Source organism: Streptococcus dentiloxodontae (genome assembly GCF_053206925.1).
The window spans coordinates 1-57671 of sequence record NZ_JBRUHR010000001.1 but is presented as its reverse complement, the minus strand read 5'-3'; the positions used below and the strand labels follow the sequence as shown (position 1 = coordinate 57671).

Below are 57671 nucleotides of genomic sequence, written 5' to 3'. Positions count from 1 at the left end.
TAATCTCCAAAGGCAAGTTATTGAGAATAAGGTTGGCCTCTTCAACTGACAAATAGCCATTGCCAAAGGGCTGAGGGCTGTTGCGGTCAACTGCTTCTTCTGTCTTTTCCTTAGGTGTAAAGGTAATGGTGAACTGACCTTCAGGCGTGTCAATAATGCGTTGGTTGCCTGCTTGGTTTTCGGAAGGTACTTCCTTTAGAGCGTCAGCCAGCTGTTCGTCTGAAGCTTCTGCGCCAGCCTCATTTTCAAAAGACTGACGTTCAGGAACCCACTTTTCAGTCGGTTTAAGGATAGCATAGCCATAAGCATCGCTTTCGCTGGCAATCTGCAGCCAATCGTCCTGCGTGAAAGTCTCAAGGAGAATCATGAGGAGAATGGCCTCTTCCTTGAAAATCATCTCTTCAAACTCTTTGGCAAAGATTTCAAATTTTTCAGACAGCTCAGAAATCATCACATCAGGCAGTTTTTCCAAAGCTGACTTAGCTTCCTTGAACAAATCACGAATTTCGTCATCAACGCCCCACATAACCTTGGGCGGCGAGTCATGCCCATAACGCTCCATGACAGGAAAGAAAAGCTTTTCCTTACGGGTGTAGTGATTGTGAAACTGCCCCAGCAAATCAAATTGATGCCTGAGTCCTTTGAGGATCTCCTGACGGAATTCTTCGTTTTCCGGCTTGGCATAGTTATCAATAATCCGACGAATGCGCATAAGTGCTGCGCGCAAAGCTAAATTTTCATCTTTGAACACCTTGACAGGATGCCCTTCCTGCTCTGTATCCGGCACATCAACGTCGGCAATAGCTCCCTTGAAGAGATTGGCATGGACATTACAAAGTCCCATGACATCTTCAAAAGTAATGCCAGTATCCGAATTCATGAGCTCATGTTCCATCATGGAAATTTCAATGGCAGAAACCCCTTGAAAATGCTGGTTAAAACGCTCCTGAACCGACTCTGCACTGGCACCGTGGTGCAGCTCAAGCAGAATTTCCTTTAAAATCTGAACGCGCTCATCTGCCATCACTCATCATCTCCTATGACTTCATAGCCGTTAAATTCCAGAGTCTGTCTGATTGTCTTCAGCGGAATGCCGGTCATTTTGGAGCCGGTTTTTAGAGAAGTCACCTTGCCGACAGTATTGAGCATGGCAGGGTTAGCCAAAGGCTTAAAGCCAAGCTCGACCAGAATATCCTTGACCTCCGGATGTTCCTGAATGGTCTCGGCAACAGGTTTTGATAAATCTATCGTGTTGTTCATAACATACCTCGTTTCATGTTTCCTATTATACCGCAGAAAGCACCGCCTGTCGAATGCAGCTTGGGATTTTAATGTGCGTTCAGTCTGGCCTCAAAAACCCGATAAAGCTGCTCCAGCCGCTGCTCTTCTTCAGCATCCAGATTCTCTTCTGTCAGCAGATACTCTTCTATAACAGGCAAAAATGCCTGAGCCAATTCCCTGCTGCTTAGCCAAGCTGTCATCTGCCGATTGAAAGCAGGATTTACCGAGAAAGAATAATGAAACTGGGCATAGTCTTTGGTGAAATAGCAGAACAAATCTTCTAAACTCCACATAGCCTTCACCTTGTCAGATTTTTCCAGCCATAAATCCAAATCCAGCAGCTGTTTGGTCTCCAGACCAGCCAAATCAAACATAACCAAGTAAACAGCAGGGCTGTCAATATCCTTGATTTCAGAGTCTGCATTGATGGCATCAATCATAAAGCGGACAGAAAACCGCTTCATAAAATCTAGCTCCTCTGCCCGCCAGATATCCTTTTCAAAATGACACCTCTCCAGATTGAGTGAGTCGTCCACCCTGATATACTCGTATCCGGCACACAATTCCAAAATCCTCGGAAGAAAATGCTTGATTTGATAACCTTCTTCGTCATTATTGACTGCCTCAAGGTATTCAAATATCAACTCTCTGCTGATTTCTCTGACAGGCGTGGAAATCAGCCGCCGCACATTTTCCTCTGTAATACAGACCGGACAGGTACAAAGGGATAGCTGCCCTTTTAAATTATAGGAAAACAGCTGATAAGCCTCCTCCAAGAGCGACCGCATTTCCGGACTCAAGAAGGCTTTTTGAGGTTCTGGCGATCTCGTTTTTCTTTTGTTCTTTGTCATCTTTCTGCTCCTATGTGCTGACAGGCAAAGTGCCGCTAATCACCAGCTAAATCGCTTCCTGCTTCTCCTCTAGCTCCAGCTTGTAGCCGTAACTTGCTTTTTCAAAGCCATAGGTCTCATAAAAAGCGTGGGCTCCTTTTCGCTGCGAAACTATTCCGCTGTTTAAGGCCAAAGCCTTTGCGCTTTCAGATAAAGCCTTTGCTTTGACCGCATCCAGCAGGCGGCTGGCAATTCCCTGACGCCGATAATCCTCTGATACCGCCAAGGCCAGAATCCGATAATAAGACCCGTCATACTCAAAAAAATACATTCTGGCATAGCCAATAAAGGCGACAAGCTGACCGCCGCACTCTGCTGCCAGCAGATGGTAGTCTTCGTGAGACAACAGACCGGCCAGACGATTCCGCAGCTCGTCAGCCCTTGTCGGATAGCCCAGCTGCTCATAAAGAGGAAGCAAGGCCTCCGTGTCAGTCTCTTTAAAATCCCGAATTGTAATCTTATCTTTCATTTGTCCAACTTCCTTTCAAAATAATGCTGATAAATGGTCACCGCCAGCTGGCGTTTCTTCTTGATGATTAGGTCAATCTCGTCTTCTCTATTTGCCATGAGAGCAGCCCATAAAAGAATTAACAAACCTGCCCCAGCATAAGGTAAATCTTTGACAGATATGGACAAAATATTAAGAACTTGTACTCATAAGAATTTTTGTGACAGTCTGCCTTAAGTGGTGGGGACGGCAGCGACCGACTACGTCGTTCCATGCCTAATTTTCGAGCCTAAGATCTCGAAAATCCCCACGATTGTTGCCCGAAACAGGCAACAATCTCATCACCACGGCGGCACTGTCGTCTTAGCGACCTTTCGGTCGCTTTTTTCTACCTATATCATTCAGATGAATTTTGTGAATATAGGTTCTAAGAACATTCAGCAAGAAAAGCAATACGGGATAAGCTACAATAACTCCCAGCAGTAATTTTATACGTCCATTCCAAATCTTCTTACGCACTTCTGGATAAACAAGCTGCCATTCTTGATGGAATGTTTCTTTCCCCTCTTGTGGTAATTTTGATACAATCCGATCAATTTCAGCAAATTTAGTTGATTGTAACCATTCAGTTGTCAAATCCATTTTAAATCACCCTTTTAAATCCTCAAACTTAGCCTTCATGGTTGGGTTTTTACGGGTTAGTTTTTTGACAGAGACATCGTCTAGTTTATTGTTAGCCAAGCGCAATTGATTTTCCGAAGTTGTTAAGGCTGCCTTGACAGCTTCCATGCGTTTAATGGCCTTATCAATCTCATCAATGGCTTTTTGGAAATTTTTACTGGCTGAATTATAGTTCTTGGCAAAAGCATTTTTGAAGGTTTCCAAATCATCTTCAAAATGCGTGATATCAATGTTCTGCTCACGTACCAAAGCCAACTCCTGCTTGTACTTGAGAGAATTCAGCGCCGCATTGCGTAAAAGTCCAATCAGCTGAATAAAGAACTGCGGTCGCACCACATACATCTTCTCGTATTCATGGCTGACATCAACAATACCTGTGTTAAAGTAGTCATTATCAGCCTCCAGCATGGTTACCAGAACGGCATACTCACACTTTTTCTCACGGCGATCCTTATCAAGTTCCTTGTAAAAATCACTGTTTTTATGCTTGGTTTTGGTCGTGTCTGCTTCATTTTTCATCTCAAACATGATGGAAAGAATCTCAACTCCATTCTCATCAGCTTCACGAAAAATAAAGTCTCCCTTGGAACCAGAAGCAGATGACACCTCATTATCCTTGCCAAAATAAGCGTTAGGAAAGGCATATGAACGAACTTTGTTGAACTCGCTTTCTGCATAAACTTCCAAACTCTCACCGATAGCCTTGGTGGATTGCTGCGCTTTGAAATTTTTATAAAACTCAACTTGCTCATTAGCAGCCTTAAGTTGCACTTCGTAATCGCTACGCACCGAAGATAATTGCAATTCTGCTTCTTTCTCTTGCAGCGCTAATTGATTTTTGGCTTCATCGCGTTCTTTTTCAACATCGGCTAGAGATTTCTGTAAGGTATTAGCGTGCTCTAGATTATTCTTATCAAGCTGTGCCTGCAAGTTCTGCACTTCCTTATCCTTTTCAGATAAGGCATTAGCAAGCTCCAGCGCACTCTTGTCAGATAACTTATCTAATTGCGCCTTGAGTTCCAGCAACTCTTGGTCTTTTTCAGCTAGGGCATCCTTAATTTTTAGCTGAGTTTGCTCTGAAGATACCTCCAGCTGTGTGCTAAGTTTAGCAACTTCTTCATTCTTTTCTGCCAATTCCTTATCTTTGAGTGTCAGAGCTTTTTGTTTTTCCTGTTCTAACTGGATAGTTAGATCTTTTAATTCCTGTTCCTTGTTAGTCAAGGCTTCTTTAGCCTCAAAATCCTTAAGGGATTGCAAGTTATCTATCTCTGCTTTTAGAGCTGTAATTTCTTGGTCTTTTTGGGATAAAGCACGCTGACTTTCTAGCTCTAAGCTTTGCTTTAGTTGTTCTAGCTGCGTTGATAATTCTGTAATTTCCTGTTCCTTTTGGGTCACCTGTGACTGCAGATCATTTTTAGCTTTTTCTTCCAAAAGCGCCGTTTCTCGTTCTAAACGCTCATGAATCTCTTTTTCAAACTCTGCCCCTCGCACTTGAGCCAAAAGCTGACTGTATTCCGTTTCATTAATGGTAAAAACCGTTCCACAGTGCGGACATTTGATTTCGTTCATAGTTTTATCTCCTAAGTTCTAGTAAATTCATTATACCAAAAGGCACCGCCATAGCAGTGCCTCTAGCAATTAAATTAGATATCTAATAGTGCATCTACAACCGTTTCTTGGATATTTTTCCACTCCTGCTCGGCACGAATGAGTTTACGTTGATAATCGGCACGGCCACGTAAGTAGGCTGCAATTTGATAGTCCTGTTTAACCAAAGGGATAACAGGCACCTGAATATCTAAAAGATCCTTTGTTGACAAATTTAGCACAGCTTTGCCCTTGTCCGCATAATCCAAATATGCTTTCCCGATTTCTGTTTCCAAGAAAAACTTAATATAGTAGCCGCGCAGCTTTTCCTTAGGACGAAGAATCGTAATGTTAGACGAAGCAACGACTTCTCGTCCTTCTTGTGCTTCAAAAACAGCTACTTTTTGAACGGTTCCTTTAGAAGCAATGAGGACATCTCCATCTTCTAAAATGAACTTAAGCAGTTTACGGCGTTCTCCCTGAAAGGTTTTCAGCTGATTATAAGCAATCCCTAGTTCGGTCATATCAGATAAATTGATGACAGCAAAATCACCCGGCTCAGCTTTTCCAGAAATAGCTTTGCCTTTAAACTGTTCCGTAGCTTCTCCTAAACGAACAAGATTTTTATGACTAGCTTCGTAATCTATAAGAATTTGCGGTCTTCTTTTTTCGATCATAGTCACTCCTTTATATTTCAGTATAAAATCTAAGTATTTGTATACTATTATAGTTCGAATCTCACTTTTTTTCAAGTGAAAATACTATTTTAATTCAGAAAAATAAAGAAGAAATCTTCACGATAGTATTCATATACTTTTTCCTTTTTTCATCAATTCGATAGAGTTTTTCCCATTATCAGCTCTGCTATATTCCGATAAAAATTAGCGGTGCTGTTTCAGTCATTGTTTTGTTCCTATACGCTGTTGGTATGACTAGATAAAGAATCCTCAAGTGATCTAAAATCATCTTGAGGTCTTTAAAATATTAATCAACCGATTTAAGAGCTTCCAGCATGTTCACTCTTTTGAGTGTATGGTTTACTAACCAGCCAAGGCTCGTCAAAATAATGATAATTGTTAATACAGGAATGGCATAAACATACCAGTCCACAGATTTTTCAAAGATAATATTATCCCCGCCCATTTGACTGATTAAGAAGCGGTGCAAGGCAAATCCACCCGCTATTCCGGTCAAAATACCAACAATAGACAAGGTAATGGTTTCGCGATAGATGTACATAGTTACTTCTTTATTATGAAAACCAAGAACTTTTATCGTTGACAGCTCCCGAATACGCTCTGCAACATTGATAGTGGTTAAATTATAAAGAATAACGATAGCCATAAGGATAGATACGACAATCAAAATCATCATGACTCCGCTCAAGGAATGAACAACCTTTTCTAAAGTTTTGGTCATCGCAATATTCTGTGAGACTCCTGTCACACCACCTAAAGCGAGCAGATCCGTAGCAAGTTTTTCAACATTGCTGTCTGATTCATCTTTTGCTTTCAACAAATAAGCATTTGGAGTCGTATTTTCATGATACACTTTTTCATAATAGCTTTGGGTCATGAAGATAAAATGCCCCGTGTAAAGCTCTGCGATTCCTGAAACTTTCAAAGATACTTTACGTCCATTGTTATCTGTATAAGTGAATTTATCACCCACTTTAACGCCGTAAAGCTCTGCTAATTTTTCAGAAATAATCACACCGTCATTGGAAAGACTAAGTTTATCTCCGTTTACTGCACTTAAATTAACTAAACCAGAGAAATCCTTTTTGGGGGTTACCAGAGCAGTTACAGTTTGATCCTCTGTGACTCCTTTAATTGACTGTTGGGTTGATTCGTAATACAGGTTTAGTGATTTACTAAATTTGTCAGAAGCAATAGCTTTTTCAACAGTATCTTTTTCATCAGATGAAGCTTTGCTATTTTCAGCAACAATCATATCGTAGGTTAAGCTGTTGCCAAACTGGCTTTCGACCACTCCTGAAATGGAAGATTGAATACCTAGTCCGGCAAATAAGAGGGCAACCGAACCTGCCACCCCAAAGATGGTCATCAACATACGCTGTTTGTAACGGAAGATATTTCTCACCGTCACCTTATGCGTGAAGCTCAGCCGTTTCCATAGAAAGGTTAGGCGTTCTAGGAAGATTTTAGAGCCCGATACGGGTGGTTTAGGGAGTAAGAGATGAGCTGGTTTTTCGGCTAACTCACGATAAGCGATCCAAAAGGCTGGTAAAACACTTGATATTAAAGCTAAAACAAAGGCAAGACAAATATACTGCGCAAATGGTGAGAGTTTGAGGTTATTCAGCGTTAAACTGCTCATACTAATATTGCCGATACTATAAGGAAGGTAATAAGTTCCCGCAAAAACGCCTAAAATGGTTCCCAAGAGACCAGCAGCAAGTCCGTAAATGACAAACTTACGAATAATATCGCGATTTGAATAACCAAGCGCTTTAAGAATACCAGAATTCTGCCGTTCTTCATCTACAAACCGAGTCATTGTAGTAAAGGTTACCATAGCAGCAACTAAGTAAAGGACAAGCGGAAAAATATTGGCCACGACTGAGATACTTTGCGAACTTGATGAAAAGGTCGTGTAACCCTCGCCGCCTGGAATAGTCGAACGCGTATAACTTGTATAATCTGGTTCAGTCAGATTATTCATATCGTCTTGAGCAGAGGAGATTTTTCGTTCGGCTTCTGCAATCTGGCTTTCGCTTGCTGCTTTTTGTGTCTGATAAGCTTGCTTTTGGGCTTCGGTCATGCGGCTGCTGGCCACAGCGTATTGATTGGCTGCTGTTGTTAATTGCGCTTTAGCACTGTCAACCTTAGCCTGAGCCTCATCAATTTCTTCCTGAGCGTCAGCTTTTAAACTGGCTAAACGAACAGATCCATTATCAGAGAGCATGTCATTTAGCTTTTTTTGATGCTCTGCTAATTTTTTCTTATAACTTTCTTTGAAAGGATTAAGTCCTTCAAGGTTATTGTAGGTGATGCGAGCAATACCATAAACATCACTGTCAAAAGCTTCAGGTGTAACTACTGCATAAGCAGCCAAACTGCCATCTCCTGCTGTCGAACTGCCTAGACTGGTTTTGGAGAGAATTTCCGAAGAATTAATAAATCCTGTAATCGTATAAGTCTTATTTTTTAAGCTTGAATCGCTACCAGTCTCAAAGCTAATGCTGTCGCCTATTTTATAATGCTTGCCATAGGTGTTAGACAGAGCAATCTCATTGTCTTTTTTGGGAAAGCGTCCTGATACCAGTTCATATTTGGAAATATGATAGGAATTATCATAAGAGAAGATACGTATAGCGTCAGAGCTGTTTTTAACGGTTACATCACTTAAATAGCCATACTCGACAGTAGCGTCCTTGATAGACGACAGCTCTTTTTGATCCTCTTTACTTAAACCATAGTCTGCCATGACTGTTAGATTCATGGTATTATACTTGTCAAAATAAGCACTGGCCGTTGCTTGCATATCGGGCGTTGTTGATTTGAGACCTACCAAGGCAAAGGAGCCTAACAGCATCAAAAGTGTGATAGAAATAAAGCGTCCCATTGATCCTGTGATAGCTTTTCGCACATCTTTCCAATAAATTTTCTTAGACATGTGCCGCCTCCTAGTATTCTAAAGTCGCAATATCTTGCGGATTGTCATTTACTTTGATGGATTTGACTGTCGCATCACGCATGTGAATAACACGGTCTGCAATCGGAGCCAAGGCAGAGTTGTGAGTCACAATGATAACTGTCGCCCCTTGACTGCGTGACATATCCTGTAAAATTTGAAGAACCTGTTTACCCGTCTGATAGTCCAATGCTCCTGTTGGTTCATCGCAGAGCAGAATCTTGGGTTTCTTAGCCACTGCACGCGCGATAGAAACACGCTGCTGTTCACCGCCAGACAGCTGCGCTGGAAAATTATTGATACGGTTTTCCAGCCCAACTTCTTTAAGAATATCTACCGGATCCATCGCATCTTTAACTATTTCTGAAGCCAGTTCCACATTTTCCTTAGCCGTCAGATTGGCCACCAAATTATAAAATTGAAAAACAAAGCCTACATCATCACGGCGGTAATTCGTTCGTTGATGAGAATTGAACTGTGCAATATCCGTTCCGTCAATAATAATTTGTCCCTCATCGTTGGTATCCATCCCTCCCAAGATATTAAGCAAGGTAGATTTACCAGCACCTGAAGAGCCTAGAATGATAACCAGCTCTCCTTTTTCAATCTCAAAATTGACATCTTGGTTAGCAGCAATCACTGTATCACCCATATGATAGCGTTTTGAGGAATGTTTCACTTCAATATAAGACATAAAATATTCTCCTTATTTAGACATATTGTTGATTTATGACAGGGAATATTATATAATCAGTTTGTTGATTTAACAAGAACAAAAATGAACAATATGTTGAATTAAGGAGTTTTATGGCACAAAAACGACATACTGAGAGTAAAAATTACCTCAAAGAGGCTCTAACCCGTCTGCTGAACGAGAAACGTTTTGAAGACATTACCATTTCTGATTTAAGTAAAACAGCAGGTCTTAACCGAGGGACATTTTATCTTCATTATACAGATAAATATGATATGCTGGATCAGCTCAAGCAGGAAACCTTGAGCAATCTATCTGCTATTTTTGAACGTTCTGACGATCAAGACAATACCCGCGGTATTATTCTTGCCATCTTTAATTACATTGAGAGTGATTTGGACTTTATCGTCGCCATCTCAAAAACCTCTTATGTGAATTTCGGAGAAACGATCAAAACTTTTGTTTACACTCATCTCAGCGCTATTCCCAATATTGAAGAAATCATAACAAACCATTACCGTGTTCCGTTTCAATATGCTATTGAAGTTTATCTGGCCAGCGTAGAAAGTTTGGTTTCTTTTTGGCTGAAAAATGGTGCCAAGGAAAACGCTCAGGAAATTACAGATATTATCTTTAGAGCATTGAGCCTTGACCAGTTGGAAGACGAAATTGACCTCTAAAAAAACAGTGCCGGAAAATATTTTCCGACACTGTTTTTAGATAAGAAGTGATTAACTTAAGGCTTTTACGGCTTCAATAGCTACTTGATAATTTGGTTCTGTATTGATATTTTCCAAGTATTCTGTATAGGTAACAATGTTATTTTCGTCCAAAACGAGAACCGCACGCGCCAGAAAATGCCATTCTTCCATAAGAACACCATAAGCCTTTCCGAAAGAATTATCGTAGAAATCCGACAGCATAACAGCATTTTCCAATCCTTGTGCTCCGCACCAGCGTGCCTGCGCAAATGGCAAATCAACAGATACTGTAATAACTACTGTATTTTCTAAATCAGATAGTTCCTTATTGAAAGTACGCGTCTGAGTTGAGCAGATACCGGTATCAATAGATGGTACAACTGAGATGACTTTCTTTTTACCAGCAAAATCACCCAGACTTTTCTGTGTCAAATCCGTTGCCATCAGCTTAAAATCACTAGCAGTATCACCCACCTGTAACTGACTGCCCAAAAGCGTAACTGGTTTTCCGATAAAAGTTGTCATTTCAAATCCTCCTCACTTTAGTTACTTTCATTGTAGCCAATTTCAAAGAATTTCTCTAATGATTTGCCTCAAAATGACACGTATTTGCTTCCTTCGCGAATGGATAGCGGAGCCATGTGCGCCTCATATTTTTGGATAAAATTACGCACCCAGTCAGGATTAGACTTGGAATAGTCTCTCAAAGCCCAGCCTATAGCCTTATTGATAAAGAATTCCTGACTTCCAAAGTTTGCCACGAGAATGTCTTCAAGCAAATCTGGATTTGTCTTATCCTTTCGACTAAGCTGATGTTCAATAGCGAGGCGTCTTATCCAAAAATCTTCATCTCTAGCCCAATTTCTCATGACCTCGTCAACCCGACAATCCGTTAAACCAATGTTGCCGATAATTTGATTTAAGAAATCAATAGAATCCCACCACTGCTGGCTTCTAGCATAATTTTCAAGTTTAGAAATATCTTCAAAAGTGAGGTATTTTTTCAGGGCACGTAAATAATCTCCGACAAAATAGTGACATTCACGGTGGTCATCTTGCCAGCATTGATCTAGCAAATCCCAATCAATTTCCCCACACTTTCTCTCCTCTTTCAAGAAGGCTTGTGTTGCAGCGCGACGCTTTGGTGTTGGAATACCAAAGAATAAAAAATGATTTTTCATATAAGCTGCCATTTGATGAGCTTTATCAGCGTCAGCATTCTCTTCAAAAAGACGATAGATGGTTTCAAATTTAGTCATGACGATAAACTTCAAAAAGCGCTTCAATTTTGGGAACAATAGCGGAGCTATCAGCTGACACGCGCTCATCCGCATAAGGCCCTAAAGAGGCGAACTGACCGACTTGCACTGCGTAGCTAGCCGCTTTAAACATAGCAATATCATTTTTATCATTACCAAATGCGACAAAATTCCTTCCAATTCTATCAACAATAGTCGTTGCCTTATTGGTTGCATAAGGATTGAGATAGAGGCATTTTTCATGTTCGTGGTAATCCACATCAATGCTGCCTATCTTCTGCAATTCTTGACAGAAGGGCTCTACAACCTCCTCATGGTCTCCCATGAAAATAACCATTTTAATCGGATTTTCCAGCTCTGCTATTGCCAAATGTTTAGCCAACTTTAAAGGATCAACGCTAGCAATAAAAGGTATTTTTTCACCCTTGAAATAAGCATAATTAAAATCGTCATCCACAAAATATGGCAATCGATAATAATGGCACCAGTCAAGAGCAGATTGATAAGCTTGTGTTTCCAAATGACTATGAAAAACAAGCTTACTTTCTTCATAAATCAACCCACCATTAAGTCCAATGACCAAGTTTTGCGACAAGACAGGACCCAGCACATCAATGCAATCACGATAAGAACGAGCCGAAGCAAAAATAACATCGTGCCCATAGTTTTGGGCGCTAATCAGCACTTTCTCAATCTCCTTGTCAATGGTCATCCGATCAAAACATAAGGTTCCATCTAAATCAAATACAAATTTCATAGGTCTATTATAGCAAAATAGAACCCAAAATACCGCTTATCTTGCAGTTAGGAGCTTACATTTTAACACTAAGACTATCTACCAAAGCAGCAATATGATGCGGAATAACATCTATGATTTCAACAGGCAGTTCTAGCCCTGAAAATGCCAGAGGCAGCTCTGTACAAGCTAAAACAACTGCATCAGTACCCTCTAATGCTGCTTCTTCAACAATGCGGGCAAAAGCGGCCTGAGTCTCCTTAGTAATGATGCCGTGTTCCAATTCACTGGAAATCTTTTCTGCAATATAGATGGCATCTTTTCGTTTAGGGGTCACAATTTCTACCTCAGAACCATTAAAAGCTTTCTGAAAGAAGCCTTGTTGCATGGTGATTTGAGTGCCTAATAACAGAACCTTACGATAACCTGCCTTTTCAACAGCCTGACGAGTACTGTCTAAAATACTAATCAAAGGCAAGGGAGAGAGTTTTATCAATTTTTCATAAACCACATGAGGTGTTACTGCTGTCAAAGCGGCCACTTCTGCACCAGCTGCTTTGAGGGCATATACACCGCGCAGCAGATAATTGGTCAGATTACCGTATTCCTTGTGCTGGCAATAATCCAAAACTTCAAAAACACTAAGGGATTCGATAGATAAATTAGGGAAATGTCCTGTCTTTTGAAAAACTTGTTGGGTAATTTCTTTATAATAAATCAAGGTGGATTCGGGTCCTGTACCTCCAATGAGTCCAATTTTTTTCATTTTTCCTGCTTTCTAGTTCTCAGTCACATAAGCTATTGCTCTGACTGGAGAACCTGTTGCCTTTTCCCAGTGAGGATAGGCAATTGTAATAAAACTGCCTGTAGCTGGCACCTGATCCAAATGCGCTAAAACTTCCAGCTGATAAATTCCTTGTTCCAACAAATAATATTCTTGACGAAGAGCTCCGCCGTTTGCTGCTGCCTCCTGACCGCTGTCTGTATCAAGCGTTTCATGACCAACAGCCTTGACGCTGCGCTGATGAATGAGAAATTCCAAAGCTTCATGGCTCCAGCCTGGAGTCTGCTGATTGCCGTTTTCATCTAAATTGCGAATGGCATCTTGATTTGGCCAGCGTTTTGACCAATCCGAACGAAAAGCTACAAAGCTGTCTTTTTCGATCTGGCCATGCTTTTGCTCAAACGCTAGAATATCTTCTTTGGTCAGTTGATAATTAGGATTTTCAGCCACAGCTGCCGATTTATCAATAACATACAAAGGCAAAAATAAATCTTCCAATGGCAGTTCATCCAGCCACTTTCCTCCTGCAACAAAATGAATGGGCGCATCAATATGGGTACCATACTGTCCAACTACCGTAAACTGCTGCACATGAAAACCATCTTTAAGAGTAAAGACATCCTTTTTTTCAAGAGCAGGCAAGGCTGGAAAATGAGGGCTGCTTTCTGTGATTTGGTGGGTCAAATCAACCAATCGCGCATTTTTAAAGGTCAAATAAGCTTCTTGTAAAGTCGTCATAGATAAATCATCCTTTCTCTTTGATAGTATCAACTAAAATGTATAAGAAAAAACAAGCCCTAAAAGCTTGTTTTTAGTATAGTCGCAAATACCTTATTTATCAAGGTATTCAGGCATATAAGATAATGATAGCTGGATATAAAAAATCTTTATGGGGACAAGACGGTTTATTTAAATAAACTCATATGTTTAAATCTTCTCCAAAGCAATACGGAGATCTTCAATCAAATCATCTGAATTTTCCAGCCCGATTGATAGCCGGATTTGATTCGGTGTAATGCCGCAGGCTGCCTGATCTTCTTCTGACATCTGCTGATGGGTGGTAGAAGAGGGATGCACCACCAGTGATTTAGCATCAGCCACATTGGCTAAATTTGAAAAAATTTCCAAATGGTCAATCAAGCGGCGTGCTTCATCCGCTCCGCCTTTAACATGAAAAGTGAAAATAGAACCCGCACCTTTGGGCAAGTATTTTTGAGCGAGTTCATAGTAAGGACTCGACGGGAGACTCGGGTAGTTGACCCTTTCAACCTTAGGATGTTTAACTAAAAAGTCCACAATCTTGGCTGTATTTTCTAAATGACGATCCACCCGCAAGGACAATGTTTCCAATCCCTGCAGCAGTAAGAAAGCATTGAATGGTGAAATCGCTGCACCGGTATCACGCAAGAGCTGTGTCCGAACGGCGGTGATAAAAGCTGCCGCTCCAACGTCTCGTGTGTAGGAGAGATTGTGGTAAGAAGGATCCTCATCTACAAATTGAGGGAATTTCCCAGAAGCTTCCCAATCAAATTTCCCAGAATCCACAATCAAACCGCCAATGGTCGTTCCATGACCTCCGATAAATTTGGTGGCAGAATGCACAGAAATATCAGCCCCGTGCGAAAAAACATTGATTAGATAAGGTGTCGCAAAAGTATTGTCAATAACCAGCGGAATCTTATGTTGGTGGGCAATATCAGCTATCGCTTCAATGTCTGGAATATTAATCAAAGGATTTCCCAGCGTTTCAATTAAAACCAATTTAGTATTATCTTTAATGGCTGCTGTTACTTCTGCTAAATTATCCACATTGACAAAGCTTGTTTCAACACCGTAACGCGGCAGGGTTTGCTGCAAAAGATTGAAAGTGCCCCCGTACAGAGTTGTCGCTGCTACTACATGATCTCCTGCATGAGCAAGAGCCAAAACGGTGTAAGTAATAGCCGCCATACCAGAAGCTGTCGCCAAGGCTCCGACTCCCTTTTCCAATGCTGCAACGCGCTCTTCCAAAATAGCCTGTGTTGGATTGGTGATGCGTGTGTAAATATTCCCCGATTTTCGAAGCGCAAAAAGATCTTCGCCTTCCTTAGCATCATCAAAAACATATGAAGTTGTTTGATAAATTGGCACAGCACGTGATTTCGTTTCCTTGTCAGGATGCTGACCTGCATGAAGCTGTAAGGTTTCAAAAGATAAGTCTCTTGTCATAAATAGTCCTTCTTCCATTAAAAGTATTTCTATTATACCTTTTTTTGAAAAGGCTTACCAATGAAAAATAATCAGAAAGCAATTTATAAAAGATAAGCTTTATAAGGGCTATATTTTATAAATAAGCGTATAATAGTCTTTGTAAAGATAACGCTTACAATTTTGATTGGGAGGTTAGGCATGAAAAATAGAGATTATCAATTTGGTTTTCATGACGATGTTAAACCTTTATTTACAACAGGAAAAGGACTGACAGAAGAAATTGTCCGCAATATTTCCGAAGTAAAAAATGAACCTCAGTGGATGTTAGATTACCGTTTAAAATCCTTAGAATTATTCCATAAGCTCCCCCTGCCAGATTGGGGACCGGACTTGACAGATATTAATTTTGATGATGTTATTTATTATCAGCGTTATTCAGGAGAAAATGCACGAAACTGGGACGATGTTCCTGATGACATTAAAAAGACTTTTGAGCGTTTGGGAATCCCAAAAGCTGAGCGTCAGTTCTTATCAGGAGCGGTCGCTCAGTATGAATCCGAAGTGGTCTACCATAATATGAAGACCGAATTTGAAAAACAAGGCATCATCTTCATGGATACTGATACAGCTCTGCAGGAACACCCCGAAATCGTCAAACAGTACTTTGGCACTCTTATATCCAATGCCGAACATAAATTCGCTGCTCTTAATGGAGCAGTCTGGTCCGGCGGTACTTTTATCTATGTTCCCAAGGGCGTTCAGTGTGAGATCCCTGTCCAAACTTATTTTCGTATTAATGGTGAAAATGCAGGGCAGTTTGAACGGAGTTTGATTATTGTGGAAGAAGGTGCTTCTATCCAATATATTGAAGGCTGCACAGCACCGACTTATTCGACCAACAGTCTGCATGCGGCAACCGTCGAAATATTCGTCAAATCAAACGCTTATTTTCGTTACACAACCATGCAAAATTGGTCCGATAATGTCTATAATCTGGTAACCGAGCGCGGTCTTGTGGATGAAAACGGCACTTTGGAATGGATTGATGGCAATCTAGGCAGCAAGGTTAATATGAAATATCCTTGTTCGATTTTACGTGGTCCTCATGCACGAACAACTGTTCTGTCTATGTCCTTTGCTAACTACGGACAGGATTTAGACGCTGGCTGCAAGGTATTCCACAATGCTCCTCATACTTCTTCTACCTTGATTTCCAAATCTGTTGCCAAAGATGGCGGGAAAACGGACTACCGTGGTCAGGTCAAATTTGGTGAAAACAGTGGCGGCTCTAAGTCTCATATCGAATGCGACACCATTCTCATGGACGATTTATCAAGCTCTGATACCATCCCATTCAACGAAATCCATAACGCTAATGTCAGTTTGGAACACGAAGCGAAGGTCTCAAAAGTTTCCGAAGCCCAGCTTTACTACATGATGAGCCGCGGTATTACCGAAGAAGAGGCGACAGCTATGATTGTCAATGGCTTTATGAACCCCATCACCAAGGAACTGCCCATGGAATATGCCGTTGAGCTTAATCAGCTTATTAATATGAGTATGGAAGGTTCGGTAGGTTAATAGACAAAAAAAGGAGATTGACTCTCCTTTTTTTATTTCTATTTTTTCTCAATGGGTGCGACACTAGCCAACAATTTTTTAAGTCCTACATCTGGAAACTTAATTTTCAATTCCTGTGTCTTTCCACTACCTGAAACTTCCAAGACAGTACCGTCTCCCCATTTTTTATGATGAGCAATGTCACCAATTTGCCAACCAATAACGGCCTTGCCTGCACTAGGTGACTGATTCTGCTGAACCGCTGAAAATGGCTCAGCTTTTGTGTGCGGCTGTGCTTGTGCTTTACGAACTTGAAGTGCTTGCTGCAGGCTCATACCTTTACCAAATTGCACATCATCGGCTTTGCTGTATTTGACCGCAAAAGAAGATTGTACTGGCCGTGCCAAACCTTGATAGGATAGCAGCTCCTCTGAGATTTCACGCAGAAAACGTGTCGGGCGGTTATAACTGGTTTTACCAAAAAGTGTCCGTGTATTGGCGTTTGTTACAAAAAGGATTTCCTCAGCGCGTGTAATGCCTACATAAGCCAAACGACGTTCTTCTTCTAGCTCATCAGGCTCTTCGGCCGCACGTGATAAGGGGAAAACCCCCTCTTCCATGCCAATCAAAAAGACAACGGGAAATTCAAGTCCCTTAGCAGCATGCAAAGTCATCAAAGTCACTTCGGCCGCTTCACTTTCTGCATCATCTGTATCAGCAATCAAAGCCAAATCATTGAGAAAACGGCTTAATTTCTCAATACCAGTCTCGTTTTCAGGAACATCTTCAGTATTATCATCAAAATTTTTGGTTACTGACAGAAATTCTTCGATATTTTCAATCCGTGCTTGGCTTTCCAAGGTTCCTTGGATTTCTAAAGCTTCCAGATAGCCAGATTTATCAAGCAGAGTCTCCACAGTTTCTGTAACCGTCAGCTTATCCAAGCTGTCACGCAGCTTTAAAATGACTTGTGCCAAGTCATAAACAGCTTGCACCGCTTTCCCTTTAATAGAAGACAAGAAGATATTTTCTGAAGCCTCCAACAGACTCATATTCTGCAGGTTGGCAAAAGTCCGAATTTTTTCCAACGTACCAGGTCCGACACCCCGCTTAGGCTCATTGACAATACGTTCAAAGGAAATATTATCGGCTGTGTTAGCAATAACGTTCAAATAAGCGATGACATCACGAATTTCTTTACGGCTGTAGAACTTGGTACCACCAACCATGGTATAAGGAATATTAGACTTGAGCAGAGCTTCTTCAATCGTCCGCGATTGTGCATTTGTCCGATAGAGAACAGCAAAATCTTTAAATTTTTTACCCATTTCACGGACAATATTGTCAATGGTCGAGGCGACAAAAACAGCCTCATCTCGCTCGTCATTTGCGCGATAGTAAACGATTTGCTCGCCATCAGCATTTTGTGTCCAGAGCTTCTTATCACGACGATTGCGGTTGTTCTTGATGACATCATTAGCCGCCTGTAAGATTTTCTTGGTCGAACGGTAGTTTTCTTCTAATAAAACGACCTTGGCATCAGGATAATCCTTTTCAAAGTCAAGAATATTTTGCATGTCAGCACCACGCCAACCATAAATAGATTGATCCGCATCTCCGACAACACAGATATTTTTAAAACGCGACGCTAAGAGTTTAACCAACTGATATTGAGCGTGATTGGTATCTTGATATTCATCAACATGAATGTACTGATAACGTTGCTGATAGTAGGCCAGAACATCAGGATTTTTGTCAAACAAACGAAGCGTCAGCATGATCAAATCATCAAAGTCCATGGCTTCGGATTGACGCAGTTCACTTTGATAAGCCTTATAGCATTTAGCAACAACTTGCGTATACATATCCCCTGCCCTATTTTCATAAGCTACTTCATCAAGCAAATCGTTTTTAGCATTAGAAATCGTTCCCAATATAGCACGTTCATTCCACTTCTTGGAATCAAGGTTGAGCTGTTTCATAATCCGTTTCATGAGCGTGCGCTGCTCACCAGGATCAACAATGGTAAAGTTACGGTTGTAACCAATGTGATCCGCTTCACGGCGCAAAATCCGCACACACATACTGTGAAAGGTCGCAATTAAAGTCTCTTGAGTTGCGGGATTGAGAGCAAAAGCACGCTCCTTCATTTCGCGTGCAGCTTTATTTGTAAAGGTAATAGCTAAAATATTCCAAGGGTTGACAAATTTTTCATCAATCAAATAAGCAATGCGATGAGTTAAAACACGAGTCTTACCCGATCCAGCACCGGCCATGATTAAAAGCGGACCTTCCGTTGTCTGCACAGCTTGTGCTTGTTTATCATTCATTCCATTTAGTAAAGGATTCATTTTTTTCTCCATTTTAAAAATAAGCTTTATTATTTTACCACTTTTTTGGAAAAATAGCAGAGCCTAAAATAAACAAGAGCCAGTTAGTACCAGCTCTTGTTATTTTTAAAAATTAAAGACATCATTTAAATTTTCAGCCATGGTTGGATGGGTAAATACTTGATTTTTGATGTAGGTGTATGGAATATGATTGTCCATAGCCATTTTGATGAGATTAATAATCTCGTGTGAATCACTCCCAAAAAGAGTTGCACCGATAATTTCAGATGTCTCGGTATTAATAATCACTTTATAAAGTCCACGCAAATCGCCATTAACATGAGCACGTGGCATGTTGGCTACCGCTAATTCATTAGCTTTGTAAGGAAGGCCAGCTGCCTGAGCTTCTTTTTCCGTCAAACCGACCTGTGACAAAGGCGGCTCAATAAAAGTTGAATTCGGAACATTAAGGCGCTGATCAAGGCTGTAATCACTACTACCTGTTAATTTAGCAAAAATAATACGGAAATCATCCAAAGAAGTGTAAGTGAACTGCAAACCTCCAGCGACATCACCTGCTGCATAAACACCAGGAACAGTTGTTTCTAAATAATTATCAACTTGAACAGCACCGCGATCAGTTAAGTTAATCTCTGTATTTTCAAGCCCAAGCCCCTCTGTAGCTGGCTTACGGCCCATGGCATACATGACTGCATCAAAAGTGTAGTCTTGGCCATTAGCTGTGACAATAACCGCTTCTTTCGCATTGGAGATTTTTTCAACCTTGGCTCCCAGAACAAAGCTGACGCCATCTTCTTCCAAGTAAGATTGTGCTAGTTTTGCTGCAGACTCTTCAAAACGTCCCAAAATGGCTGGTGCCGCTTCAAATACAGTCACTTCAGAATTTAAACCAGCGTATAGGCTGGCAAATTCAAGACCGATATTACCGCCTCCGATAATCCCCAAACGCTTAGGCTGTTCAGCGAGCCCTTGAATACCAGTTGAATCATAAACATTTTTACTGTCTAACAAACCAGGGATTGGAAAGACATTTGAAACCGTACCCGTGTTGATTACGATTGTTTCTGCTGTCAGCTGCTCTGTTTCATCACCAGCTGAAACTTCAATCACTTTATTGCTTACAAAGCGTGCTTTAGCATTGTAGAGCTTTACACCAGAAGCTTCCAGCACAGCTTCATTTTTCCCACGAAGACGCGTCACAACAGTATCTTTATGCTTCATAGCTTCTGCAAATGTATGATGGCTTTCAGCCATAGTAATCAAAGCCTTCGTTGGAATACAGCCGATATTGATGCAAGTACCGCCATACATAGAAGCATCCTTTTCAATAAGAGCAACTTTTTTACCGAGCTTGGCCATGTTGGCTGCAAGTGTTTTTCCAGCTTTCCCAAAACCAATTACAATTAGGTCATATGTTTCCATAGATCATTTCCTTTCCATTTAAAACACAGTCGTAAAACCGACCTTGATTTGATCCTAGTTTATTCTAACAGAGCTTACCAAATAATGCCAAGATTTGCTACGATTAGAAATCACCCACATTTTCTAATACAAAAAACCTAGTTAAGATACCAAAACCTTGCTTTCTATTCCTATTTTCCTTAAAATAGATTTATGATTACCAAAGAATTTGACACTATTGCTGCTATTGCAACACCGCTTGGAGAAGGTGCTATCGGTATCGTTCGTCTGTCTGGGACAGAAGCGCTGCCTATTGCCCAAAAGATTTTCAAAGGCAAAGATTTAACTCAAGTGCCTTCTCACACTATCAATTACGGCCATATTACCGAAAAGGGTGAAATCATTGATGAAGTGATGGTCTCCGTTATGCGCTCGCCTAAGACCTTTACGCGGGAAGATGTGGTTGAGATTAACACTCACGGCGGTGTAGCTGTTACCAATGAAATTTTACAGTTAGTTATTCGCGCAGGCGCGAGAATGGCAGAGCCCGGCGAGTTTACCAAGCGGGCCTTTCTCAACGGCCGGGTTGATTTGACTCAGGCGGAGGCTGTCATGGATTTGATTCGTGCCAAGACCGACAAAGCTATGGCTGTCGCTGTTCAGCAGCTGGACGGTTCTCTTTCTGCCCTCATCAACAATACCCGTCAGGAAATTCTAAATACACTGGCGCAGGTCGAAGTAAATATTGACTACCCTGAATACGATGATGTTGAAGAGATGACCACGGCGCTTATACGGGAAAAGACACAGGAATTTCAGACTTTACTGGAAAACCTGCTGGCCACTGCCCAGCGGGGTAAAATTCTCCGTGAGGGGCTGGCTACTGCTATTATCGGCCGGCCAAATGTCGGCAAATCCAGTCTCCTCAACAATCTCCTGCGGGAAGACAAGGCCATTGTGACCGATATTGAGGGAACTACCCGAGATGTCATTGAAGAGTATGTCAATATCAAAGGGGTGCCGCTTAAACTGATTGATACAGCTGGTATTCGCGAAACAGATGATCTGGTTGAAAAGATTGGTGTTGAACGCTCTCAGAAGGCTTTGGAAGAAGCCGATCTGGTTCTTCTGGTGCTGAATGCTGCCCAACCCCTGACCGATCAGGATCGCAGCCTGCTTGACATCAGCAGAAACAGCAACCGGATTGTACTGCTCAATAAAACAGATCTTCCAGAAGAAATCGAAACAGATGAGCTGCCGGAAGACAGCATTCGGATCTCTGTACTCAAAAATCAAAATATTGACCAAATTGAGGAGCGTATTAACCGGATTTTCTTTGACAATGCCGGCATCGTGGAAAAGGATGCGACTTATCTCTCCAATGCCCGTCATATTTCTCTGATTGAACAGGCACTTGAAAGTCTCAAAGCTGTCAATGACGGCCTCGAAATGGGAATGCCGGTTGATTTACTTCAGGTTGATATGACTCGCTGCTGGGAAATTCTGGGCGAAATCACCGGCGACGCTGCACCAGATGAACTCATCACCCAGCTCTTTAGCCAGTTCTGCCTAGGGAAATAGTTACAGTATGATTCTGAAAACCATTTTTCACCCTAAAACTGGAAGCAAAACAGCAAAAAAAAACAGTCTGATTGAAAGACTGTTTTCATTCAAATAACAGCAGATTTATAATTAAAACTTATCGATACAGCAAAAAGAGGTTGGACAAAAGTGTACTGACCCCAAAAAGTTAGACAATAAATCTAGCGATTGGGGTGCAGTTTAAAGTCCAGCCTCTTTAATTGGAGTTCGCTTTAACATCATAAGGCAATGGTTGAGACTCAAAACGTCCAGTAAACGTGAGGTAGCCAAATGACTTTAGCTAACCTAGAATTTCCCCTGCACAGTTCAATAATAATGGATATTGATATTTTAGAAGAGCTTATTAATTATTCTTTGTGAGACGGTGACCTTATCTTATTTTTTAAGCATAAATGAAAGTCATACCTGCTTGAGGAGTAACCGTGCGATAGTTGAACTGGTTTTTATTACACATTTCTGAGATTAAAATGCTGCCGTCTGAATTAACGTGTTCTACAAAGGCTACATGGCCAGCTGAGCTTGCACCTGCAACACCTGCACCAAACTGAACAATAGCACCTGCTTTAGCAGCAGCTCCGGTCTTATAGCCATTAGCACTGGCATTACTTGCCCATTGTCCAGCTGCTCCTAAGCCGTTGGTCATAACACCGCCGGTTTCAGTAACACGATTGAATACATACCATGTGTCATAACCTTTTGTATAACCGTTATTAATATAGCCAGTAGTAATCGCTTTACCCGAAGGCTCACCATAGTCAAGACTAGCTTTTTGATCCGAGTTCAAACTGCTATTGAAATAATTGCTGAGCTTAATATCTGCTTTTTTAGCCGAATTACTAGGTTTATGAGCCGGTGTTTGATTGGTATTTGTATCTTTTTGAGCGTTAGCTGATGTGGATTGTGCTATGAGTTTTTGATTATCAAGCACATATCCTGAAACATGGCCTTCTTTGTCTGTTACATAGGCATGGATATGATAAATACCAGTTTTATTGCCATGTTTTGTTACATCAGCAGATATTTTAAAATTACCATTTGCATCAATCGTATCATCTTTGTACCAATAAATATTCGATTGATCATCTTCTGACCAGACAGCTACTGCTACTGATGATAAGGTTTTAGCACCGTCATAAGCAGAGATGACCACATCAAAACTTCCTGCCTCAGGATTAGCATTAATGACTTCACGAGTACCAGCTACTTCCACTTCTGTAGCGATTAGTCCTGTTAATTTACCAGATTTACTTTGACCATAAACATGAATATTGTAAACACCAGTATTAAAATGATGATCAGCTGTTTTGATAACGACACTGTAGCTGCCATCTTTTTCCTTGGTGGCATCGTACCAGATAATGTCATCTTGGTCACCTTGTTGAGACCATACAGGAACAGTCACCTTAACATATTTATCAGGGACATCCTTGATGCTCACAAGGTAGCTGCCTTCACTCTTTTCGGTAATCGTAGCTGTTGCAGGAGTTGGCTCTGCATATTTAACAGAAGTCGCTGAAATACCTTTCATATTTCCGCGAATAACTTGATAGGCATGAACTTGATAGTCTCCGTAATCAGCATCTTCTGGCAGTTCAAGGCTCAGTTGACCATCTTTAGAGACGTCATACCATTTAAGATCATCTTGACCATTTTTATCAGACCAGATGGCTACTTGAAGCGCTGTATTTTGGGTAGCCCCATGACTGAATTTAACATTAATATGATTATCAACCAATTCAACTTTAGGAGCTGTAATACTTTCTACATTGATAGTTGTTGCATTAAGTCCAATGGTTTTTTCTTTAGTATAAAGATAAGTGTGAACATTGTAAGTTCCTGTATTACGATGTTCAGCCAAAGCAACACTAAGTCTGCCATTTTCAGGAACGGTATACCAAACAAGATCATCTTGGCCATTGCGATTAGACCATACAGCGGTACCATAACTGCTTCCTTTTGGAGCTCTGCGGCTATATTCAATAACAATAGCTCCGCCTTCAACTGTGACGGTTGGGATGGGATTATCAATAGTAACTTTACCCGCATTAATACCAACTTTTGAGCCGTCTAAGTAAGTAGCATAAACATGGACAATATAGTCGCCGCCAAGTCCGCCATGATTATTAACATCAAAATTAACGCTTGCACGGTTATCACTATCAATCTGTGAAGTTCTATACCAGATAATATCATCCTGATCATTATCCTGAGACCAAATGGCAACATCCAAGTGTTCTAGGTCCTTGTTTTCTCCGCCATCAGCAGTTACCGTAAAGGTACCAGCAGCCTTATCAATTTTGGAAATCGTCACAGTAGTTTCATCAGATTTACTAATAATATCTTTTGCTTCAGCTTTATCTGCTTCTGCTGTCTCCGCAGTTGCCTTTGGGCTTGCTTGATCAGAAGCTGAACCAGAGTTAGCAGCTGTATCTGATTTTTCTGAATCAGTTGCTGCAACTTGACTCTCTGCAGATTGAACTCCTGCATTTTCGCTTGTTGCCAAGGCTTCGGAGCTTTCTGATTGGTTATCAGTTTCAGAAAGAGCGGAATTATCGGTTGATACAGAACTTGTTTCACTCACTGTTTCTGATAAACTATCAGCCTTTTTTTCTGCAGAAACCGTTACTATTTTTGCTTGAACATCTTCGGACTGAGCAGTGGTTTCAGAGTTTGATTCGACTGACACTGTGTCATTGACTGTCTCAATTTGACCTTGATTATCAGCAGCAGAACACGCAGCTTTATCGTTTTTTTCTGAAATAGTAATAACTGTCTTTGAATTATCTTGACGATAGTCTTTTCCTGTGTCTGGAACCGAGGTCGTTACTTCGTCAGCTTTAACAGACTGAGCAGCTGACACACTCGCTAAAATACCGGCACTCACTAATAAACTTTTTTGAATCTTTTTCATAAGATACCTTCTTTCATTCTTTACTTCTATCTCTTTTATTCGTAAAAAGATTGAAAAAACAAATGAATACGTTTTCCTATTTACAATTTTATTTTACCTTTTTTATTTTAAAAATGCAACAAAAAGATTACTGTTTTATTACATTTAGTTTATATAAAATTACAAACGGTACTATATTAAGATTTTGGTGTGAAATTTACTTGTATTTCTGCTATTATGATATTATTCTCTGAATTAGAAAGTAATTGTCATGACTTACTACCTTAGTGATCAAGAATTTAAACACGAAATTAATTTTGACAATGCGCTTCTCCCTTTTAAATTGGATGAAATAAAGGTTGAACAAGGACGGCCTGATATTCTCTTTCATTGGCATCCTGAGATGGAAGTGCAATATGTTTACGAAGGAACTGCTCGTTATCATATTGATTATGATTATTTTGATAGCACAGCTGGTGATATCTATCTCATTCGTCCTAATGGTATGCATTCAGTGCACCCGCTTGGTAAAGAGCCTCATCACACTGATACACTTTTATTTCACTTAGATATGTTGGGGCAATCTACTATTGATCAAACAAGCCTTCGCTATTTACAACCCCTGCAAAATTCCAACTATAAATTTGTTCAGCGGATTCAGCCAGGTGATGAGGGCTACAAAGATATTAAAAACAGTCTTATGGAGATTTTTAAACTGATCCGAAATCAGGGGCGGCATTTTGAGCTTTTGCTAAAATCAAAACTCTTTGATTTCCTCTATCTTCTCTACTACCATCATAAGGTTGAACGCAAACTGACTGACGATCTTTACCGAAAAAATGAACGCATTCGTGAATTAATTGATTACATTCACAAGCACTATGCTGAAGTTCTTTCTATTGATAAATTAGCAGAGCTGATGGGATACAGCAAAACACATTTCATGACTGTTTTTAAACAGCATACAGGAACCTCCTGTACGGAGTTTATCATTCAAGCTCGTCTAAACGCAGCCTGTGAAGAGCTTCAAAATACGATTAAACCCATTCTGGAAATTGCGACTGATGTAGGATTTAACAATCTATCCAATTTCAATCGCCAGTTCAAACGCTACTATAATATGACGCCCAGCCAATATCGTAAAACTCATAGTAATAAAAGGAGATAATACAAAAAGCTTGAATTTTTCTCAAGCTTTTTTCTGTAAATATTTTTATGATTTTCGATGGCCTCTAATACCTAAAAGTCCCACTGCAATCAAAACAAGTCCAGCAATAACCGCCAAAATAATTTGGACGAAGGTGTTGGAACTAACATTGGAAGCTTCAGTTTTCGTATCTGTTTGATGGGCATCTGATTTACCTGCTTTTGATTTAGAAGTATTTGGGGATGATTTACCCAAAGCAATCTCAATAGAAGAGATATTGGCATTATCAGAAAGGACAGATTTAACAACTGATTCAGCAGATGGAAGCTCAAAAGTACCATTTGTATTAGCTGCGGCAGTAATTCCTGTATTTTCAGTATCAGTATGATAAGCAACTGGGATTGCAACTATTTCTGAATCTGCAGGAATCAGATCAAATGATAACTGGTCTGCTCTGCCATTCTTATTAATAGCATTAAAATGGCTGTAATTTGCAGCAGAAATGGCAATCAAGCGCGAGTTAGGATTAATAATCTCATATTGATTTAAATCTGCAGAAACAAGATAGTCTGCAAAAACAGCATCCATTGACGGACCTTCTTCACGCGAACCGCCCAACATAGTAAAACCATCTCCGCCCGCTGCTAAAAAGTCATTGGTTGTCAAATAATAGGTGGCCTTAAGATCCAAATCTTTAAAGGATTCACTTTCTGTATCCCAAATCTGAATACCTAGAACGCGCTTTGCAGCTTCCAGAGTCGTGTCATAGTAAACTTTGACTCCAGAAACTTGGAGAAATCCACCGCTAGGCTCTAAAAGCGGCAGACCCTCTTGATCTAATATCGCTTTAGCTTGACTGTCTACTTGCGTGATAGAACCTAGCGATTTGACAAACATGTCATAGATATTTTGGCCAGTTACTTGGATTTGGGTTACAGTGTTGCCAAACGGTAAAACAGCAATAATATCACCCTTAGTAACTGGTTTGTTCTTGGCAATCGTCTCGCGCAGACCGCCGCCATTGGTTACAGCTAGGTTAGATTTATGAGTAAAGCCTGTTTGTCCATACTTGAAAAGAGCATCAGCGACAGCATTTCCAAGGTTAGTCTCACGAACGCGAACATTAGTGCGTTCGCCATTTAATTCTACTGGACTATTATCAATGACAACAGTTGAACTCTCAGCTTTATATTTGGCCTGAATATTGGATACAAGTTTTAGAATATTTGGATCAGCTTCATAAGCCTGTCCCTCCTTTGTATTGATCACGCCCTGCGAGAGAATACGATCTGAATTAAGTGTCACTTTGCCAACATTATTGAGATAGCTCCCTGTTTGATTGTAAGTAACATTGCCATACGTAGCTGTCAGCACTGTGTGAGAATGTCCATCAAGAACGATAACCTTTTTGCCAGCCAGAGGTTCATATTTTGAAAGTGCCTGTGCCAAGGTTGTTCCCTGCCATTCTGTTTTTGTTGTGTTATCAACACCGAGATGGGCAAGGATAATATAGGTCTTGTAGGTTTTGTTTTCTGCACGCGCCTGAGCTTCGATTTGTGAAATGACCGTTTCAACTTCAGTTATAGGATCGGTAAAACTAACACCTACAACATTGGAAGGATGGGTTTTGGTTGCTGTTTCAGGGGTTGTAACACCAATGACAACCACTTCATCGCCTTCAATGTTTTTGTCCTTGTCAATAACGGTTGATGCTTGAAATAATCTGGCACCATTGACATAAACATTTGAGGTCAGAAGCGGGAAAGTCAGTTGTTCTGACAGATTAACCAGTTGATTCAGCCCGAAATCAAATTCATGGTTGCCAATTGTCATAGCATCATAGCCAATGGCGTTCATAATAGTCGCCATATCTTCGCCCTTGGAAGAATTAGAAATAGGCAGTCCTTGGAAAGCATCCCCTGAATCAAAAACCAAGGTGCTACCATTTTTGCGTGCTTCAGCAGCAATAGCGGCTAATTTTGCCGTACCAATTACATCTGTCCCCTCAACAATACGTCCATGCATATCATTGGTATGTAAAATAGTTACCGTATCACTATCAGAAGCAGACTCTGAACCAGAAGTCTCTTTTGCTGTTTCTGAACTGCTTGCGATCTCTGAATTTACCGTAATGGCTTCAGAATTTATTTCCTGGCTATTTACAGCAGTGCTGGAGGCGGTTTCGACCTCAGAGCTTGCTGTATTGTCGCCGGATGGCTCATATGTTGATTTTTCTGCGGTAAGTACTGCTTCTGAACTTTCTGATACTGCTGATGCTTCAGCGACTTGCTCCTGCTGTGTTTCAGAAATAACAGCAGAGTCATCCCTTTCATCAGCATAAGCGGCTTGCGCCAAAATAGCTGTTGAGATTAACAAAGCTGACAAAGCAGACGTAACTAAAGGTTTCTTTTTCATAAACATTTAACTCCTAAATATAACTATCTGATTATTATAACACGTTATAGAAATCTTATAAATAGCTTATTTTCAATTTAATCTAATTGAAAAATTTAGTATTTTCCTAATAATTATATCAAAAAAGACTGCAAAAGCTTATCCAAGTTCATTATAGCTGGCTTTTCCAACATCTTCAATTGTGCTATAATAAACCAATCGTCATTCACAAGGAGAAAATCATGTCATCGCCAGAAAATCAACTAAAATTGGCTAAACGCGGTCCTATTCTTTCCATTATCGCATATAGCCTCTTAACGCTCGCTAAATTGGTTACCGGTCAAGTGATGAATTCTTCTTCTCTGACTGCTGACGGCTTTAATAACTTATCTGACATTGTTGGAAATGTTGCACTCCTAATCGGGCTGCATCTCGCCAGTCAGCCAGCAGATGAAGATCACAAATTTGGCCATTGGAAAATTGAAGATCTGTCCAGTTTAATTACTTCATTTATTATGTTTACTGTGGGTTTTCAGGTACTCATTCAAACTATCGAAAAAATTATCAAAGGCAGCACAACGGAAATTGATCCGCTGGGTGCGATTGTTGGTGTTATTTCAGCTATGGTCATGTACGGCGTCTATCTTTACAATAAACGCTTATCCAAGAAAGTTAAATCTTCTGCTCTGGTTGCAGCTGCTAAAGATAATCTGTCTGATGCTGTTACTTCTCTTGGTACTTCTGTTGCCATCATTGCTTCTAGTTTTAATTTAACTATCATTGACCAATTGGTAGCGGTGATTATTACCTATTTCATTTTAAAAACAGCCTATGATATTTTTATGGAAGCCACCTTCTCCCTGTCAGATGGTTTTGATGATAAACAGCTCAAAAAGTATGAAAAAGCTATTCTAGAAATTCCCAAAATAACAGCTGTTAAAAAGCAGCGCGGGCGTTCTTATGGCAGTAATATTTATCTGGATATTGTGGTTGAGATGAATCCTGACCTATCTGTTTACGAAAGCCATGAAGTGACGGAACAAATTGAAAAGTTGCTCAGCGAGCGTTTTTCAGTTTATGACACTGATGTCCATGTTGAACCTGCTGCCATTCCCGAAGATGAAATTTTTGGCAATGTGCTGCGCAAATTAACGAAACAAGAAAAGATTATCCTAGCAAAAATTCCGGATTACGATAAGTATCTAGCTGAACAATTCTATATGGTTGATGCGGACGGAAGTCAGCTGACACGGCAGGAAGTTATCCAGCGCAATAAGCACAGCCTTAGCAACTTCAGCCATTTTAAAATGGAATCTATCAGCCAAAAAACTAAGCTGATCAGCTATCAGCTGGATGATAATCTTCACACCAGTATCTGGCGTCGAAATGAAGACTGGTATCTGATTTACCACCAAATAACACCCAAAATAAACGATAGGGATTGAAAATGAAACTAGACAGGCTCTTAGCTATTCTGGGGATTCTTTCTGAGAAAGAAAAGGTGACTGCTGCGGAACTGGCCCAACGATTTGAAGTTTCTAAACGCACCATTTACAGAGATTTAGACAGCCTCAACCAAGCGGGAATTCCTATTATTTCCTATTTTGGTCGAGATGGCGGTCTTTCTTTAATGGATAATTATAAGATTGATAAACACATTCTATCACGTAAGGACAGTCAACATCTCTACAGTGCTCTAATGGCATTACAAAGCGTTAATAAACAGCCATCGCTAACAGCTTTAATAGCTAAACTCTTACCTAATCAGGCAGATTTTGCTTCACAGATGGAATATCAGCTGCAATTCTCATCTTGGTTTTCTGATAATATCACTCATCAAAAACTAAAAACCCTTCAAGGAGCTCTTGAATCAAAAACTTGTCTCAAATTGGACTACATTTCAAAATCAGGTTTTTCTCAACGGATAATAGAGCCTTACCAGCTGGTCTTTAAAGATTCTGACTGGTATCTGTATGCTTTTTGCCGAAAAAGAAAAAATTTCCGCCTCTTTAAATTGAAACGAATAATTACGCTTGTTTGCCTTAAAGAGACATTTATTCCGCTTTCGGCCTATCCACCTCTGACATTTGATGAAGATTACGAAAAAGAGCACTTTTCGCTTTCTCCTATTGAAAATGGCTTTAAGGTTGTCTTAGAATACAAGCCACAGCATGCTTTTGATCTCACCAGAGTGCTTGATGCTTCGCTTCTATCACTCGATCCATCAGATTTACATATCACATTTTATACAGATAGTCTGTCTTTTGCTCACGATTTTGTACTACAAATGCCTGACAAACTCAAGGTTGCTGCTCCTGCTAAACTTCGCGCTATGGTGAAGGAGACTTTATCTGAAATTCAAAAATCTTATAAAAGATGACAGACAGGTGTCATCTTTTTTCTTGTATCCTTATTTATGGAGGTATTAACATGACAAATGAAATTCTTGTTTATATTTTTGATGACTATGCAGACTGGGAACCTGTTTTTATCTGCTCTGAACTGAATAATCAATTAACATCTTTTCAAATCAAAACAATCAGTATCAATAAAAGTCCTAAGCAGTCCATGGGAGGCTTTCGTGTTTTACCAGACTATAGCTTGTCAGATTATCCTAAAGACTTTTGTCTCCTGATCATTCCTGGCGGAAACAGCTGGCTAGAAGGAAAAAATGCAGAAATTCTTCCAGTTGTTGATTTTGCTGTTAGTCACCAAATTCCGGTGGCGGCCATTTGCGCAGCAACTAATTTTCTTGCAGAAAATGGCTATCTTGATCAAGTACAGCATACCGGAAATACCTTGGCCTTTATGAAGCAAGCTGCTCCCCATTATCAAGGAGAGAAGTTTTATCTGGAAAAACAGGCTGTTAGAGATAAGGGAATAATTACGGCAAACGGCACCGCTGCTTTGGAATTTGCCAAAGAAATTATGCTGCTTTTAAGCATAAAAGATCCTGCGTCTATAGATGAATGGTACCGATTTAACAAGTTAGGTTTTTATCCAGCCGCTATAGATTAAACAAAAACACCTCGCCTTTTATGAATTAAAGATGAGGTGTTTTGATTAATTATTATTTAGGTAAACTTGCAAATCGGATAATCTATTTGCTGTATCGGTCAATCCTAACTGATAAATCTCGTCAAACTTAGAAGCATCTTTTTCCAAACGCCCAATGTTTAGAGGCTGACTGGGGCGAATAACATATAACTGACCGTTTGATTCTGCACTTTCGATTTTATCCAAGCTTGCATTATAGTGCTCTGCTCGTTTGGAAGCAACTGCTACAAAATTGGGATATTTACCATAAAAAGCTTTATAAAGACGTCCGTTTGACGGCTTTTTACGATAGCCATCAGGCCGTGTCAAAATCACAATCAGCTTGTCGAAACCAAGACTTCTGGCAAAATCAACAGGAATGCTGTCTGACAGACCGCCATCCAGATATTTTTCTCCGTCAATTTCTACGATCTTAGATGCTAATGGCAGAGCTGAACTCGCACGAAACCACTCCATTTGCTCAAAAACATTGTCAATAAGATGATATTCAGGCTTACCAGTCTTTAGATTTGTTACGGTCACATAAAAAGGAACTCCAGAAGCTGCGTAGGTCTCCTGATCGAAAACGTCCAAATAAAGCGGAACTTCATAATAGGCAAACTCTTTATTGACCACATTGCCTGTTTTTAACCAAGAACGCAAGCCAATGAAACGCTTATCTTTAATAAAACGTTTATTGTAATTAAGACCGCGCTTGGGCTGTTTTGAGAGAAAATTAACACCAAACAAAGCACCCGAAGAGACTGCAACGATACCATCAGCCTTAATACCAGCCTGTAAAAAGGTATCTAGTACACCTTCTGTATACAAGCCACGCATACCGCCGCCTTCAAGAACTAAGCCAACAGACATAAATCGCTACTCCTTTTTAATGATTAACTATCAGCATTTAACTTATCTTATTATACTAAAAATCCTCAAACAAAACTGAGGATTTCGTTATTATTTTGCATCAGTAAAATGATGCTATATAAATTAAAGCAATTAGTGTCTCCTTTTTAATTTTTACACAACTGCTGCTGTTTATTTCTTGTAAAAAAATAAAAGAGGCAGCATTAAAAGATAATTCTTTTGCCAGCATTAGATAATGTCATTTTCAATAGTCTTGATTACTTTAGCCGGAATGCCGCCGACTAGGCAATTATCAGGAATAGCTTTAGTAACGACCGCACCAGTTACGACAACAGCATGATTGCCAATAGTCACACTAGGCAGTATGGTGCAGTTCCTACCATTCCAGGCATCATTGCTTATAAGCCCCAAATGCTGACGCGGCCTCTTGGGAGTCAGGGGGTCCCATCATAGTGATAACCTATTAGATTCAAGCATGACATGGCTGCCAATGGACACTGCTGCAATATCAAGAATAATTCTATTATAGTTAATAATAAAATCATCTTCAGCATGGATATTTTTCCCATAATTACAGTTGAATATCAACAAGACATTGGGATTTTTACCCAACGAACCAAAAAGCTTTTTATAGCTTTCAGCTGCTGATCTTCTTTCAAAATACCGATAGTATTTAGCTTTTATCAGCCAACTACAGCATGCAGGTTTCGATTATTAACCTCTAAATCGGTAAAATCATAAGGCGGACCGGCTTCTAGTTTTTTCTAATTCTGTCATCCCATTATCCTTCACTGTTTGTAATGCAAAGACACTCGAACTGTTTATCATAAAGCTGTTTGCTGGTATCTTCAGTGAACTCTTTATAAAATAAAAAGAAGCCAAGGTATTTCTTGACTTCTTAAGAATTGTTAAGCTTCCATGCCTTCTTCTTTGAGGAGCTTTCTGTCATAATGACGGATAAATGGCCAATAAACTAGAAATGCTGCAACGGTACAAAGCAAAGCAACTGGAATGGCTTTTAGATCCGTAGTTCCTAGAAAAGCACCGATACCCACTGGCGTTGGCCAAGGAACTTGCCCTATAACAGCATGGATAAGGTTCAATTTCATGACAGCATAATAAATGGACGCTGATACAATTGGAGCAGTCATGAAAGGAATAGCAAGCGCTGGATTGTAAATGATAGGCAAACCGAAAATCAAAGGTTCATTGATATTGAAAATGGCAGGAATTACTGATGCTTTACCAATAGCACTTAACTGTGCAGAACGTGCTCGGAAAGCACACCAAATACAAAGACCTAAGGTTGCACCAGAACCACCAGCGATAACAAACATATTGGACCATTCGCCGGCAACAATATAACGTGTTCCTTCAGATGCATTGGTAGCCATATTGGCCAAAGCAATAGGATTAACAAAGGCGAAGATAATATTTGCACCGTGAATCCCAACAATCCAAAGAGCCTGCGTTAAAAGATAGATAATCACAATACCAATCCAAGTATTGGTTAAATTACCAACAAATGAGAACGGAATCGAAATGACTTCGAAAATATCCGTTCCTAAAGCAACCAAGATACCATTAAGGATAATAATGGTAAAAGCTACAACAAAACCTGGAATCAAAGCGCTGAACCCTCTTGAAACGCCTTCTGGAACAGAATCTGGCATTTTGATAATCCAGTTATGTTTTACGCACATACGGTAAAGTAGAACGGTTACAACGGCAATAATGATAGCTGTAAAGATACCTGTTGTGCCAAAGCGAGTGACACCATCAGCCATAGCCCAGCCATCAGCTATTACCGCATCTTTTTTCAAGCTGATTACTGCTGTCATTACACCATCTTTAAAAGCAATTTGAGGAACTGTCATGATAAAAGCAAAGAGTGCAAGCATGGCACCATTAAGAGGATTCAAATCCAATTCTTCTTCATCTGCATAAATTTTTGTCAATTCATAGGCCATGGAAATGACAAAATAAAGAGATAAAGAACCCATTGTAGCATAGTTGGCAACCATATAAAGATCGGTGAATTTATCAAATGAAGCTGAAAATACATCTGCTACAATTGGCCAGAATGAAAATGCCTGCGGTAAAATACTGAAAACCAAAAACATTGAACCGACAATTGTAAATGGTACAGCAGCCATACCAGCAGCTGTGATGGCACGCACAACTTTATATTGTGCGATAATACCCATCGACCCCATGAGATACTTCTCTAAGAGACCAAAGAAACCTTTTTGTTCGTCCATAACGAACCTCCCCATTAAAAATTAAAATGTTTTTCCAAAATTTTTTTGAAAACGATAATAAAATTTGTCACTGTTTTCCTCAACATGTTTGGCGTAATTTAAATTGATTAAAACAATGATGATAGCCAATAGCTGCAACATAATCACAAAACCTTTTCCAGCAAGATTATTTTCAAATACCGGAAAGACCAGTGAAAATTGACTGGGCACTAAACTGATAAAAACAGCCGCTATATTAGCAAGACCCTGAGCTTGAAATGCCCGCTTAGTCCACTTCAAAACAGCTTCTTTTTTACCATAAAGTCTAAGCTGCTCAGCACTGGCCATAACAGTCAGTATCAGCAAAACTAAAGGCAAAATAAGATAGGCAGTTGCTTTATACATAGCAATCATTATCCAATAGATATTGGCAAAGAAAAACAAGGCCAATGAGTATCTAAACAGCAAATAACGATTAAAGAGATTATTCTTCCATGTCATTTCCCGCTTCAGCTTTTCATCTGGCTGCATTTCTATCAAACGTCGTCTCTTGTTTTTAGCTTTCATCTGCTTATTTCCTTGTCTCATAACCGCTACAATTTTTTATACAATTCAAGCATTTCCAGTGCCACTTCGCGAAGGGTCATAGTTGTCATCAGGTGATCCTGAGCATGAACCATGATGATTTCAATCTTAATTTCGGTACCACCAGCGTATTGCTGTAGCAAATCTGTCTGGGCTTGATGTGCCTTGAGCATTTCTTCATTTGAAGCTGCAAGTTTTTCATCAGCCAAATCATAATCGCCCTGACGCATAGCATCAAACGCCTCATGAACAATAGAGCGTGCATTTCCTGAATTTAATATAATCTCAAAGGCCGCAAGCTGTAATTCTTCTGTATCCATAACTTTATCTACCTTTCTTTTATGTTTAAAAATAACTCTCTAAATTGGTCAAAAGACTGACAGGCTATCATAGCATGCTGTAAATCTGACTGGTCAACCAAGTCGACAATGGCAGATGCTAAGTCTGGCAAACCGTCATTTTCATAAATAGACATTGAAGTTAGAAATACCAGTTTAATAGCTGGAAATTTCTGATTCCAATAGAGACCATTCTTGATAATGGCTACAGCTATATGATGGTTGTTTCCTATCGCTTTGATAGGATGAGGAACAGCAATTGTGTCACTGAAAACTACAGAACTCATCGCTTCTCTTTGTTCAATTAACTGGAGCATCCTCTTTTCAAATTCCTGATTTTCTTCAGCTGAGATGCTGTGGACCAGCTGTTGAAGAACCACTTCTTTGCTTCCTGTTGACAGCAACAAAAAAGCATTTTCAGAAAAATAATGATTAAAATTTTCTTCGCTGCTTCCTTTGGTATTTTTATTCTTAGGTTCTCCCAGTAAAACTTGTTTTTGACACTTATTTAGATGGATGAGTTTATTCTTTATGGTTTTTAATTCTTCATCTGTCAAAAAAACAGAGACGGTAACTACTGGAACTGTAAAAATAAGATTTGAAAGGTCAATTGACGACACAATGAAATCAATCCCTTTTAACTTATCATCGCTAATATCGTAATAACCAATAACATCAACAATATGAACCAAATTGCCTAATTCATTTTCAATACGGCTTTTTAACATCTGGGCACTACCGTAACCTGTAGCGCAGATGACCAAAATATTATATTTGTTCTGTTCTTTATAACGCTCCTGAGCAGCCATAAAATGCAAAGCAATGTAGGCGATTTCATCTTGTGATAAATAAAAACTGCTAAAAGCAGACAGATGAGACATGACCTTTTCTGCTAAATGATACATCTCTTTGTAATTCTGTACAATATCATCTGTCATTGGATTTTCAAGGATAATACGACTCTCCAAACGAATTAATAAAGTTGATAAATGGGCCACCAAACCTTCTGTCAGCTGGAAATCTTTTCCAAATTCAGGAGCAAGCAGCTCAATTGCCTGCAATAATTCTGTTCTGATTCCATCAATAAAGCGTTCTGAAATCAAATCACTGCCGCCATGTCCCTTGGACAGGAGATGCAAAGTGATATAGTCAATCTCTTCAACCGGAAAATCAATCTTCGTTGACAAAGACACACGCTCAAGAATCTTTCTGGCAACCTCACGTTCGTGAGATTGATTCAGATTAATAGTATCTGTCACTTTGGTAATTTGAAATCCCTCAGCAATACGCCGAATAGCTAAAGCGATATGAACCACCAAATTTTGAATCACAAAGTCAGAAAGTTTCAGATTTCCTTCACGGCATTCATCCAAAACAATAATAGTCAATTCCTCAAAAGAAATTGTTGAGTTTAAAAATTCACTTTCAACATAGCTATGGATAGTGTGAATAAAGCCAGAGGTGACAAAATAGTCCATGATAAAACGTCTCTTGTCTCGTTCACTCCCTGTAACGTAAACACCTCTATTTGCTTTACTTTCGACTTTTAAATGATAGGGAGCAAATTCTTTGCGAATTTTTCTGAAATCACTGGATAAAGTTGAACGGCTGACATATAATTCATCAGCTAAATCGTCAAAATAAATTTTATTTTGTTCAAACAAGAGTTTATTTAAAAGGTAGCTGTGCCTGTCAATATTATCCAGCGGAGTAATATAATTAAGCTGTTTATCTGCGATGTTATTGTCACTTAACAAGTCTCTTAGCCTATCTTCGTCGGATACAACAAGCTTATAACCATGTCCTTGCTTTGAAATAATCGCAACACCAGTATAATCTTTTAACTCTTCAAGCAGTGATTTGTAGTACGTTCTGATAGTTCTATCCGAACAATTCAGCTGTGCTGCTAATTCACGACTTGTGACAAATTTATCTTTTTTTGCCATTAGAATTTGTACAATTCGTTTTTCTTTTTTATTTAACACAGAAAACCTCCCAGATGATCTATCCAGAACATACTATATCATATCGTTTATTTAGCTAAATATTTTCTTTAACCAACTTAGCCATTTTTTCGATTCCCATTGGAATTGGAACATAGGCTTGCGGTGGAATTTGAACAATTGGTTTATTTTGCTTAGCCGCAGCATCGGCCAACTGTTTAAAATTCATTTTTGTTTGCGGACTAACGAGGTAGAGGTCATAGTTATCTGCTTCAATGCGTTTTTGTCCTTCTGGAACACCAACTGCATCCATTTCAATATCTTCTCCTTGTTCTTGAAGAAAGGTCATTGTTTTTTTGGCAATCATTGATGATGACATACCGCCTGCACAGATAATCAAAGCTTGTTTAGCCATAATGTATTCTCCTTTGTTTTTTAGTTACACTCTTATTATAGTAAAACGCTTACATAATGTGAATACGGAAATTTTCCGCAGTAAAACGGAAATCTTTAACTCAATACGGCAAAAAAGGCAACGGAAAACTTTTTCCGCTGCCTTGCCATTAAATTTTTAGAATAAAGCTCTGCAGTATTGAGCTTTTAAAAAACGAAAGTATCTGTTTTCTTCAAACCGTAGCAACCAACTCAGTCTGAAATTTCAAACAAAGAGATATCCATGAGTGACCTGAACCTGATTCGTGTTCAATTGATACTGACTCATTAGCAAATTCTTTAATTTGCCATCACTTAATTTGGAAGAAACCACAAAGCCGTTTGGAGTTTCGTACTTGAGAATAAGCTCAGCCATGATAGCACCATTTTGACGAAGATTGGGCACATCTACTCCGCTAAAGCCGATAAAGTAATTATTGTATACATCTCCTTCAATCTTATAAGTCGGTAGCATTTTCTTCCGAAAATAAAGGATAATTTTAGCAACTATCGTCATAAAGACGACTGTAAAAATAATAGCTAATATCCAATTTAACATGATAAAAATTTCCTTTTTAAAAATCCTATGAAGCACTCATATCACATTTTCTATGAGTATTTTAACTTTTATGCGATAATTATAAATCTTTTTGAAACCGCTGTCAATTTTTGTGATATTTTCCTAAGATAAAATGAGTATAGAGAAAACCACTACAAGCTAAGAGATTAAAAGCTTGTAATGGTCATCAGTCAATTAAAGGATTTCGCCATTGGAAGCAATGACCTTTTTATACCAATCAAAGGACAACTTAGGTGAACGCTTATAAGAACCCTGACCATCATCATCTTTATCAACATAGATAAAGCCATAGCGCTTACGCATTTCACCTGTTCCTGCGGATACAAGATCAATACAGCCCCAAGGTGTATAGCCCATAAGATCAACACCATCCTCATCAACGGCCTTAATCATTTCCTTGATGTGAGCACCCAAATAATCAATCCGATAATCGTCGTGAACCATACCATCAGCTTCCACTTGGTCAATGGCTCCAAAGCCATTTTCAACGATGAAAAGCGGCAAATGATATCTATCAGTAAACCAATTAAGGGCATAGCGCAAGCCTTGCGGATCAATTTGCCAATCCCAGTCAGAAGCCTTTACATAAGGATTTTTTACCAAGTCTTCTGTTTCAAGATAGTCAAAATAAGGATTATTTCCCCGATGCGAATCAATAGCAAAGGACATGTAATATGAAAAGCCAATATAGTCAACTGTTCCAGTTAACAAATCGTTACGGTCTTCTTCTGTAAAGTCGATTTGAATGCCCTTGCGTTCCCAATACTTGAAAATATGATTTGGGTAAAAACCATGCACATGGACATCAGCAAAATAATAACGTTTCTGCATAGCTTTCTGAGCCATGAGAACATCGGCAGGTTTACAAGTAGCAGGATAAATAGGGCACATAGCAATCATACAGCCGATTTGGAGATCAGGGTTAATCTCATGACCAATTTTAACGGCACGCGCAGAAGCTACCAATTCATAGTGAGCAGCCTGATACATAATTGCTTCGCGATCATCTCCCTTTTTGTAAACAATTCCGGAATTAGTAAAAGGCGCAAAATCTTCCTGATAATTGGCTTGGTTGTTGATTTCATTAAAGGTCATCCAATACTTGACCTTGTCTTTGTAGCGACGGAAGCAAACTTCAGCAAAACGCACAAAGAAATCAATGACCTTGCGGTTGGTAAAACCGCCGTATTCGGTCACCAGATGATAAGGCAATTCAAAATGCGATAAGGTCACGACAGGTTCGATACCATATTTCAGACATTCATCAAATAAATCATCGTAGAACTGCAGCCCTGCTTCATTAGGTTCTGCCTCATCTCCTTTAGGAAAGATACGCGTCCAAGCAATTGACGTCCGAAAGCACTTGAAGCCCATTTCAGCAAAAAGGGCAATGTCTTCTTTATAATGATGATAAAAATCAATGGCTTCATGATTGGGATAATATTTTCCTTCAAGAACGCCAGCTGTAATTTCACGTGCAACTCCGTGTCGGCCAGCAGTCATGACATCCGCAACAGAAATGCCCTTACCACCTTCTTGCCAGCCGCCCTCTAACTGATGGGCAGCGACCGCACCGCCCCAAAGAAAATTTTTAGGTAATTTAGACATACTTCTACCTCCTTGTTTTTCTATTTCATTTTAGCAAACGGTTACATTTTTAAAATAGCAACTTTTTCCGTAATTATTAGGAAAGACAATGTATCTTAACAAAAAGCACCGATAAAGCTAAATTATCAGTGCTTTTATTCTTATTTATAAAGGGCTTGGCCATTTGTGGCAATAACTTCCTTATACCAGTTAAAGGATTGCTTCTTGTAACGTGCCAATGTTCCTGTACCATCATCATTACGGTCAACATAAATGAAACCGTAACGCTTGCTGAGTTCAGCTGTTGAAGCCGATACAAGATCAATCGGACCCCAAGTCGTGTAGCCCCAAAGTTCAACACCATCTTGAAGTGCTTCCCCTACTTGCACCAAATGCTTTTGGAGGTAATCAATCCGATAACTGTCTTCAACGGTTGGACCATCAGGACCATCCACAAGAACATCTTTGGCACCCAAACCATTTTCCACAATGAAGAGCGGTAATTGGTAACGGTCGTAGAAATCATTCAGCACCAAACGCAGACCGACAGGGTCAATCGCCCATCCCCATTCTGATTTTTCAAGGTATGGATTTTCAATACCGCCAAGGACATTGCCGCGTCCAGACGTGTAATCTTCAGGATTATGCGCTGCTGCCACACTCATATAGTATGAGAAGGAGATAAAATCAACCGTATTTTTCAGGATTTCGTCATCACCCGGTGCGAATGTGATTTCGATATTATTTTCTTTAAAGAAACGTTTGATATAATTTGGGTATTTCCCGCGTGCATGAATATCGCTAAAGAGGTAATTTTGATTTTCAAAATCATGCGCTGCCAATTGATCCAAAGGATTAGAAGTCATGGCATAAGCAGGCATGGCCAGTACCATACAGCCTATTTTAAAATTTGGATTGATTTCGTGACCGATTTTGGTAGCCAATGCTGATGCTACCAATTCATGATGCACTGCTTGGTATAAATCTTGATTCGTTAATTCCTCAACAGGTGTTGCAATACCGCCTGACATAAAAGGAGCGTGCAAGACAGAATTTACTTCGTTAAAAGTCAGCCAGTACTTAACCTTATCCTTGTAGCGCGTGAAAACCGTACGGACATAATTTTCATAAAATCCAATTAAATCACGGTTAGCCCAGCCGTTGTATTTGCGAGCTAGATGCAATGGTGTTTCGTAATGCGACAGCGTCACCAAGGGTTCAATGCCATATTTTGCCAGTTCATCAAAAACTTTGTCGTAAAAAGCAAGCCCTGCTTCATTTGGCTCCGCTTCATCACCATTTGGAAAAATACGGGTCCAAGCAATGGAAAGACGGAAAACTTTGAAACCCATTTCTGCAAAGAGGGCGATGTCTTCTTTGTAGCGGTGGTAAAAATCAATACCTTCCAGCTTGAGATTATCAGCAGTTGGCTGGTCAGTAATGAGAGGATTGAGGTCACCCGCTTTAGCAGGCATACCGCCTTTAGGCGTTACATCTTGAACAGACAAGCCTTTTCCGTCCAGATTATAAGCCCCTTCAAATTGATTGGCAGCTGTTGCGCCGCCCCATAAGAAATCTTTTGGAAATGTATAAGTCATAGCACTTGTTTTACAGAGATAAGTACAAAAATAAAAATCAATTCCAGCAGCTTCTTGCCATGCCGTATGGAGCTGCAAAACGCCAGAACAGCAATTTTTATCCTATTCTCCTTCCTTTCATTAGAGTATTGATACTGATAGTATAGCAAAATTACAAGGACCTAACTAGGCTTATCCTTGGTCATTCTGATACTATCTTATGACAAAGGACTAAAAACCGCTTATCATCTCAAAGACCTGCTCTCTTCCAAAAGAAAAGTCAGAGAGCTCTAGTCTCCCTGACTTACTTCTTTTGCCGCTTGACGCTTAGCAACATTATCTTTAATGATTTGATAAATAGTTGCAGCTGTTGGAACTGCTAAAATCATTCCAAGGATACCGCCCAAAGCAGAGCCCACTGCAATCGCTAAGAGCACCCACATACCGGGAAGACCGATAGAGCCGCCAACAACTCTAGGGTAAATCAGATTACCTTCAAACTGCTGCAAGACAATCAGATAGATAACAAAGAAAATGGCTTGATTAACAGACTGCGTCATAATCAGAATCGCTCCAATAACAAGTCCGATATAAGCTCCGACAACCGGAATCATAGCTGTAAAACTAACGAGAATTGAAATGGTGCCCGCATAAGGCAGCTTGAAAATCACCATGCCAATAAAACAGAGACTCCCCAAAATACAGGCTTCCACCGTCTGAAAGACAAAGAATGAATGAAAACGATGATTCAGAATTTCAACAACATAACGGAAAGTCTTGCCAAATTTCCCCATATAAGTATCAATAAGCTGATTGGCCTGATAAGCCAGTTTTTCCTTGCCAGCTAGGACATAGGCAGAAAAAACAAGGCTGATAAAAAGATTGATAATCGTTGAAGGTAAACTTGTCAATGAGGTCAAAACACTGGTCAAAGCAGACATGACTTGAGATAAAATCTGCGAACTGTAAGAATTAATGGTGTTTGAAATCTGTTTAGAGCCCCCTAGCTGCTGTATCCATTTCTGAATCGTCTCATTGTCATTGAGCACATTAATCAGATTGCTGACCGCTGATCGATTGTCTTTCAGCAGGGTATTGATACTTTCAATCAAATCCGGCAAAACGATAGAAACAATCCAGACCAGCAGAACAACAAAAGTCAGGTAAGACAAAAGCATGGCAATGCCCCGCTTAATTTTCAAAATAAAGGACAGCTTGATAAAACGGCTTATCAAACGTTCATAGGCAGACATAAGAATATTAACCACAAAAGCAATGGCAGCACCCGTGATAAAGGGCAGACTGGCTTTATAGATGATTGAAAGGTAATTGGCTCCTGTTTCCCAGTATGTATAGATTGCAAAGCAAAGCGCAAAGGTCAGTGCAATATAAAGTAAGTGCTTTTTATTAATTTTCATCTTAACTCCAAAAAAATACTAGTGTAACTATTATACACTAATATTCTGGTTCTTAACATCTCTTAGAATTTTTTCTGAAAAAAGCAGAGCTTTTACGATCAGCCAACTTTCCTTCATCCTTTGTAAAGCCATGTCCTGCTTCAGGAATGACAACCAGCTCCGCATTTTCATAGACCTGCTGAGCACGCTCTGAATAAGATAGGGGAACAATCGGATCTTTGTCTCCGTGAATAATAAGAACAGGCCCCTTATAGGCTGGAATCACGTCATAAATATCAAAACTCACCGCATCACTGGAATACTTTTCACCAAGCTTTATTCCCATAACATAATCATTATTGGGAGCATAATCAGTTTTTGCCATCCGTTCTTTGGCATCATCTTGCAAGACAAAGGCGGGATAATAAAGCACCAAGCCTGCTACTTTTTCAGGATAATTGGCTGCGACATGAGCCGATACAAATCCTCCCTGACTCTTTCCTAATAAGAACAGGCTCTTTTCATCAACCCAAGACAGCTTCTCAAAATGTGCTAATACCGCTTCAAGGTCTGCATATTCTGTTAAAACAGACATTTCTTCAAAGCTAAGGCTGCTGCGGCTCTTGGCTCCGCCGCCGCAAAAGTCATAAGCGTAAGCTACAAAACCATTCTCAGCGAGAACCACTGCCGTATCGGTTAATGTTTCATGGTTAGAGCCAAAGCCATGTGAGAGGATAACCGTTGGATATTGGCTCTTTTTATCAAAATCAAGTGGTTTATATAACTGACCATAAATTGTCAGCCCCTTATAATTAACCTTGTAATCTTCCATAGCTAATTCCTTTCTAAGAAAACTCTTGCAAGCCCTCAAATTTAATCAATATCTGTTCCATTTGAGGCAATGACCTTCTTGTACCAGTCAAAGGATTTCTTTTTAGAGCGTTTGAGAGTGCCCTTACCATCATTGTCACGATCAACGTAGATGAAACCGTAACGCTTCTTCATCTCACCTGTACCAGCAGAGACGAGGTCAATACAGCCCCAAGTCGTGTAACCAAGCAATTCAACGCCATCTTCGTTAATAGCAGCGTTCATGGTCTTGACATGCTCACGCAGGTAATCAATGCGGTAATCGTCTGCGACATAGCCATTCTCATCTGGTGTGTCAACGGCACCCAGACCATTTTCCACGATGAACATTGGTTTTTGGTATCTGTCCCAAATGGCATTTAGGGTAATACGAAGCCCGAGCGGATCAATTTGCCAGCCCCATTCAGAGGAAGCTAGGTAAGGATTTTTAAGGGAGGCAAAGATATTGCCTTGTGTTTCTTCGTTAGCTTTCGGATCAGCAGAAGCTACGCGACTTGAATAATATGAGAAGGAGACAAAGTCAACCGTATTTTCCTTAAGAAGCGCTAAATCTTCCTCGGTCATCTCAATGTTGAGGCCACGGCGTTCAAACTTCTTCTTGGCATAATTTGGGTATTCTCCACGCGCCTGCACGTCAATGAAGAAATAATTTTCACGATCTTCATTCATGGCTTGCCAATAGTCAGCTGGATTGCAGGTATTTGGATAATATTGTCCCGCTGCCAGCATACAGCCAACCTTATTTTCAGGGTCAATTTCGTGCGCAATTTTAGTTGCCAAAGCTGACGCTACCAATTCATGGTGGGCTGATTGGTATTTGACTTGCTCAACATTTTCGCCGTCTTCAAAATAAAGCCCTGCTCCCATAAACGGTGCATGTAAAATCATGTTAATTTCATTGAAAGTCAGCCAGTATTTGACCAAACCTTTGTAGCGCGTGAATAACGTGCGCACCAAACGTTCATAGAAAGTAATCATTTCACGATTGCGCCAGCCGCCATAATGCTCAATCAGATACATCGGACAATCAAAATGCGTGATGGTTACCAAAGGCTCAATACCATATTTACGGCATTCCTTAAAGACGTTTTCGTAAAATTGCAGTCCTGCTTCATTTGGCTCTAGCTCGTCACCTTTCGGAAAAATGCGTGTCCAAGCAATAGACATGCGAAAGGTCTTAAAGCCCATTTCAGCCAAAAGAGCAATGTCCTCCTTGTAATGATGGTAGAAATCAATAGATTCCTTGGCTGGATAAAAATAACCTTCTTCAAAGTCAAACATTTTCTTTTGTCCAGCAATAATTGGAAAACGATCCTTGCCAATCGGTACCACATCAACGTTTGCCAGACCGCGGCCGTCAGCATCATATGCCCCTTCGCACTGATTAGCTGCTGTGGCACCGCCCCACAAAAATCCTTCTGGAAATGCTTTTAATGTTGTCATATCAAACCTCTTAATGTTTTATTTTGTTATAGAATAATACAAAAACCTTAAAAAATCTTGTCTTATGGCAAAGACTTCTGATACTATAGCACGATTTTTAAGAGAAAGATTTCCGTCTATCACTGTCCACTATCCATTAATAACTTAAAAAACAAAAAGCGACCGCCAAGCCTTTGCTAAATCCTCCGACTGGCGAACGCTGTTTAAATTTCTATTGAACTATGAATCTCATCACAGACAGGCTTTCTTACACTGCATCCATGACTGCCTTAGCAACAACCATTGCAACGCCTTCTTCAAAAGCATCTGGAATGATATTTGTCGTTGTCAGTTCTTCATCTGGGATTAGACTGGCAATACCTCTTGCTGCTGCAATTTGCATATCAGTTGTAATGGTAGTGGCTTTCGCATCCAATGCTCCACGGAAAATTCCAGGGAAGGCTAAAACATTATTGATTTGGTTAGGGAAGTCGCTGCGGCCAGTTCCAACAATATAAGCTCCTGCTTCCAAAGCTTCATCTGGGAAGATTTCAGGCGTAGGATTTGCCATAGCAAAGATAATTGGTTTTTCTGCCATTTCTTTGATAAATTCAGGTTTCAACACACCTGGTGCTGACACCCCAACAAAAACATCTGCACCTTTAAGGGCATCTTCCAAAGTTCCAGTGAGTTTCTCACGGTTTGTCACTTTGGCAATTTCTGCATGATGAGGCTGAAGGGTTACATCTCCTTCTGTGATAATTCCGAAACGATCTACCACAGTGATATGCTGCGCTCCTGCCAAAAGGAATTTTTTACAGATGGATAAGCCTGCCGAACCGCCGCCATTGATAACAATACGTGCCTCTTCTAAACTCTTGCCAGCCAATTTAAGGGCATTAAAGAGAGCGGCCAGAACTACAATAGCAGTTCCGTGCTGATCATCATGGAAAACAGGAATATTGCATTCTTTAATCAAGCGGCTTTCAATTTCAAAACAGCGCGGCGCGCTAATATCTTCTAAATTGATACCGCCAAAGGTTGGAGCAATGGCTTTAACAATGCTGATAATTTCTTCTGTATCCTTTGTATCTAAAACGATAGGGATAGAATCAATATCTGCAAATCGTTTAAAGAGAGCAGCTTTTCCTTCCATAACAGGCATGGCAGCCTCTGCTCCTATATCACCAAGACCTAATACTGCTGTTCCGTCACTGACAACTGCTACCGTATTTTTCTTGGTCGTTAAAACCCGTGCCAAAGATTTATCCTCTGCGATTGCTGATGAAACAGCAGCCACACCAGGTGTATAGGCAATACTTAAATCTCTGCGGTCATTAATTTCTACTTTAGGGGTAACAGACAATTTTCCCCCGTTTGCACGTGCTTGTTCCAGTGCCAGTTGTCTTACATCTTCTGTTGTCATAATTGTTCCTCCATAATAATCATTATTTAAAAGTGTTACTAACTCATTAACTCAAAAGCCGTATGAGAATACCGCCCAAAATCAATACAATAGCACCACCTAAGCGATTAGCCATTTGAGCAAAGGCTATCATTTCCAGACGGTTAGAGGCTGATAGCACAGCTATATTTCCTGTACCGCCCATACTATTTTCAATCATACCTGATCCAATGGCTGTTTCTACAGGATACATTCCTGCCAATTTACCAAGTAAAGCACTGGCAAGTCCCATAGATACAACGCTAGTCAAGCACAAAATGATAAATTTCCAAGTCAAAGCACTGGTTAGGGTCGTTAGGTCAATCATTGCCAAACCAATACCAGCCAAAATGGCGTGTGTCAGGTTTCCCATGACAACCTTATTAAACATAACGACCGCATCCTCAAGCGCCTGAGGAAGCAGACTGAACGCTTTTAAAACAAAGACAAGAATTATCAAAAAAGCATAACTATGAATCTGCGGGAAAATAGCATTAAGACAAGTACCAACTAAAAAGAGAGAGAAAGAAAACATTAAACCAACGCCGATTCCGCTAACATCTAATTTATCACTCGTTTTAGGCATCTCATCCTTACTGACAGGAATTAAAACACCATGGCCATCGTATTTAGTATTAGCACCAATACGGGCAATTAAAGCTGCCCCAATAATAGCCATAATATTACCCAATGTCGTTGCAGGTGCTAATTGAGAAAAGACTGCTGCCTGGGTAGAGCCAGCCAAGCCTTGATGGTAAATTTCTGACAGCGGTACGATTCCTGCTCCCATGCCTCCTGCCATTAAAGGCATCGAAACATAAAGAACGGAATGGCCAAATCCCTGTCCAAGAAGCATGCCGACTAGTCCAACGGAAAAAAATCCGATAACCATTGTTAACAAAGAGACCGGAATAAAACGGGCTGATGCTTTAACCAATAATTTTCGGTTCATGCCTAGGATAGCCCCGCAAATCAAAGCGGCTATGTAAAAATCCAGAAAGCCTGTGTCATTCATAAAAGTATCTGTTGCTTTAACAATATTAGACGGAATTAATCCTGTTGCAGCAAGCACGGTTGCACCTAAAATAGTGAATACTGATCCACCTCCCAAATAAGAGCGAAAAATAGGAAGATGTTCTCCAATATAATAGAAAAGGTGTCCCAGCAAAACTAATAAAAGTGTGATACCAACCATATTTTCTGGCAGTTTACCTATTAAAAGCGTCACAATTAAAATAATCATGAGTACTGTATAAAGCGGTAAACTGATACCAGAAATTTTGGTATTCCAAAGTTTATCTTTCATAATGTCCTTTCTACTTCTTATAAAAAATCTGGAGCTTTAATCTAGAATAGGCTCTTGGGTCATGTAGTTAAGAAGAAATGTAAGCCCTATCATAACCACTTTTTAATTTTAGACTTTTGGACTTGTTATAGTCAAATCATTATTTTATAATAAATATTATTTATAAAAGGAGGCTGCTTATGAAATTTCAAGATTTGATTTATTTTAAGGCTCTGGCTGAGTCCAAATCCTATACGCAAGTGGCACAGGACTTTGAGATCTCACAGCCAACTGTAACTTATGCAGTCAAACGGCTGGAAGAAGAGCTGACAGTCGATCTGACAGATAAATCATTGGGAAAACGACACGTTCTTTTAACTCAGGCTGGAGAAGCTCTTGCAAAACGTGCTTGTGAAATTCAAGATTTATTGGAAATTACCAAACTTGAAGTTCAGCAATTAGATCAGGAAAAAATCAAACTAGGTATGCCTCCTATTATCAGCGCTTACCTCATGGTAGATATGGTAAAAAATCTTGAAAACCTTAATCTTCTCCCTAAGATCCAGACCCTGCGGGCAGGATCCTCTGATCTTCTTACTATGATGTACAATGGCGAATTGGACGTTAGTCTGATTGGAAGTTTAACTCCTTTTTCCGATGATCGCTTAAAAACATGTCTGCTGAAGCAATCTCCCTTTGGAATTCTATTATCAAAAGCTCACCCTTTAGCCAATAAAAAAGAGCTCAGCTTTTCAGAACTCTTGGACGAAAAATTTATTTTATTAGATGAACATAATGTCCATTTAAAAGCTTTTAACGCTTTAAATAAAAGACACCATTATCAAGCCAAAGCATATTTTAAAATCGATGACATGTTTGTTATTGAAAGCATGATTCGTCAAAATTTAGGCATTTCCCTGTTAACAGAAGCCGCAACAAAACTCGGAGAAAATTTGATAATGATTCCTCTAAAAAAAGAAGAACAGCTGTTCTTTTATATTTCCTATGTTTACCGAAAAAATGCTTTTTTGTCTGAAAACACTAAGAAACTCATTTCTTATTTCAATGAATTAACAATAACTGACTAATTTTTAGTGTAAAAATAAACCAGCGTCCGTCATTTGCTGACGGACGCTGGTTTGTGTGCTTAAAATTCTAATCACCTCTGATAAACATAAGTTTCTTCAACGGGATTATAAATAGAAAGCAAATCAAAAATACCATCTTCATAAGTAAAATGAAGGATACAGCAATTCTTCATGCCGCGCACATCAGGTGCAGGAGTCAAGACACGGCGGAAAAACTGGGCCATTGCACCGCCATGGCTAACCGCCAGTAAAGTGCTGCCTTCGGCTGAATTTTCTAAAATCTGACGAACAGTTGCTTCCATGCGATCGCGTACCTGTTCATTGGTTTCTCCGCCAAACTGAGCAAAATAATCCCCATAACCAAGACCGTTTGGCTGTAATTTAGGATTAAGGTATTCGGGTTGCCCCTCAAAAGCACCAAAATCCCATTCTTTGAGCCCTTTTAATCGGGTATAATCTGTGCGTCCTGTAACGAGTTCTAAAGTATCACTGGCACGTTCTGACGTTGAACAGTAAAGTTCATCTGGTATAATACCTTGAGCTTTTAGATAAGCGCCAGCAGTCTGAGCCTGCTGGATTCCTAATTCCGTCAAAGGAGCATCACAAACACCTTGGATACGGTGCTGTTCGTTAAACCGAGTTTGTCCATGACGCATCAAATAAAATGTTTTCATAAAATAACTTCTTTCTGACTAATAGGATCAATGACCTTAATTAAAGTTAGCTGGCCATTTTGATAATCATATTCACAAATCGCGCAGTTTCCAAAGGTCACTCCTTCTGGAAAGACAAGGTCTAATTCCAAGATTAATCCCCAGAGTGCCGCTCCATGGCTGACAAAAAGAAGATTTTTTGCTCTGCCATTATCAAGTGCATCTGCAGCTTCCAGAACTGTTTTTAAGACGCGCTTGCCAACCTGAGAAATAGCTTCGCCTCCATAGGGAACCAAAAGATCTTCAAACGAACGAGACCCTTGACGGAATCTAGGAAGGAGCTGCTCAGGCTGAGCCTCAAAGCTGCCAAAATTCATTTCTTTGATACCTTTTAACTGCTTGACACGATCTGTTTTAGCTACTAATTTAGCGGTATCAGTGGCTCGTTCTTGAGTTGACGAAAAGACTGCTTCAAAGCAAATACCCGCATCTTCAAAATAGCGTTTAGCATCTTCGGCCTGCTGCAATCCTTTTTCGGTCAGCGGAGAATCTGACCAGCCTTGCACACGCCCTTGTGTGTTAAACAAGGTTTCGCCATGTCTCATAAGATATAGTTTCATCCCCTATCCTTTCTAAATTACACGCTTTGCTATTTTCAAAAATCAACCTAAAAAGTTCTGAAATTACTGGAGAATGTTAGCACCATTGCTGGCAATAACCTCCTTATACCAATAAAAACTATCTTTTCGTGAACGATCAAAACTGCCCTTACCTTGATCATCTGCGTCAACATAAACAAAGCCATAGCGTTTGGACATTTCTGACGTTGAAGCTGATACAAGATCAATACAGCCCCACATAGTATATCCCATGAGTTTAACACCGTCTTCAATAGCTTCGTACATCTGTTTAATATGCTTATCTAAATAATCAATACGATAAGAATCATGAATGCTGCCATCTTCTTCTACCTTGTCAAGAGCACCCAAACCATTTTCAACAACAAAAAGCGGTACTTGATAACGGTCATAGAGTTTGTTAAGAGTGATTCTCAAGCCGACAGGATCAATTTGCCAGCCCCAATCAGAAGCCTCCAAATAAGGATTAGCCTCACCTAGAATAAGATTTCCTGAAGTCTCCTGACCCGTCTGATTTTTAGGGCTGCGTGTAATTGACGTCATATAATAAGAAAAACTAAGGAAATCCACAGGGTATTGTTTTAAGATGGCCTCATCACCTGGTTCAAAAACTAGCTCAATCTTATTTTCCCTGAAAAAGCGATTCATGTAAGAAGGGTATTCACCGCGAACCTGCACATCTGTGTAAAAAAGGTTGGACTGATCCTTTTTAATAGCTTCCATAACATCATCAGGATCACAAGTGGCAGCATAGGATTCCATACGAGCCAGCATACAGCCAACTTGATTATTAGGATCAATATCATGAGCTGCTTTTGTAGCCAATGCTGACGCGATAAATTGGTGGTGAACAGCTTGGTACATTTCATCCAAATGCAGCTTACCATCTTCAAAAAGCAGACCGCCTGATAGATAACCCGTCATTCCTAAAATATTGATTTCGTTAAATGTCAGCCAGTACTTCACCTTGCCTTTATAACGTTTAAAACAGGTTTTAGCATAGCGTACAAAGAAATCAACTACCTTGCGATTCTTCCAGCCGCCATATTTGGTGACCAGACCAATCGGGAATTCATAATGCGACAAGGTCACTAAGGGCTCAATCCCATATTTATTGAGTTCATCAAACACCTTATCGTAAAAAGCAAGACCAGCTTCATTAGGCTCCGTTTCATCTCCTTGCGGGAAAATCCGAGGCCAAGCAATAGACAAACGGAATGTCTTAAATCCCATTTCAGCCATTAAGGCAATATCTTCTTTGTAGCGATGATAAAAATCCGATCCCCAGCGTTTAGGATAAAGTCCCTCAGTGTCTGTCATGGCAAAATCCAGTTTTTCACGGCTCATGGGTGTGCTGAACTCTCCGCCCATTGACTTACGTTCCTCTGGTGATACTGCTCGTGCGGTATCTGAAGTAGCAAAACCTCGCCCACCTTCATTAAAGCCGCCTTCATATTGATTGGCTGCTGTTGCTCCGCCCCAAAGAAAGCCCTCTGGAAATTGTTTTTGTGTCATAGTCTCACCTCATTTAAAAAATCATTAGTTATAGTATAATTCTTTTGCAAATTATTTTCCGATAAGATATTAGGCTAAACTGATACTATCCTTTGTTTTTGGAAATTGCAGCGCTATTCAAATAATTTTCAATAACTGCCATCACTCCTGCTTCCCTATGACTAGGTGCCAAGTAACGTGCTGCTATTTTTACAGAAGGCGCAGCATTTTCCATCGCATACGACATCTCAGCTAATTGCAGCATTTCTATGTCGTTTCCGCCATCACCAAAGGCCATAAGCTGACTTCTATCAAGACCGTAGTAAGACAAGAGTTGCTGGATACCCCAAGCTTTATGAATACCGTTTTGGAGAAAATCAATAGCTCCATTGCCAGAAGGGATAGCCCTTAGATTGCCTTTAAAGTTCTGATTAAAAGCAGCGATAATGTCGTGATCATCCCCTTCAGAATGCAACATGGTAATCTTTTGAATAGAATCACCAGTTGGGATTTGTCCAAAATGATCCAATCGTTTGATATTCCTTAAAAATTCTTCGGCCTGCTCTGGAGTAATCATGTCATTGCTAATCTCCATATGAGCATCTTTGAGCATATAACTAAATTCCTGCCCAGACAAGATAACACAATAATCGGCCAGTTTTCCATCAAAGTAAGACAAAAAAGCTTGAACATCCTCAAAAGCCAATGATTTTCTTACTAAAACTTTCCCTTGTGAAATAACCAGGGCACCATTTTCCGCCACAAAATCAAGACGATCCATTAGCCCTTCAAAAATCAGGCGAAGGCGGCTCATATTATTGCCAGATGCCACCACAAAATGACGTTCATCTTCTTCTAGCCGTTTCAAAATATGCTCAAAACGCACACGATCATAAGAACCCTTTTCATCTAAAAAAGTTCCATCCATATCTGCTGCAATAAGTTTCATAGCTTGACCTCCAAGGATATTATAAAAAGATTAGCTGAAAATTTCCATGCTAATCCTTTGTTTTTCTGATACTATCCTTTTTTGTTTTTACAGATACGTACGCAACTTTTCACCAATCAGACTGTAAGCTGATTGAGTCAGATGCAATCCATCTGTTGTATAAGCTGGTGCTAAATTTCCTGTTTCATCTAAAAGCAAATCATAAAGATCAATAAATTCGGCGCCAGCCAATACCCTGAGCTGACTGTTTAAGACCTTGATTGCCTTGTTACGACGAATTTTAACCTTGCTTTTATAATCCTCTCCTTCATTAACAGGAAGAACAGATAGAATGAAAATCTCGGTTTCTAAGCTGTTTGCCTTAATCTTCCCAAGAATATCAGCAAAGCGATTCAGCACATCAGGCACAGCAAAGCCGCGGCCTAAATCATTTGTTCCAATCCAAATAAAAGCTTTTTGCGGTTTTAAACTTAGCAGCTGAGCATCCAAATGCTGCTCAAGCCACAAGCTGTCTGTTCCTGCGATTCCTCGGTTGACCAAATCATATTCTCTGCTGATATATTTTTTTAGCGAAAAAAATTCGACAATAGAGTCACCTACAACCACAATTTCTGCAGTCTGACGTTTCTGATTATCTTTTATAAAAGCGGCTAGCCGTTCCTGCTGGTAAGCTGCTAAATCAGGATTAATCACTTCTTTCATGAATTTTCCTCACATTCTAGTCAAATAAGTCAAAAATATTTCCATTATTAAGATTTATGACCAAGGATTGTAAAACCGTCCTTGATTGACATAAATCAAACCAAAACTGCCTGCTAAAATTATCAAGGCTAAGAGAATTGTTAAATAATCCGCTTTGCTAAAAGGCTTAGCCGTATACCATGTACGCTTTTTATGCTGCCCAAAACGGCGCAGTTCCATAGCCGTTGATACCGTATCAATACGTTCCAAAGAGGAAAAAATCAAAGGAATCACGATCTGCAGATTACCGCGAATACGAGTCAATAGCCCTGTTTTTTTAGAGAGTTCCAATCCGCGCGCTTCCTGTGACATCCTAATCATGTAAAATTCTTCCTGAATGTCTGGAATATAACGCAAGGTCAAGCTAACAGAGTAGGCAAATCTGTAAGGCAAGCCAATCTGATTAAGACTAGCTGCAAACTGACTGGGATGCGTTGTCATCAAAAAAAGAATAGCCAAAGGAACCGTCGAAAAATACTTCAGCAAAAGATTTCCCAGATAAAAAAGTTCCTGACTAGTTAGGTAAAACCGTCCCCAGCCTTTCAATAAAACCGTTTTAGCCCCATATAATTCTTGACCATAAGAAGGTGAAAAAAGATAAACCATGAGAATGTTGAACAGGGCAATAGCAGCTACAATCTTGACAACAAAGGAAATATCACGCCAATGAATGCCAGCCAAATAAAAGAGATAGACAGACAAGACACCTACAACCGCAATAAAACGAGGATCATAGGTTGCCATACAGGCAATAGAAACCAATACAAAGAAAATCATTTTACTGGCACCCGACAGTTGATAGATGAAACCTTCTCCTGCCTGATAACCAATTAATCTATTTGTCATGGTCAGCTCCTTTGTCTATGTAAAATTGAGTAAGACTAATAGGATCCACTCCTATTTTCTCAGCCAGTGTAAAGAGTGAGGTCTGCTTAAGATTGGCAGCAGCTAAGAGATCAGGCTGAGACAAAATAGAGAGTGGTCTGTCATCCGCTAAAACTTCACCTTTTGCTACTACTACACAGCGGTCAGAATATTCCATCATAAGCTGCATATCATGTGTAATCATAACGATAGTATGTCCAGCAGCCTGTAACTCATCTAGAAAAGTCATAATGTCTGTGTAAGTTTTCTTATCCTGTCCTGCCGTTGGCTCATCCAAGATAATAATCTCAGGATTAAGCACTAAAATAGAAGCAATGGTTACTCGCTTTTTTTGCCCAAAGGATAAAGCTGAAATAGGCCATTTTCTAAAGGCATAAAGACCGCAAGTCGCAAGCACTGCATGTACCCGCCGTTTAATGTCAGATTCGTCAACACCTCGCAGGCGCAAACCCAGTGCTACTTCATCAAAAATCATTGTCTGACTAATCATCTGATTGGGATTTTGCAAAACATAGCCAATACGGCCAGCCCGCTTAGTGATACTGTCTTTGGATACATCCTGCCCCTTATAAAGCAGCTGACCCGAAACGGGAATAAAACCGCAAAGTGCCTTAGCCAGCGTTGATTTCCCTGCGCCATTTTTACCAACAATAGCCAGACGCTCTCCTGCATGTAGGCACAAAGATAAATCCTTCAGTATAGGACGGTTCTCCTGATAACCAAAACTGAAGTTTTTGGCCTCTAAGATAGTTTCTTTGGGTAATGGCTGAGCTGGCACTGCAGCCTGCGGAAATGCCACTGCCGAAAGCTCTAATTTATCCAGTTCTGCTAAATGCTGCGCAGCTGTCAAATCATACCCCAATTCTCTTAAAGCGGTAATATAAAGAGGTTCACGGATGCCATTTTCCAAAAGCAAGGTTGCAGCAAGCAGATCATCTGGCTTCCCATCAAAAAGGAGCTTCCCATCATTAATCAGCAAAATACGATCCACAGGTCTGTAAAGAACATCTTCCAGACGATGCTCAATGATGATAGTTGTAGCGCCTAGTTCCGTATGAATAGCATCAATCATGGCAATGGTATCTTGACCAGACTTAGGATCTAAATTAGCCAAAGGCTCATCGAAAAGCAAAATGGGACTCTCATCAATCAGCACACCAGCCAAACTTACCCGCTGCTTCTGTCCACCTGACAAATCCTGTGGACGATGGCTAAGAAGCTCTTTCAACTCTAAACGATCCGCCCAAAAATTGATTTTCTCAATCATTTCAGTCTGTGAAGCACAGTCGTTTTCCAAAGAAAAGGCTAAATCTTCTGCAACGGACAAACCAATAAACTGACCGTCTGGATCCTGCAAAACGGTTGAAACTAACTGGGACTTCTCATAAATAGACTGCTGAAGAACCTCTTGAGCACCAATAGTCAACTGGCCAGAAATCTGACCATCATAGATATTAGGAATAATACCATTGAGACATTGTCCTATCGTTGACTTGCCACTGCCAGAAGGGCCAATAATCAGAACCTTTTCTCCTTTGGCGATATCAAATGACAGTTGCTTTAAAGTCGGCTCTGCCTGAGCATCATATTTAAAGCTAAAGTCCTTAAAGCTAATGTAATCCTTCATCTTTATTACCTTGAAATTACTACTAAATAAGCAGCTGCCTGATATTATTAATCTTTAGACAGACTTCCTGACTGGGTACGTGATTTGGCATAGACCGCCAATAAAATGGTACCGCCAAAACCAATCGTCAAAGCATTCGCAAGCCCTGCTACAGCGCTTTGGGCATAAAGGTAAGACCAAGCTTGAGCATATTGCAGTTTATCCCCCAAAGGAGTAATAATGCCATAAGCGATTAGAAGAGCTAGGATTTGCGCAATATTAAACCAAATCACATGTGACAGGGAAAAACTGCCTTTTGAGATGTCAAATTTTTTGCGCAAGAGACCGATAACCAAACCAATCACACCGCTTCCCAGCACCCAAGCCCAAGAAATGCTGCCGTACTGAATACCATCTTTGAGCGCATGGCCAATAAAGCCGATAAAGAACCCTGCTATAGGACCATAAATCGCTGAAAAAAGAGCCTGTACTGCATATTGAAGCTGAATACTGGTATTTCCAAAAATAGGAATATTAACAAACATTCCAATGATAATAAAGAGGGCGGCTCCGATTCCTGTTGCTACAACTGTTTTAATAGAATTATTGTTCATGATTTCTCCTAAATTTTTTTAATTTCAATATGCCAGTTAGAACCGACACCAACATTATAGGCTTTGGCAAAAGACCCCTGATTAATTGCCACACCAACACGATAAAGCGAATTAATATAGACGATAGGCTGACCAATGCGGACATCCGCAAAAGACTTGCCGTAAGTCACTTGATTTTGATAGACCAGCATATCATTATTGAAAATGGTCACCTCAAAACGATCGCCAAAGTTAGGGTTCAGGCTGTAAAATTCGTCACGAGTGATAGACGTCCACAGCGAACCAAAACGAACATCTAAGATGTCAATAGCTCCACATACTTGATCATCTTTGACAATCGTCTCAACAACCGGCAGTTCTAAAATAGAATTTACTGGCAAGATCGGACCAACTTCTTCAAAATTGATATGCCCCGATGCCAGCTTAGCTCCTGTGTAAGCATAAACATCACGTCCATGGAAAGTGTAAGACAGTTCCGTATTACTGCGGCGATTTTCCACCTCAGAAATTTCACGAACCGCCTTAATTCCAACATGCTTTTTGATGTAGGATAAGGTTCCATTGTCAGGTGTTACGATAAATTGATCACCCTCTGTCAAAGCCACTACACTTTTACGGTCTGACCCAACACCTGGATCAACGACTGACACAAAAGTTGTTCCCTTAGGCCAATATTCTACTGTCTGAAAAAGACGATAGCTAGCCTCAAAGGTATTGTAAGGTGTGATATCATGCGTCAAATGATGAACTTCAAGCCTGGGCTCTTCTTGCAAAGCCACACCAACCATGGCCGAAACCGCACCATCAACCAGACCGAAATCTGACTGCAATACTAAAAGATTATTAGACATAAAAAACCTTTCTCGAAAATTATCATAGTCTCTATTTTACCATAAATTAATTAACCGACAGTATCTTTCTTCAGTTAATAGCAAAGCATTAATTGCTGCATTTCCCGTATTAATTTTGCAATAGCAAAAAAACAGCCTTCAAAGAAAGCTGATAGGAAATACTGGCTCTATAATATCTGTAGTGGGTAAATCTCATTCAGATATTATAGGGCTTTTTGACTGTATGAAAAAAGTCCCATATGACTTATAATGAAAAGCGACCAAACTCACATTAGAAAGACTCATATGGA

The 57671-nt window shown here is 40.0% G+C and carries 51 protein-coding genes (1 of these 51 running past the window's edge); 8 read left to right on the top strand and 43 right to left on the bottom strand.

Annotated elements, in window-relative coordinates; all coding sequences use genetic code 11:
• The 9 genes from ACVRZ8_RS00255 to ACVRZ8_RS00215 all read right to left on the bottom strand — a co-directional run.
• On the bottom strand, positions 1-1024 hold the 5' portion of the coding sequence (locus tag ACVRZ8_RS00255) for a DUF438 domain-containing protein (protein WP_447447240.1). 338 nt of this gene lie to the left of the window's left edge; 1024 of the gene's 1362 nt are visible here — the first part of the coding sequence; its start codon is at positions 1022-1024; its stop codon lies off the left edge, out of view.
• Complete coding sequence (locus tag ACVRZ8_RS00250) at positions 1024-1260, bottom strand: DUF1858 domain-containing protein (RefSeq protein ID WP_447447239.1); 237 nt, start codon at positions 1258-1260, stop codon at positions 1024-1026. Before ACVRZ8_RS00250 ends, ACVRZ8_RS00255 begins: the two co-directional genes overlap by 1 nt.
• A gap of 68 nt (positions 1261-1328) precedes the next feature.
• Positions 1329-2132 carry a hypothetical protein gene (locus ACVRZ8_RS00245; protein WP_447447238.1) on the bottom strand — a complete coding sequence of 268 codons (804 nt, stop codon included), beginning with the start codon at positions 2130-2132 and terminating at the stop codon, positions 1329-1331.
• Between the two features lie 46 nt (positions 2133-2178).
• On the bottom strand, positions 2179-2640 hold the full coding sequence (locus ACVRZ8_RS00240) for a GNAT family N-acetyltransferase (RefSeq protein WP_447447237.1): 462 nt from the start codon (positions 2638-2640) through the stop codon (positions 2179-2181).
• Positions 2641-2982: 342 nt separating this feature from the next.
• The gene (locus tag ACVRZ8_RS00235) at positions 2983-3261 is read right to left on the bottom strand and encodes a hypothetical protein (protein WP_447447235.1); all 279 of its coding nucleotides are present in this window, start codon (positions 3259-3261) and stop codon (positions 2983-2985) included.
• Positions 3262-3267: 6 nt separating this feature from the next.
• Positions 3268-4869 carry a DUF2130 domain-containing protein gene (locus ACVRZ8_RS00230; protein ID WP_447447234.1) on the bottom strand — a complete coding sequence of 534 codons (1602 nt, stop codon included), beginning with the start codon at positions 4867-4869 and terminating at the stop codon, positions 3268-3270.
• A 74-nt stretch (positions 4870-4943) separates the two neighbouring features.
• A complete protein-coding gene (locus ACVRZ8_RS00225; protein WP_447447232.1) occupies positions 4944-5564 on the bottom strand; it encodes a restriction endonuclease subunit S in 621 nt (206 codons plus the stop codon).
• A 307-nt stretch (positions 5565-5871) separates the two neighbouring features.
• Positions 5872-8526: an ABC transporter permease gene (locus ACVRZ8_RS00220; RefSeq protein WP_447447230.1), complete on the bottom strand. Its 2655-nt coding sequence runs from the start codon at positions 8524-8526 to the stop codon at positions 5872-5874.
• Between the two features lie 10 nt (positions 8527-8536).
• Positions 8537-9238, bottom strand: a complete 702-nt coding sequence (locus ACVRZ8_RS00215) for an ABC transporter ATP-binding protein (RefSeq protein ID WP_447447229.1) — start codon at positions 9236-9238, stop codon at positions 8537-8539.
• Positions 9239-9351: 113 nt separating this feature from the next.
• Between ACVRZ8_RS00215 and ACVRZ8_RS00210 the strand changes: the two genes are divergently transcribed.
• Entirely contained in the window at positions 9352-9918 is a 567-nt protein-coding gene (locus ACVRZ8_RS00210) for a TetR/AcrR family transcriptional regulator (RefSeq protein ID WP_447447228.1), read from the top strand.
• 51 nt (positions 9919-9969) lie between these two features.
• Here ACVRZ8_RS00210 and tpx read toward each other — a convergent pair whose 3' ends face one another.
• The 6 genes from tpx to ACVRZ8_RS00180 all read right to left on the bottom strand — a co-directional run bounded on the left by tpx (position 9970) and on the right by ACVRZ8_RS00180 (position 14926).
• Entirely contained in the window at positions 9970-10464 is a 495-nt protein-coding gene (tpx, locus tag ACVRZ8_RS00205; protein ID WP_447447227.1) for a thiol peroxidase, read from the bottom strand.
• 68 nt (positions 10465-10532) lie between these two features.
• Positions 10533-11198: a DNA alkylation repair protein gene (locus ACVRZ8_RS00200; RefSeq protein WP_447447226.1), complete on the bottom strand. Its 666-nt coding sequence runs from the start codon at positions 11196-11198 to the stop codon at positions 10533-10535.
• Positions 11191-11955: an HAD hydrolase family protein gene (locus tag ACVRZ8_RS00195; RefSeq protein ID WP_447447224.1), complete on the bottom strand. Its 765-nt coding sequence runs from the start codon at positions 11953-11955 to the stop codon at positions 11191-11193. The genes ACVRZ8_RS00200 and ACVRZ8_RS00195 overlap by 8 nt, the downstream gene beginning before the upstream one ends.
• 55 nt (positions 11956-12010) lie before the next feature.
• Positions 12011-12700, bottom strand: a complete 690-nt coding sequence (locus ACVRZ8_RS00190; protein WP_447447222.1) for an aspartate/glutamate racemase family protein — start codon at positions 12698-12700, stop codon at positions 12011-12013.
• A 12-nt stretch (positions 12701-12712) separates the two neighbouring features.
• The gene (locus ACVRZ8_RS00185; RefSeq protein WP_447447220.1) at positions 12713-13456 is read right to left on the bottom strand and encodes a cyclase family protein; all 744 of its coding nucleotides are present in this window, start codon (positions 13454-13456) and stop codon (positions 12713-12715) included.
• Between the two features lie 189 nt (positions 13457-13645).
• Positions 13646-14926: an O-acetylhomoserine aminocarboxypropyltransferase/cysteine synthase family protein gene (locus tag ACVRZ8_RS00180; protein WP_447447218.1), complete on the bottom strand. Its 1281-nt coding sequence runs from the start codon at positions 14924-14926 to the stop codon at positions 13646-13648.
• Between the two features lie 180 nt (positions 14927-15106).
• On the opposite strand from ACVRZ8_RS00180, the gene sufB reads away from it, so the two are divergent.
• Positions 15107-16489: a Fe-S cluster assembly protein SufB gene (gene sufB, locus ACVRZ8_RS00175; protein ID WP_447447217.1), complete on the top strand. Its 1383-nt coding sequence runs from the start codon at positions 15107-15109 to the stop codon at positions 16487-16489.
• Positions 16490-16527: 38 nt separating this feature from the next.
• Here sufB and pcrA read toward each other — a convergent pair whose 3' ends face one another.
• Positions 16528-18819 (bottom strand): DNA helicase PcrA, encoded by a 2292-nt coding sequence (pcrA, locus tag ACVRZ8_RS00170; protein WP_447447216.1) that lies wholly within the window; start codon positions 18817-18819, stop codon positions 16528-16530.
• 105 nt (positions 18820-18924) lie between these two features.
• Positions 18925-20241 carry an FAD-containing oxidoreductase gene (locus tag ACVRZ8_RS00165; RefSeq protein ID WP_447447214.1) on the bottom strand — a complete coding sequence of 439 codons (1317 nt, stop codon included), beginning with the start codon at positions 20239-20241 and terminating at the stop codon, positions 18925-18927.
• A 192-nt stretch (positions 20242-20433) separates the two neighbouring features.
• Between ACVRZ8_RS00165 and mnmE the strand changes: the two genes are divergently transcribed.
• Positions 20434-21801 carry a tRNA uridine-5-carboxymethylaminomethyl(34) synthesis GTPase MnmE gene (gene mnmE, locus ACVRZ8_RS00160; RefSeq protein WP_447447212.1) on the top strand — a complete coding sequence of 456 codons (1368 nt, stop codon included), beginning with the start codon at positions 20434-20436 and terminating at the stop codon, positions 21799-21801.
• A 403-nt stretch (positions 21802-22204) separates the two neighbouring features.
• Here mnmE and ACVRZ8_RS00155 read toward each other — a convergent pair whose 3' ends face one another.
• On the bottom strand, positions 22205-24733 hold the full coding sequence (locus ACVRZ8_RS00155; protein ID WP_447447211.1) for a GBS Bsp-like repeat-containing protein: 2529 nt from the start codon (positions 24731-24733) through the stop codon (positions 22205-22207).
• A gap of 250 nt (positions 24734-24983) precedes the next feature.
• Between ACVRZ8_RS00155 and ACVRZ8_RS00150 the strand changes: the two genes are divergently transcribed.
• The gene (locus ACVRZ8_RS00150) at positions 24984-25880 is read left to right on the top strand and encodes a helix-turn-helix domain-containing protein (protein WP_447447210.1); all 897 of its coding nucleotides are present in this window, start codon (positions 24984-24986) and stop codon (positions 25878-25880) included.
• A gap of 45 nt (positions 25881-25925) precedes the next feature.
• On the opposite strand, the gene ACVRZ8_RS00145 is transcribed toward ACVRZ8_RS00150, so the two are convergent.
• The gene (locus ACVRZ8_RS00145; protein WP_447447209.1) at positions 25926-28274 is read right to left on the bottom strand and encodes a 5'-nucleotidase C-terminal domain-containing protein; all 2349 of its coding nucleotides are present in this window, start codon (positions 28272-28274) and stop codon (positions 25926-25928) included.
• Positions 28275-28495: 221 nt separating this feature from the next.
• Between ACVRZ8_RS00145 and ACVRZ8_RS00140 the strand changes: the two genes are divergently transcribed.
• From ACVRZ8_RS00140 to ACVRZ8_RS00130, 3 genes are read left to right on the top strand one after another with little or no spacing between them, the layout of a single operon-like run.
• Positions 28496-29698 (top strand): cation diffusion facilitator family transporter, encoded by a 1203-nt coding sequence (locus tag ACVRZ8_RS00140; RefSeq protein ID WP_447447208.1) that lies wholly within the window; start codon positions 28496-28498, stop codon positions 29696-29698.
• Positions 29699-29700: 2 nt separating this feature from the next.
• Positions 29701-30633, top strand: coding sequence for a helix-turn-helix transcriptional regulator (locus tag ACVRZ8_RS00135; RefSeq protein WP_447447206.1), 933 nt, complete (start codon positions 29701-29703; stop codon positions 30631-30633).
• Positions 30634-30683: 50 nt separating this feature from the next.
• A complete protein-coding gene (locus tag ACVRZ8_RS00130) occupies positions 30684-31271 on the top strand; it encodes a type 1 glutamine amidotransferase family protein (RefSeq protein ID WP_447447205.1) in 588 nt (195 codons plus the stop codon).
• Between the two features lie 45 nt (positions 31272-31316).
• Here ACVRZ8_RS00130 and ACVRZ8_RS00125 read toward each other — a convergent pair whose 3' ends face one another.
• From ACVRZ8_RS00125 to ACVRZ8_RS00055, 15 genes are all read right to left on the bottom strand, one after another.
• Positions 31317-32162: a patatin-like phospholipase family protein gene (locus ACVRZ8_RS00125; RefSeq protein ID WP_447447204.1), complete on the bottom strand. Its 846-nt coding sequence runs from the start codon at positions 32160-32162 to the stop codon at positions 31317-31319.
• Positions 32163-32390: 228 nt separating this feature from the next.
• Positions 32391-32516, bottom strand: a complete 126-nt coding sequence (locus ACVRZ8_RS10790) for a hypothetical protein (RefSeq protein WP_522732251.1) — start codon at positions 32514-32516, stop codon at positions 32391-32393.
• Between the two features lie 554 nt (positions 32517-33070).
• Positions 33071-34423 (bottom strand): PTS cellobiose transporter subunit IIC, encoded by a 1353-nt coding sequence (celB, locus tag ACVRZ8_RS00115; protein WP_447447202.1) that lies wholly within the window; start codon positions 34421-34423, stop codon positions 33071-33073.
• 21 nt (positions 34424-34444) lie between these two features.
• On the bottom strand, positions 34445-34969 hold the full coding sequence (locus ACVRZ8_RS00110; protein ID WP_447447200.1) for a hypothetical protein: 525 nt from the start codon (positions 34967-34969) through the stop codon (positions 34445-34447).
• A gap of 26 nt (positions 34970-34995) precedes the next feature.
• Entirely contained in the window at positions 34996-35307 is a 312-nt protein-coding gene (locus tag ACVRZ8_RS00105; RefSeq protein ID WP_447447199.1) for a PTS cellobiose transporter subunit IIA, read from the bottom strand.
• Positions 35308-35315: 8 nt separating this feature from the next.
• Positions 35316-37310 carry a BglG family transcription antiterminator gene (locus tag ACVRZ8_RS00100; protein WP_447447197.1) on the bottom strand — a complete coding sequence of 665 codons (1995 nt, stop codon included), beginning with the start codon at positions 37308-37310 and terminating at the stop codon, positions 35316-35318.
• Between the two features lie 55 nt (positions 37311-37365).
• On the bottom strand, positions 37366-37683 hold the full coding sequence (locus tag ACVRZ8_RS00095; protein ID WP_447447195.1) for a PTS cellobiose transporter subunit IIB: 318 nt from the start codon (positions 37681-37683) through the stop codon (positions 37366-37368).
• A 243-nt stretch (positions 37684-37926) separates the two neighbouring features.
• Positions 37927-38259: a hypothetical protein gene (locus ACVRZ8_RS00090; RefSeq protein ID WP_447447194.1), complete on the bottom strand. Its 333-nt coding sequence runs from the start codon at positions 38257-38259 to the stop codon at positions 37927-37929.
• A 195-nt stretch (positions 38260-38454) separates the two neighbouring features.
• Positions 38455-39888, bottom strand: a complete 1434-nt coding sequence (locus tag ACVRZ8_RS00085) for a 6-phospho-beta-glucosidase (protein WP_447447192.1) — start codon at positions 39886-39888, stop codon at positions 38455-38457.
• Positions 39889-40028: 140 nt separating this feature from the next.
• On the bottom strand, positions 40029-41465 hold the full coding sequence (locus ACVRZ8_RS00080; RefSeq protein WP_447447190.1) for a glycoside hydrolase family 1 protein: 1437 nt from the start codon (positions 41463-41465) through the stop codon (positions 40029-40031).
• Between the two features lie 269 nt (positions 41466-41734).
• Positions 41735-42862 (bottom strand): AI-2E family transporter, encoded by a 1128-nt coding sequence (locus tag ACVRZ8_RS00075; RefSeq protein ID WP_447447188.1) that lies wholly within the window; start codon positions 42860-42862, stop codon positions 41735-41737.
• Between the two features lie 52 nt (positions 42863-42914).
• On the bottom strand, positions 42915-43673 hold the full coding sequence (locus tag ACVRZ8_RS00070) for an alpha/beta hydrolase family protein (RefSeq protein WP_447447186.1): 759 nt from the start codon (positions 43671-43673) through the stop codon (positions 42915-42917).
• A 41-nt stretch (positions 43674-43714) separates the two neighbouring features.
• The gene (locus ACVRZ8_RS00065; protein WP_447447184.1) at positions 43715-45154 is read right to left on the bottom strand and encodes a 6-phospho-beta-glucosidase; all 1440 of its coding nucleotides are present in this window, start codon (positions 45152-45154) and stop codon (positions 43715-43717) included.
• Between the two features lie 247 nt (positions 45155-45401).
• A complete protein-coding gene (locus tag ACVRZ8_RS00060; protein ID WP_447447182.1) occupies positions 45402-46559 on the bottom strand; it encodes an NAD(P)-dependent malic enzyme in 1158 nt (385 codons plus the stop codon).
• Between the two features lie 46 nt (positions 46560-46605).
• Positions 46606-47883: a 2-hydroxycarboxylate transporter family protein gene (locus ACVRZ8_RS00055; RefSeq protein ID WP_447447181.1), complete on the bottom strand. Its 1278-nt coding sequence runs from the start codon at positions 47881-47883 to the stop codon at positions 46606-46608.
• A gap of 179 nt (positions 47884-48062) precedes the next feature.
• On the opposite strand from ACVRZ8_RS00055, the gene ACVRZ8_RS00050 reads away from it, so the two are divergent.
• Positions 48063-48950: a LysR family transcriptional regulator gene (locus ACVRZ8_RS00050; protein ID WP_447447179.1), complete on the top strand. Its 888-nt coding sequence runs from the start codon at positions 48063-48065 to the stop codon at positions 48948-48950.
• Between the two features lie 71 nt (positions 48951-49021).
• Here ACVRZ8_RS00050 and ACVRZ8_RS00045 read toward each other — a convergent pair whose 3' ends face one another.
• From ACVRZ8_RS00045 to ACVRZ8_RS00005, 9 genes are all read right to left on the bottom strand, one after another.
• Complete coding sequence (locus ACVRZ8_RS00045) at positions 49022-49624, bottom strand: histidine phosphatase family protein (RefSeq protein ID WP_447447178.1); 603 nt, start codon at positions 49622-49624, stop codon at positions 49022-49024.
• On the bottom strand, positions 49621-50223 hold the full coding sequence (locus ACVRZ8_RS00040; RefSeq protein ID WP_447447176.1) for a histidine phosphatase family protein: 603 nt from the start codon (positions 50221-50223) through the stop codon (positions 49621-49623). Before ACVRZ8_RS00040 ends, ACVRZ8_RS00045 begins: the two co-directional genes overlap by 4 nt.
• A gap of 63 nt (positions 50224-50286) precedes the next feature.
• A complete protein-coding gene (locus tag ACVRZ8_RS00035) occupies positions 50287-51756 on the bottom strand; it encodes a glycoside hydrolase family 1 protein (RefSeq protein WP_447447174.1) in 1470 nt (489 codons plus the stop codon).
• Between the two features lie 85 nt (positions 51757-51841).
• Positions 51842-52684, bottom strand: a complete 843-nt coding sequence (locus ACVRZ8_RS00030; protein WP_447447172.1) for a Cof-type HAD-IIB family hydrolase — start codon at positions 52682-52684, stop codon at positions 51842-51844.
• Positions 52685-52771: 87 nt separating this feature from the next.
• Complete coding sequence (locus ACVRZ8_RS00025) at positions 52772-53386, bottom strand: SGNH/GDSL hydrolase family protein (protein WP_447447171.1); 615 nt, start codon at positions 53384-53386, stop codon at positions 52772-52774.
• Between the two features lie 54 nt (positions 53387-53440).
• On the bottom strand, positions 53441-54271 hold the full coding sequence (locus ACVRZ8_RS00020; protein WP_447447169.1) for an energy-coupling factor transporter transmembrane component T family protein: 831 nt from the start codon (positions 54269-54271) through the stop codon (positions 53441-53443).
• Positions 54261-55937 carry an ABC transporter ATP-binding protein gene (locus ACVRZ8_RS00015; RefSeq protein WP_447447167.1) on the bottom strand — a complete coding sequence of 559 codons (1677 nt, stop codon included), beginning with the start codon at positions 55935-55937 and terminating at the stop codon, positions 54261-54263. Before ACVRZ8_RS00015 ends, ACVRZ8_RS00020 begins: the two co-directional genes overlap by 11 nt.
• A 47-nt stretch (positions 55938-55984) precedes the next feature.
• Positions 55985-56530, bottom strand: coding sequence for an ECF-type riboflavin transporter substrate-binding protein (locus ACVRZ8_RS00010; protein WP_447447165.1), 546 nt, complete (start codon positions 56528-56530; stop codon positions 55985-55987).
• An 8-nt stretch (positions 56531-56538) separates the two neighbouring features.
• Positions 56539-57381, bottom strand: coding sequence for an SAM hydrolase/SAM-dependent halogenase family protein (locus ACVRZ8_RS00005; RefSeq protein ID WP_447447163.1), 843 nt, complete (start codon positions 57379-57381; stop codon positions 56539-56541).
• Positions 57382-57671: the final 290 nt, after the last annotated feature.

Bases quoted from the DNA above. Each gene is read 5' to 3' on its own strand.
- ACVRZ8_RS00250 (WP_447447239.1), bottom strand. From the start codon at position 1,260: ATGAACAACACGATAGATTTATCAAAACCTGTTGCCGAGACCATTCAG.
- ACVRZ8_RS00245 (WP_447447238.1), bottom strand. From the start codon at position 2,132: ATGACAAAGAACAAAAGAAAAACGAGATCGCCAGAACCTCAAAAAGCC.
- ACVRZ8_RS00240 (WP_447447237.1), bottom strand. From the start codon at position 2,640: ATGAAAGATAAGATTACAATTCGGGATTTTAAAGAGACTGACACGGAG.
- ACVRZ8_RS00235 (WP_447447235.1), bottom strand. From the start codon at position 3,261: ATGGATTTGACAACTGAATGGTTACAATCAACTAAATTTGCTGAAATT.
- ACVRZ8_RS00230 (WP_447447234.1), bottom strand. From the start codon at position 4,869: ATGAACGAAATCAAATGTCCGCACTGTGGAACGGTTTTTACCATTAAT.
- ACVRZ8_RS00225 (WP_447447232.1), bottom strand. From the start codon at position 5,564: ATGATCGAAAAAAGAAGACCGCAAATTCTTATAGATTACGAAGCTAGT.
- ACVRZ8_RS00220 (WP_447447230.1), bottom strand. From the start codon at position 8,526: ATGTCTAAGAAAATTTATTGGAAAGATGTGCGAAAAGCTATCACAGGA.
- ACVRZ8_RS00215 (WP_447447229.1), bottom strand. From the start codon at position 9,238: ATGTCTTATATTGAAGTGAAACATTCCTCAAAACGCTATCATATGGGT.
- ACVRZ8_RS00210 (WP_447447228.1), top strand. From the start codon at position 9,352: ATGGCACAAAAACGACATACTGAGAGTAAAAATTACCTCAAAGAGGCT.
- tpx (WP_447447227.1), bottom strand. From the start codon at position 10,464: ATGACAACTTTTATCGGAAAACCAGTTACGCTTTTGGGCAGTCAGTTA.
- ACVRZ8_RS00200 (WP_447447226.1), bottom strand. From the start codon at position 11,198: ATGACTAAATTTGAAACCATCTATCGTCTTTTTGAAGAGAATGCTGAC.
- ACVRZ8_RS00195 (WP_447447224.1), bottom strand. From the start codon at position 11,955: ATGAAATTTGTATTTGATTTAGATGGAACCTTATGTTTTGATCGGATG.
- ACVRZ8_RS00190 (WP_447447222.1), bottom strand. From the start codon at position 12,700: ATGAAAAAAATTGGACTCATTGGAGGTACAGGACCCGAATCCACCTTG.
- ACVRZ8_RS00185 (WP_447447220.1), bottom strand. From the start codon at position 13,456: ATGACGACTTTACAAGAAGCTTATTTGACCTTTAAAAATGCGCGATTG.
- ACVRZ8_RS00180 (WP_447447218.1), bottom strand. From the start codon at position 14,926: ATGACAAGAGACTTATCTTTTGAAACCTTACAGCTTCATGCAGGTCAG.
- sufB (WP_447447217.1), top strand. From the start codon at position 15,107: ATGAAAAATAGAGATTATCAATTTGGTTTTCATGACGATGTTAAACCT.
- pcrA (WP_447447216.1), bottom strand. From the start codon at position 18,819: ATGAATCCTTTACTAAATGGAATGAATGATAAACAAGCACAAGCTGTG.
- ACVRZ8_RS00165 (WP_447447214.1), bottom strand. From the start codon at position 20,241: ATGGAAACATATGACCTAATTGTAATTGGTTTTGGGAAAGCTGGAAAA.
- mnmE (WP_447447212.1), top strand. From the start codon at position 20,434: ATGATTACCAAAGAATTTGACACTATTGCTGCTATTGCAACACCGCTT.
- ACVRZ8_RS00155 (WP_447447211.1), bottom strand. From the start codon at position 24,733: ATGAAAAAGATTCAAAAAAGTTTATTAGTGAGTGCCGGTATTTTAGCG.
- ACVRZ8_RS00150 (WP_447447210.1), top strand. From the start codon at position 24,984: ATGACTTACTACCTTAGTGATCAAGAATTTAAACACGAAATTAATTTT.
- ACVRZ8_RS00145 (WP_447447209.1), bottom strand. From the start codon at position 28,274: ATGAAAAAGAAACCTTTAGTTACGTCTGCTTTGTCAGCTTTGTTAATC.
- ACVRZ8_RS00140 (WP_447447208.1), top strand. From the start codon at position 28,496: ATGTCATCGCCAGAAAATCAACTAAAATTGGCTAAACGCGGTCCTATT.
- ACVRZ8_RS00135 (WP_447447206.1), top strand. From the start codon at position 29,701: ATGAAACTAGACAGGCTCTTAGCTATTCTGGGGATTCTTTCTGAGAAA.
- ACVRZ8_RS00130 (WP_447447205.1), top strand. From the start codon at position 30,684: ATGACAAATGAAATTCTTGTTTATATTTTTGATGACTATGCAGACTGG.
- ACVRZ8_RS00125 (WP_447447204.1), bottom strand. From the start codon at position 32,162: ATGTCTGTTGGCTTAGTTCTTGAAGGCGGCGGTATGCGTGGCTTGTAT.
- celB (WP_447447202.1), bottom strand. From the start codon at position 34,423: ATGGACGAACAAAAAGGTTTCTTTGGTCTCTTAGAGAAGTATCTCATG.
- ACVRZ8_RS00110 (WP_447447200.1), bottom strand. From the start codon at position 34,969: ATGAAAGCTAAAAACAAGAGACGACGTTTGATAGAAATGCAGCCAGAT.
- ACVRZ8_RS00105 (WP_447447199.1), bottom strand. From the start codon at position 35,307: ATGGATACAGAAGAATTACAGCTTGCGGCCTTTGAGATTATATTAAAT.
- ACVRZ8_RS00095 (WP_447447195.1), bottom strand. From the start codon at position 37,683: ATGGCTAAACAAGCTTTGATTATCTGTGCAGGCGGTATGTCATCATCA.
- ACVRZ8_RS00090 (WP_447447194.1), bottom strand. From the start codon at position 38,259: ATGTTAAATTGGATATTAGCTATTATTTTTACAGTCGTCTTTATGACG.
- ACVRZ8_RS00085 (WP_447447192.1), bottom strand. From the start codon at position 39,888: ATGTCTAAATTACCTAAAAATTTTCTTTGGGGCGGTGCGGTCGCTGCC.
- ACVRZ8_RS00080 (WP_447447190.1), bottom strand. From the start codon at position 41,465: ATGACTTATACATTTCCAAAAGATTTCTTATGGGGCGGCGCAACAGCT.
- ACVRZ8_RS00075 (WP_447447188.1), bottom strand. From the start codon at position 42,862: ATGAAAATTAATAAAAAGCACTTACTTTATATTGCACTGACCTTTGCG.
- ACVRZ8_RS00070 (WP_447447186.1), bottom strand. From the start codon at position 43,673: ATGGAAGATTACAAGGTTAATTATAAGGGGCTGACAATTTATGGTCAG.
- ACVRZ8_RS00065 (WP_447447184.1), bottom strand. From the start codon at position 45,154: ATGACAACATTAAAAGCATTTCCAGAAGGATTTTTGTGGGGCGGTGCC.
- ACVRZ8_RS00060 (WP_447447182.1), bottom strand. From the start codon at position 46,559: ATGACAACAGAAGATGTAAGACAACTGGCACTGGAACAAGCACGTGCA.
- ACVRZ8_RS00055 (WP_447447181.1), bottom strand. From the start codon at position 47,883: ATGAAAGATAAACTTTGGAATACCAAAATTTCTGGTATCAGTTTACCG.
- ACVRZ8_RS00050 (WP_447447179.1), top strand. From the start codon at position 48,063: ATGAAATTTCAAGATTTGATTTATTTTAAGGCTCTGGCTGAGTCCAAA.
- ACVRZ8_RS00045 (WP_447447178.1), bottom strand. From the start codon at position 49,624: ATGAAAACATTTTATTTGATGCGTCATGGACAAACTCGGTTTAACGAA.
- ACVRZ8_RS00040 (WP_447447176.1), bottom strand. From the start codon at position 50,223: ATGAAACTATATCTTATGAGACATGGCGAAACCTTGTTTAACACACAA.
- ACVRZ8_RS00035 (WP_447447174.1), bottom strand. From the start codon at position 51,756: ATGACACAAAAACAATTTCCAGAGGGCTTTCTTTGGGGCGGAGCAACA.
- ACVRZ8_RS00030 (WP_447447172.1), bottom strand. From the start codon at position 52,684: ATGAAACTTATTGCAGCAGATATGGATGGAACTTTTTTAGATGAAAAG.
- ACVRZ8_RS00025 (WP_447447171.1), bottom strand. From the start codon at position 53,386: ATGAAAGAAGTGATTAATCCTGATTTAGCAGCTTACCAGCAGGAACGG.
- ACVRZ8_RS00020 (WP_447447169.1), bottom strand. From the start codon at position 54,271: ATGACAAATAGATTAATTGGTTATCAGGCAGGAGAAGGTTTCATCTAT.
- ACVRZ8_RS00015 (WP_447447167.1), bottom strand. From the start codon at position 55,937: ATGAAGGATTACATTAGCTTTAAGGACTTTAGCTTTAAATATGATGCT.
- ACVRZ8_RS00010 (WP_447447165.1), bottom strand. From the start codon at position 56,530: ATGAACAATAATTCTATTAAAACAGTTGTAGCAACAGGAATCGGAGCC.
- ACVRZ8_RS00005 (WP_447447163.1), bottom strand. From the start codon at position 57,381: ATGTCTAATAATCTTTTAGTATTGCAGTCAGATTTCGGTCTGGTTGAT.